At 38.3% G+C, this 55,666-nt stretch carries 64 protein-coding genes (2 of these 64 only partly in view); 25 read left to right on the plus strand and 39 right to left on the minus strand.

The features are described 5' to 3' along the window. The 3 genes from L1S31_RS06220 to L1S31_RS06230 form a co-directional block, all read right to left on the minus strand. Positions 1 to 503, minus strand: partial view of an NAD(P)-dependent alcohol dehydrogenase gene (locus L1S31_RS06220; protein ID WP_236463627.1) — the 5' end (the start) only. The gene continues 556 nt to the left of window position 1, outside the view; only the first 503 of its 1,059 coding nucleotides appear in the window; it begins with the start codon at positions 501 to 503; its stop codon lies beyond the left edge, outside the window. Positions 504 to 630: 127 nt separating this feature from the next. Beyond that, positions 631 to 1,254: a DUF3267 domain-containing protein gene (locus L1S31_RS06225; RefSeq protein ID WP_236463629.1), complete on the minus strand. Its 624-nt coding sequence runs from the start codon at positions 1,252 to 1,254 to the stop codon at positions 631 to 633. Positions 1,255 to 1,384: 130 nt separating this feature from the next. Continuing rightward, positions 1,385 to 2,782, minus strand: a complete 1,398-nt coding sequence (locus tag L1S31_RS06230) for a hypothetical protein (RefSeq protein WP_236463631.1) — start codon at positions 2,780 to 2,782, stop codon at positions 1,385 to 1,387. Positions 2,783 to 3,067: 285 nt separating this feature from the next. Here L1S31_RS06230 and L1S31_RS06235 point away from each other — a divergent pair, with 285 nt between their 5' ends. Next, positions 3,068 to 3,379: a hypothetical protein gene (locus L1S31_RS06235; protein WP_236463633.1), complete on the plus strand. Its 312-nt coding sequence runs from the start codon at positions 3,068 to 3,070 to the stop codon at positions 3,377 to 3,379. Between the two features lie 50 nt (positions 3,380 to 3,429). On the opposite strand, the gene L1S31_RS06240 is transcribed toward L1S31_RS06235, so the two are convergent. After that, positions 3,430 to 4,497 (minus strand): branched-chain amino acid aminotransferase, encoded by a 1,068-nt coding sequence (locus L1S31_RS06240; RefSeq protein WP_370637873.1) that lies wholly within the window; start codon positions 4,495 to 4,497, stop codon positions 3,430 to 3,432. Positions 4,498 to 4,768: 271 nt separating this feature from the next. Between L1S31_RS06240 and L1S31_RS06245 the strand changes: the two genes are divergently transcribed. From L1S31_RS06245 to L1S31_RS06270, 6 genes are all read left to right on the plus strand, one after another. Continuing rightward, the gene (locus L1S31_RS06245) at positions 4,769 to 5,257 is read left to right on the plus strand and encodes a DUF4920 domain-containing protein (protein ID WP_236463637.1); all 489 of its coding nucleotides are present in this window, start codon (positions 4,769 to 4,771) and stop codon (positions 5,255 to 5,257) included. A 12-nt stretch (positions 5,258 to 5,269) separates the two neighbouring features. Continuing rightward, positions 5,270 to 5,713, plus strand: coding sequence for a hypothetical protein (locus tag L1S31_RS06250; protein WP_236463639.1), 444 nt, complete (start codon positions 5,270 to 5,272; stop codon positions 5,711 to 5,713). A gap of 2 nt (positions 5,714 to 5,715) precedes the next feature. After that, on the plus strand, positions 5,716 to 6,378 hold the full coding sequence (gene mnmC2 / locus L1S31_RS06255) for a tRNA (5-methylaminomethyl-2-thiouridine)(34)-methyltransferase MnmC2 (protein ID WP_236463641.1): 663 nt from the start codon (positions 5,716 to 5,718) through the stop codon (positions 6,376 to 6,378). Between the two features lie 129 nt (positions 6,379 to 6,507). After that, positions 6,508 to 6,708: a hypothetical protein gene (locus L1S31_RS06260; RefSeq protein ID WP_236463643.1), complete on the plus strand. Its 201-nt coding sequence runs from the start codon at positions 6,508 to 6,510 to the stop codon at positions 6,706 to 6,708. A gap of 105 nt (positions 6,709 to 6,813) precedes the next feature. After that, entirely contained in the window at positions 6,814 to 7,029 is a 216-nt protein-coding gene (locus L1S31_RS06265) for a hypothetical protein (protein ID WP_236463645.1), read from the plus strand. A gap of 148 nt (positions 7,030 to 7,177) precedes the next feature. Next, the gene (locus L1S31_RS06270) at positions 7,178 to 7,372 is read left to right on the plus strand and encodes a hypothetical protein (protein ID WP_236463648.1); all 195 of its coding nucleotides are present in this window, start codon (positions 7,178 to 7,180) and stop codon (positions 7,370 to 7,372) included. Positions 7,373 to 7,406: 34 nt separating this feature from the next. Here L1S31_RS06270 and L1S31_RS06275 read toward each other — a convergent pair whose 3' ends face one another. Beyond that, entirely contained in the window at positions 7,407 to 8,351 is a 945-nt protein-coding gene (locus tag L1S31_RS06275) for a LysR substrate-binding domain-containing protein (RefSeq protein ID WP_236463651.1), read from the minus strand. 114 nt (positions 8,352 to 8,465) lie between these two features. Here L1S31_RS06275 and L1S31_RS06280 point away from each other — a divergent pair, with 114 nt between their 5' ends. From L1S31_RS06280 to can, 4 genes are all read left to right on the plus strand, one after another. Next, the gene (locus tag L1S31_RS06280; RefSeq protein WP_236463653.1) at positions 8,466 to 8,750 is read left to right on the plus strand and encodes a hypothetical protein; all 285 of its coding nucleotides are present in this window, start codon (positions 8,466 to 8,468) and stop codon (positions 8,748 to 8,750) included. A 65-nt stretch (positions 8,751 to 8,815) separates the two neighbouring features. After that, positions 8,816 to 10,429: a SulP family inorganic anion transporter gene (locus L1S31_RS06285; protein WP_236463655.1), complete on the plus strand. Its 1,614-nt coding sequence runs from the start codon at positions 8,816 to 8,818 to the stop codon at positions 10,427 to 10,429. Positions 10,430 to 10,435: 6 nt separating this feature from the next. Beyond that, positions 10,436 to 11,116: a carbonic anhydrase family protein gene (locus L1S31_RS06290; protein WP_236463657.1), complete on the plus strand. Its 681-nt coding sequence runs from the start codon at positions 10,436 to 10,438 to the stop codon at positions 11,114 to 11,116. Positions 11,117 to 11,203: 87 nt separating this feature from the next. After that, complete coding sequence (can, locus tag L1S31_RS06295; RefSeq protein ID WP_236463659.1) at positions 11,204 to 11,839, plus strand: carbonate dehydratase; 636 nt, start codon at positions 11,204 to 11,206, stop codon at positions 11,837 to 11,839. 36 nt (positions 11,840 to 11,875) lie between these two features. Here can and L1S31_RS06300 read toward each other — a convergent pair whose 3' ends face one another. The 11 genes from L1S31_RS06300 to L1S31_RS06350 all read right to left on the minus strand — a co-directional run bounded on the left by L1S31_RS06300 (position 11,876) and on the right by L1S31_RS06350 (position 20,803). After that, positions 11,876 to 13,078: an LETM1-related biofilm-associated protein gene (locus L1S31_RS06300; RefSeq protein ID WP_236463662.1), complete on the minus strand. Its 1,203-nt coding sequence runs from the start codon at positions 13,076 to 13,078 to the stop codon at positions 11,876 to 11,878. 56 nt (positions 13,079 to 13,134) lie between these two features. Continuing rightward, a complete protein-coding gene (locus L1S31_RS06305; RefSeq protein ID WP_236463663.1) occupies positions 13,135 to 13,710 on the minus strand; it encodes a YdeI/OmpD-associated family protein in 576 nt (191 codons plus the stop codon). Positions 13,711 to 13,716: 6 nt separating this feature from the next. Further along, positions 13,717 to 14,244: a superoxide dismutase family protein gene (locus L1S31_RS06310; protein ID WP_236463665.1), complete on the minus strand. Its 528-nt coding sequence runs from the start codon at positions 14,242 to 14,244 to the stop codon at positions 13,717 to 13,719. A 92-nt stretch (positions 14,245 to 14,336) separates the two neighbouring features. Continuing rightward, on the minus strand, positions 14,337 to 14,861 hold the full coding sequence (locus tag L1S31_RS06315; RefSeq protein ID WP_236463667.1) for a DUF8685 domain-containing protein: 525 nt from the start codon (positions 14,859 to 14,861) through the stop codon (positions 14,337 to 14,339). 97 nt (positions 14,862 to 14,958) lie between these two features. Further along, on the minus strand, positions 14,959 to 15,336 hold the full coding sequence (locus L1S31_RS06320) for a VOC family protein (protein ID WP_236463670.1): 378 nt from the start codon (positions 15,334 to 15,336) through the stop codon (positions 14,959 to 14,961). Between the two features lie 98 nt (positions 15,337 to 15,434). Then, a complete protein-coding gene (locus L1S31_RS06325; protein WP_236463672.1) occupies positions 15,435 to 16,007 on the minus strand; it encodes a DUF4199 domain-containing protein in 573 nt (190 codons plus the stop codon). A gap of 80 nt (positions 16,008 to 16,087) precedes the next feature. Further along, positions 16,088 to 16,570, minus strand: a complete 483-nt coding sequence (locus L1S31_RS06330; RefSeq protein WP_236463674.1) for a helix-turn-helix transcriptional regulator — start codon at positions 16,568 to 16,570, stop codon at positions 16,088 to 16,090. A gap of 216 nt (positions 16,571 to 16,786) precedes the next feature. Next, on the minus strand, positions 16,787 to 19,390 hold the full coding sequence (clpB, locus tag L1S31_RS06335) for an ATP-dependent chaperone ClpB (RefSeq protein WP_236463675.1): 2,604 nt from the start codon (positions 19,388 to 19,390) through the stop codon (positions 16,787 to 16,789). A gap of 208 nt (positions 19,391 to 19,598) precedes the next feature. Beyond that, complete coding sequence (locus L1S31_RS06340) at positions 19,599 to 19,961, minus strand: DoxX family protein (protein WP_236463677.1); 363 nt, start codon at positions 19,959 to 19,961, stop codon at positions 19,599 to 19,601. A 21-nt stretch (positions 19,962 to 19,982) separates the two neighbouring features. After that, entirely contained in the window at positions 19,983 to 20,486 is a 504-nt protein-coding gene (locus L1S31_RS06345) for an SRPBCC family protein (protein ID WP_236463680.1), read from the minus strand. Then, entirely contained in the window at positions 20,483 to 20,803 is a 321-nt protein-coding gene (locus L1S31_RS06350; RefSeq protein ID WP_236463682.1) for an ArsR/SmtB family transcription factor, read from the minus strand. The genes L1S31_RS06345 and L1S31_RS06350 overlap by 4 nt, the downstream gene beginning before the upstream one ends. A gap of 157 nt (positions 20,804 to 20,960) precedes the next feature. Here L1S31_RS06350 and L1S31_RS06355 point away from each other — a divergent pair, with 157 nt between their 5' ends. After that, complete coding sequence (locus L1S31_RS06355) at positions 20,961 to 22,211, plus strand: TPR end-of-group domain-containing protein (RefSeq protein WP_236463684.1); 1,251 nt, start codon at positions 20,961 to 20,963, stop codon at positions 22,209 to 22,211. Here the strand turns inward: L1S31_RS06355 and L1S31_RS06360 are convergent, their stop codons facing one another. From L1S31_RS06360 to L1S31_RS06380, 5 genes are read right to left on the minus strand one after another with little or no spacing between them, the layout of a single operon-like run. Then, on the minus strand, positions 22,212 to 22,673 hold the full coding sequence (locus L1S31_RS06360) for a hypothetical protein (protein WP_236463686.1): 462 nt from the start codon (positions 22,671 to 22,673) through the stop codon (positions 22,212 to 22,214). It lies immediately after the preceding gene. A 10-nt stretch (positions 22,674 to 22,683) separates the two neighbouring features. Continuing rightward, positions 22,684 to 23,139, minus strand: a complete 456-nt coding sequence (locus L1S31_RS06365) for an META domain-containing protein (protein ID WP_236463688.1) — start codon at positions 23,137 to 23,139, stop codon at positions 22,684 to 22,686. A gap of 11 nt (positions 23,140 to 23,150) precedes the next feature. Further along, positions 23,151 to 24,113 carry a YitT family protein gene (locus tag L1S31_RS06370; RefSeq protein ID WP_236463690.1) on the minus strand — a complete coding sequence of 321 codons (963 nt, stop codon included), beginning with the start codon at positions 24,111 to 24,113 and terminating at the stop codon, positions 23,151 to 23,153. A 3-nt stretch (positions 24,114 to 24,116) separates the two neighbouring features. Next, a complete protein-coding gene (locus tag L1S31_RS06375; protein WP_236463692.1) occupies positions 24,117 to 24,572 on the minus strand; it encodes a GNAT family N-acetyltransferase in 456 nt (151 codons plus the stop codon). Between the two features lie 3 nt (positions 24,573 to 24,575). Beyond that, positions 24,576 to 25,058 carry a hypothetical protein gene (locus tag L1S31_RS06380; RefSeq protein ID WP_236463694.1) on the minus strand — a complete coding sequence of 161 codons (483 nt, stop codon included), beginning with the start codon at positions 25,056 to 25,058 and terminating at the stop codon, positions 24,576 to 24,578. 165 nt (positions 25,059 to 25,223) lie between these two features. On the opposite strand from L1S31_RS06380, the gene yaaA reads away from it, so the two are divergent. Continuing rightward, entirely contained in the window at positions 25,224 to 25,982 is a 759-nt protein-coding gene (gene yaaA / locus L1S31_RS06385) for a peroxide stress protein YaaA (protein ID WP_236463696.1), read from the plus strand. A 134-nt stretch (positions 25,983 to 26,116) separates the two neighbouring features. Here yaaA and L1S31_RS06390 read toward each other — a convergent pair whose 3' ends face one another. The 8 genes from L1S31_RS06390 to L1S31_RS06425 form a co-directional block, all read right to left on the minus strand. Then, entirely contained in the window at positions 26,117 to 26,467 is a 351-nt protein-coding gene (locus tag L1S31_RS06390; RefSeq protein WP_236463698.1) for a hypothetical protein, read from the minus strand. A 101-nt stretch (positions 26,468 to 26,568) separates the two neighbouring features. Further along, the gene (locus L1S31_RS06395) at positions 26,569 to 28,158 is read right to left on the minus strand and encodes a DHA2 family efflux MFS transporter permease subunit (protein ID WP_236463700.1); all 1,590 of its coding nucleotides are present in this window, start codon (positions 28,156 to 28,158) and stop codon (positions 26,569 to 26,571) included. Positions 28,159 to 28,194: 36 nt separating this feature from the next. Further along, positions 28,195 to 29,274 (minus strand): HlyD family secretion protein, encoded by a 1,080-nt coding sequence (locus tag L1S31_RS06400; protein ID WP_236463702.1) that lies wholly within the window; start codon positions 29,272 to 29,274, stop codon positions 28,195 to 28,197. 13 nt (positions 29,275 to 29,287) lie between these two features. Then, positions 29,288 to 30,613 (minus strand): TolC family protein, encoded by a 1,326-nt coding sequence (locus L1S31_RS06405; RefSeq protein WP_236463704.1) that lies wholly within the window; start codon positions 30,611 to 30,613, stop codon positions 29,288 to 29,290. Continuing rightward, positions 30,603 to 31,226, minus strand: coding sequence for a TetR/AcrR family transcriptional regulator (locus L1S31_RS06410; protein ID WP_236463705.1), 624 nt, complete (start codon positions 31,224 to 31,226; stop codon positions 30,603 to 30,605). Before L1S31_RS06410 ends, L1S31_RS06405 begins: the two co-directional genes overlap by 11 nt. A gap of 181 nt (positions 31,227 to 31,407) precedes the next feature. Next, complete coding sequence (locus L1S31_RS06415; protein WP_236463708.1) at positions 31,408 to 31,977, minus strand: anthranilate synthase component II; 570 nt, start codon at positions 31,975 to 31,977, stop codon at positions 31,408 to 31,410. 102 nt (positions 31,978 to 32,079) lie between these two features. Beyond that, positions 32,080 to 32,646 (minus strand): YceI family protein, encoded by a 567-nt coding sequence (locus L1S31_RS06420; protein ID WP_236463709.1) that lies wholly within the window; start codon positions 32,644 to 32,646, stop codon positions 32,080 to 32,082. Positions 32,647 to 32,726: 80 nt separating this feature from the next. Continuing rightward, positions 32,727 to 33,182 carry a MarR family winged helix-turn-helix transcriptional regulator gene (locus L1S31_RS06425; protein ID WP_236463711.1) on the minus strand — a complete coding sequence of 152 codons (456 nt, stop codon included), beginning with the start codon at positions 33,180 to 33,182 and terminating at the stop codon, positions 32,727 to 32,729. A gap of 169 nt (positions 33,183 to 33,351) precedes the next feature. Between L1S31_RS06425 and L1S31_RS06430 the strand changes: the two genes are divergently transcribed. The 4 genes from L1S31_RS06430 to L1S31_RS06445 are packed head-to-tail and all read left to right on the plus strand — an operon-like array spanning position 33,352 to position 36,155. Further along, on the plus strand, positions 33,352 to 33,672 hold the full coding sequence (locus L1S31_RS06430) for a rhodanese-like domain-containing protein (RefSeq protein ID WP_236463713.1): 321 nt from the start codon (positions 33,352 to 33,354) through the stop codon (positions 33,670 to 33,672). A 10-nt stretch (positions 33,673 to 33,682) separates the two neighbouring features. After that, complete coding sequence (locus L1S31_RS06435) at positions 33,683 to 34,987, plus strand: NAD(P)/FAD-dependent oxidoreductase (protein ID WP_236463715.1); 1,305 nt, start codon at positions 33,683 to 33,685, stop codon at positions 34,985 to 34,987. 11 nt (positions 34,988 to 34,998) lie between these two features. After that, complete coding sequence (locus L1S31_RS06440; RefSeq protein WP_236463717.1) at positions 34,999 to 35,487, plus strand: phosphoribosylaminoimidazolesuccinocarboxamide synthase; 489 nt, start codon at positions 34,999 to 35,001, stop codon at positions 35,485 to 35,487. A gap of 8 nt (positions 35,488 to 35,495) precedes the next feature. Next, positions 35,496 to 36,155, plus strand: a complete 660-nt coding sequence (locus tag L1S31_RS06445; RefSeq protein ID WP_236463719.1) for a M15 family metallopeptidase — start codon at positions 35,496 to 35,498, stop codon at positions 36,153 to 36,155. Here L1S31_RS06445 and L1S31_RS06450 read toward each other — a convergent pair. Genes L1S31_RS06450 through tsaD form a run of 6 tightly spaced genes read right to left on the minus strand, consistent with a single transcriptional unit; the run spans position 36,148 to position 42,381 of the window. Next, positions 36,148 to 36,720 (minus strand): hypothetical protein, encoded by a 573-nt coding sequence (locus L1S31_RS06450; protein ID WP_236463721.1) that lies wholly within the window; start codon positions 36,718 to 36,720, stop codon positions 36,148 to 36,150. The two genes, L1S31_RS06445 and L1S31_RS06450, sit on opposite strands and share 8 nt — an antisense overlap. A 2-nt stretch (positions 36,721 to 36,722) precedes the next feature. Beyond that, positions 36,723 to 37,901: a THUMP-like domain-containing protein gene (locus L1S31_RS06455; protein ID WP_236463724.1), complete on the minus strand. Its 1,179-nt coding sequence runs from the start codon at positions 37,899 to 37,901 to the stop codon at positions 36,723 to 36,725. A 5-nt stretch (positions 37,902 to 37,906) separates the two neighbouring features. Further along, the gene (locus L1S31_RS06460) at positions 37,907 to 38,551 is read right to left on the minus strand and encodes a DUF4159 domain-containing protein (RefSeq protein WP_236463726.1); all 645 of its coding nucleotides are present in this window, start codon (positions 38,549 to 38,551) and stop codon (positions 37,907 to 37,909) included. A 10-nt stretch (positions 38,552 to 38,561) separates the two neighbouring features. Next, on the minus strand, positions 38,562 to 40,625 hold the full coding sequence (locus L1S31_RS06465; protein ID WP_236463728.1) for a T9SS type A sorting domain-containing protein: 2,064 nt from the start codon (positions 40,623 to 40,625) through the stop codon (positions 38,562 to 38,564). 25 nt (positions 40,626 to 40,650) lie between these two features. Further along, complete coding sequence (locus tag L1S31_RS06470; protein ID WP_236463730.1) at positions 40,651 to 41,355, minus strand: 16S rRNA (uracil(1498)-N(3))-methyltransferase; 705 nt, start codon at positions 41,353 to 41,355, stop codon at positions 40,651 to 40,653. 3 nt (positions 41,356 to 41,358) lie between these two features. After that, on the minus strand, positions 41,359 to 42,381 hold the full coding sequence (tsaD, locus tag L1S31_RS06475) for a tRNA (adenosine(37)-N6)-threonylcarbamoyltransferase complex transferase subunit TsaD (protein ID WP_236463732.1): 1,023 nt from the start codon (positions 42,379 to 42,381) through the stop codon (positions 41,359 to 41,361). A 206-nt stretch (positions 42,382 to 42,587) separates the two neighbouring features. Here tsaD and L1S31_RS06480 point away from each other — a divergent pair, with 206 nt between their 5' ends. The 4 genes from L1S31_RS06480 (at position 42,588) to L1S31_RS06495 (ending at position 50,151) form a co-directional block, all read left to right on the plus strand. Then, the gene (locus L1S31_RS06480) at positions 42,588 to 47,018 is read left to right on the plus strand and encodes a translocation/assembly module TamB domain-containing protein (RefSeq protein ID WP_236464434.1); all 4,431 of its coding nucleotides are present in this window, start codon (positions 42,588 to 42,590) and stop codon (positions 47,016 to 47,018) included. A 141-nt stretch (positions 47,019 to 47,159) separates the two neighbouring features. Continuing rightward, positions 47,160 to 48,146 (plus strand): 6-phosphofructokinase, encoded by a 987-nt coding sequence (gene pfkA, locus L1S31_RS06485; protein WP_236463734.1) that lies wholly within the window; start codon positions 47,160 to 47,162, stop codon positions 48,144 to 48,146. A 36-nt stretch (positions 48,147 to 48,182) separates the two neighbouring features. Then, positions 48,183 to 49,190, plus strand: coding sequence for a type I glyceraldehyde-3-phosphate dehydrogenase (gene gap, locus L1S31_RS06490; RefSeq protein WP_236463736.1), 1,008 nt, complete (start codon positions 48,183 to 48,185; stop codon positions 49,188 to 49,190). 109 nt (positions 49,191 to 49,299) lie between these two features. Beyond that, on the plus strand, positions 49,300 to 50,151 hold the full coding sequence (locus L1S31_RS06495; RefSeq protein WP_236463738.1) for a BadF/BadG/BcrA/BcrD ATPase family protein: 852 nt from the start codon (positions 49,300 to 49,302) through the stop codon (positions 50,149 to 50,151). Between the two features lie 50 nt (positions 50,152 to 50,201). Here the strand turns inward: L1S31_RS06495 and L1S31_RS06500 are convergent, their stop codons facing one another. Further along, on the minus strand, positions 50,202 to 51,608 hold the full coding sequence (locus L1S31_RS06500; protein WP_236463740.1) for a T9SS type A sorting domain-containing protein: 1,407 nt from the start codon (positions 51,606 to 51,608) through the stop codon (positions 50,202 to 50,204). Between the two features lie 130 nt (positions 51,609 to 51,738). Here L1S31_RS06500 and L1S31_RS06505 point away from each other — a divergent pair, with 130 nt between their 5' ends. The 4 genes from L1S31_RS06505 to L1S31_RS06520 all read left to right on the plus strand — a co-directional run bounded on the left by L1S31_RS06505 (position 51,739) and on the right by L1S31_RS06520 (position 53,641). Continuing rightward, entirely contained in the window at positions 51,739 to 52,113 is a 375-nt protein-coding gene (locus L1S31_RS06505) for a methylglyoxal synthase (protein WP_236463743.1), read from the plus strand. 9 nt (positions 52,114 to 52,122) lie between these two features. Beyond that, positions 52,123 to 52,608, plus strand: a complete 486-nt coding sequence (locus L1S31_RS06510; protein ID WP_236463745.1) for a hypothetical protein — start codon at positions 52,123 to 52,125, stop codon at positions 52,606 to 52,608. An 86-nt stretch (positions 52,609 to 52,694) separates the two neighbouring features. Further along, the gene (locus tag L1S31_RS06515; RefSeq protein WP_236463748.1) at positions 52,695 to 53,210 is read left to right on the plus strand and encodes a VOC family protein; all 516 of its coding nucleotides are present in this window, start codon (positions 52,695 to 52,697) and stop codon (positions 53,208 to 53,210) included. 11 nt (positions 53,211 to 53,221) lie between these two features. Continuing rightward, positions 53,222 to 53,641, plus strand: a complete 420-nt coding sequence (locus L1S31_RS06520) for a VOC family protein (RefSeq protein WP_236463751.1) — start codon at positions 53,222 to 53,224, stop codon at positions 53,639 to 53,641. Between the two features lie 71 nt (positions 53,642 to 53,712). On the opposite strand, the gene L1S31_RS06525 is transcribed toward L1S31_RS06520, so the two are convergent. From L1S31_RS06525 to L1S31_RS06535, 3 genes are all read right to left on the minus strand, one after another. Beyond that, entirely contained in the window at positions 53,713 to 54,402 is a 690-nt protein-coding gene (locus tag L1S31_RS06525; RefSeq protein ID WP_236463753.1) for a T9SS type A sorting domain-containing protein, read from the minus strand. A 133-nt stretch (positions 54,403 to 54,535) separates the two neighbouring features. Beyond that, complete coding sequence (locus tag L1S31_RS06530; RefSeq protein WP_236463755.1) at positions 54,536 to 55,420, minus strand: hypothetical protein; 885 nt, start codon at positions 55,418 to 55,420, stop codon at positions 54,536 to 54,538. 91 nt (positions 55,421 to 55,511) lie between these two features. After that, a protein-coding gene (locus tag L1S31_RS06535) for a hypothetical protein (RefSeq protein ID WP_236463757.1) crosses the window boundary here: on the minus strand, positions 55,512 to 55,666 show its final stretch. It continues 454 nt past the right edge of the window; the window shows 155 of its 609 coding nt (coding positions 455-609); its start codon lies off the right edge, out of view; its stop codon occupies positions 55,512 to 55,514.

Consider the following 55,666-nt stretch of genomic DNA (forward strand, 5'->3'; position numbering starts at 1 on the left):
GACCAGGTTGTGATACCGGCGCAAAGGAGCGGAGCTGTAGCGGCTAAATCGAGATTGGAAGGTACTTTAAGTACAAAGTGTTCTTCGACAACCACTTTTTCGGAATAGCCACCATAGGTCATTCCGCCTATGTATTTATCAGGGCTGTTGTAAGTTCCTACCCAGCCATTCAAACAGTATTGTTCCAAATCCTGTTCACAGCTTTTGCAGGTTCCGCATGAGCCTACGAGGCATCCAACGGCGGCAAAATCACCTACCTTCAATTTTGTAACTTCACTTCCCACGCGCGTCACTTTACCAACAATTTCGTGGCCGGGAACTGCAGGATAAGTAGTGAAACCCCAATCGTTGCGGGCAGTATGTAAATCGGAGTGGCAGACACCGCAATACAGTATGTCGATTTCGATGTCTTTTGGATTTACCTCGCGACGCTGTATGTTCATTTGGTTTAAATCGGCGTCTTTCGATTCGGTGCCGTATGCTTTAACTGTAGTTGTGCTCATGATGTTGTTTTTTTATAAAGGTAAGAAATATTTCTTTCCAACGTTCCAACGAAAGTTGCCGGTACTTCAACCAAAGCAACAGGACTTAAAAGCATGGATTACAAATTCGCGCTATCTTTTTATGGGATTATTTATCTTTAGCAAAAAAGTAAGACACTTTGTTTTCCTTATCATCATAAGTCACAACTTCTTTATCACGATGTATGTTGAAATAAGAGGCAAGTGCAAAATCGCCTGAACACAATGCGGAATGCACCATAATGGCACTAAGGATTGCAATTTTAATTTCGGGTAATGTGAAGAAAAATATTGCCATTAAAGTGGAAGTTATAAATGCAAAAGGGGCGAGGGCTACAATCTTCATCTCCCGTTCGTTGACAACAAACTTATCGGCTACAGCCAAAAAGACAAACTTCCTTAGATTAAAATCAAATGAGGTATTCTTTGCTCCGGTCAGTTTATAAACCAGCAAATGTATCGTTTCATGAATAGGAATAATTGCAATCACAGCTATAGCACCGATGAAACCATACAACAATTCCATTGGGATGTTGAGTGCCTTGGTATGATAATAATAGAAACAGCAGGTAAGCAACAGGCAGAATGCTGTTAAAATGCTTAAATAGTAAATAACCGAATAGAGAGTGGTTTTTTGGAAAGTGGTTTTTATAAACTGTACGAATAGGGTGTGCTCAAGTTTTTCAAGCAACACATAATTATTTTCTTCCAACTGCTCTGGAGCTAGTTTCATGTTTATTATTTTGACTATTGGTAGCTGGAATACCCAAAAAGTTACCGTTTAGAAGCTTCGGCATAAATTTGTGATGTAAAATAATATTTTCCCGTTTTCCCGTTTATTATGGTCATATTAAAGTCTTTATTTACATCCCTGTTGGCTTTTCTTTGCTGTCTATCAGTATTGTCCATGAAGAGTTTTCCTCATCCATTTTTTGCCTGATGCTATTGGCGATTAGCTGTAGTTCATCGCTTGAAGTTACTTTGTCAAGGTCATTTTTTGCGGTTTCAAAAAATAAGATCATGTTTTTAGATTCCTTCATCAACCTTTTCCATTCATTAAGGAATTTTATCGATTCGATAGCGATGTAACTTGGCGGAAGGATTAATGCGGCAAATAATAATATCTCATGTGGCATATGTATATCCTTAAGTCGTTCAAAATAATCCAATTCAATTGCCGCACTAAAGAATTCACACAAAACGGTTATGGCAAAAAGTACTTCTAATGCTGTTTGTATATTTTCTGCCCAATCGAGTGGTTTTTCAATTTTCTTCGCCCTGATTTGAGAATGGTAATGGATTTGATCATCGATTAACTCCTTTAGTTTCTTTTTGGAATATTTAAGGTCAAATTTTTTTAGCGTCTTTTTGCTTAAATCAATCTCTATTTGCTTTACTGCTTCTGAAATATATTCGACATCTGTCAATGGTGTTATCTGTATATTTAATTTGTCATAAGTTTCAAGTACTCTTAGGCGTTCGGTTTCCCTGCGTTTAATTATGGTAGTGTCCCGAATGCCCTTCTTTTTTTTGAATTTTTTTGCCACGATAACAAATACGGCAAAAATTAAAGCTGCTTCGAGCGTAACAAGCAAAAAGAATGTTTCATTAGTAATCTTTTCCTTAAATGGTACGATTATACTAACCGCCAATGCTGAAACCCATGAGAAGAGGACACACAAATACCAAAGTAAAAAAAAGGTTTTCTTTGCTTTCATTGCCTCTGTATCTGTTGTTTTTCGAAGCATTTGGATTTTGGACTTGTAGGCCTCAATCTTATAAAGCTTTATTCCTTTTTGTTCACAATACTCAACGATGTCGCCGGTTCCGCCTTTTCCTTCGGGTTTTTCATTGTCGTATACCGCTATCATTACGTCTACGCGATTACAAATATGAATGCCTGCGTTGTAATAGGCATCGTCCCTTTCTTCCTGGTTTTGTATGGGATTAGGGTTTATTACACTAATGGCATCATTATACTTTGAAGTCCAACTTTTTAAATTGTTAAGCCTTTGTGGAGTATCAAAATCATTCTCGTATTCCTTCTGATTAAAAGGGAGTATTATTTTTAGTGGAGCACTAAATGATTCTACTGAAACTTCAGCAAACAGGGTGTCAGCCCCATAGGCCAATGAGGTCCAGGATTCAAACTCTGTAGCATTATTATCGGCAAGGATTTTTTGGATCTTGGATTTTAAATCACTTTTAACCTTATTGTGGTCATACAAATTCCGATGACCTGTAATACCTATTTTTAACATGTCTCACCTTAAAATTATTTTAAACCATAGATAGTAAGCAAGAACAGGTAGGAAGTGGGAGAGTAAAAGGCTAATGTAATATTTTTTTTTAATAAATAAACAACTAAAATTCAGTTTATTAATATATTTTCTTACTATTTCCCAAATAACCATTCAAAAGCAATTTGTCATTTTGAGAATTTTTATAATCAGAATTGATTGTGGTAATTGTATAAAAATCACTTTCAACCTTATAATGAAATTGGTTGTAATTATCGTCAACTTTGAGATACTAAATTGCCAATTATGAAAAAGATATTCATGGCATTTGCCACTACGATGATGTTTGGTTATGCCTCGGCCCAAATGGAACCTAAAACTACTACAGTTAAGAAAGATGATACGACAGGAGTGCAGGTATTGCGCAGACCGCCGGATAAAACTGTTATTGCGAATAAAAGTATTCTTAAAAGGAATACGCTTGATGCTGGTATGGGAAAACCAGATCCAATCAAGAAGGATATCCACTCCAATGAACCTGTACCCAAACCTGCACCAACAACACAATCAAGGGTTGAAGCCGTTGTGGATACCATTACACCAAAACCTAAAAGATAAAAAAACTCCCGGTTTCCCGAGAGTTTAATTAGTTTAGGTTTTATTGGTTGTTAAATCTTCACAGTCCAGCCAAAGGTGTCTTCAGCCAGTTTGTATTGTATTTTCGTTAATTTGTCTTTTAATTGTAAAGCAACTGAGTTTTCCAGTTTTGGCAATTCATAATAATGTTCTTTGTACTGGAATCCAACAATTGGACTGACTACTGCTGCAGTTCCGGCACCGAAGATTTCCTTAAGGCTTCCGTCTTTGGCTCCTTGTACCAATTCTTCTACCAATACCGATCGTTCTTCAACCTTGATGCCTTCACGTTTTGCAAGGTCGATTAAACTTTTTCGTGTAACACCGTCAAGGATTCGTTCGCTTGTTGGTGCCGTACATATCGTATCATTAATGCGGAAGAATACATTCATCGTCCCGGCTTCTTCAAGTTTGGTATGTGTGGCGTCATCGGTCCAAATGATTTGCTGGAATCCTTTTTCCTGAGCTAATTTTTGCGGGTAAAACTGAGAAGAATAATTTCCGGCAGCTTTTGCAGCACCAATACCACCATTGGCAGCACGGCTATAATGCTCAGCAATGATTACCTTCACTTCGCCTGAATAGTACGAACGGGCAGGAGATAGGATAATCATGAAACGGTATTGTGTTGAGGGTTGTGCAATTACTCCCGAACCAATCGCAATCATAAATGGCCTGATGTACAAGGTATTTCCTAGCCCTTTTTTAACCCAGTCGCGTTCGATGTCAAGGATGATTTTCAATCCACCAATAAATATATCTTCTGTAATTTCAGGCATCGCCATACGCACCGCTGATTTGTTGAAACGGTCAAGATTTTGATCAGGCCTGAACAACCAGATTTCCTCATTCTCATCGCGATAGGCTTTCATCCCTTCAAAAATTGCCTGCCCGTAGTGGAAGACTTTTGCAGAAGGATCAATCATAAAAGGCTCGTAAGGCTTGATTGTTGGTTTTCCCCATTTTCCTTCCTTGAAATCACAAACCAGCATGTGGTCTGTAAATACATTTCCGAAGGCTATGTTTTCAAAATCGACTTCACTGATTTTAGAGGTTTTAGCTCTTACTATATCGATTTCGCTGGTAGTTTTTAACATAATGTGCGTATTAGATTTAGCTTAGAAAACAATTCAAATCCCTGACAGTTAATCTTTTACAATTTGTTTTCTTGAAATAATGGTTGTGTTGTTAGTATTTTGTAAAACTAATAAAAAAACAGTAGCATTTTGCAATGGCAAAATTTTTTTTGAATTGCTGGTTTTTAGCCTGTTTCACTGATTGATTCCGCAATAAAAAGTGAAATTAATTGTTAATTTATTCTTGGAGTTTTGCCAAACTGCTTATATTCGCAACTCAATAAAAACTATACTTATGAAGAAAATAAACCTAATCTTAGTAATGCTGTTATTGGTTGGAACATCAATGATGGCGCAAAAGAAAACAGCCTTTAATCCAAACGATTATGCTTCATTTGGAGAAAAATTCAAGGTAGAACGTGTTTATAACAAAGCAGAAATGCTTAAAAAATACAAAAAGCTTAAAAAAGGAGATACGCTGACGGTTCAGTTTGAATCTGATATCAAATCGGTTTGCAAGAAGAAAGGCTGCTGGATGAAAATGCAGTTGGCTGGTGATGATGATTCCTTTGTAAGATTTAAGGATTATGGTTTCTTCGTTCCGTTGAACGCAGACAACAGCAAAGCCATTGTGAAAGGAAAGGCATTTGTTGATATTGTTTCTGTTGAGGAATTGAAGCATTATGCAAAAGATGGTGGTAAATCGGCTGCAGAAATCGCTAAGATCACCAAGCCTGAAACTACTTATGCATTTACTGCAGATGGAGTTTACATCCTGAAATAATTTCCCTTACGGATGAAAAAAATACTCATACCTGTCTTAGTTTTTGGTTTGTTCTCCGCTTGTCAAAAGAAAGAGGAGCAAAAAGCAGAGCCTGAAAAATGCCCGCCTAAAAAGAAACTGGAAATGTATCAGATGTCGGAAATGGCGGCTTTGATGGAGCAGATGTATGTTGATAATCTTCGTTTGAAGGAACGCATCCAAAAAGGAGAGGATGTTGGAGTATTTCCGGAACATTTCCTGAAAATAAATACGGCCAAATTTACTGATGAAACTGATAACGATTTGTTTTTTAAGGTAAAGGCTAAAGAATATATAGCTGCGCAGCAATTGATTTATAGTGATACGAAGAATGCAAAACAGCATTTTAATGAGGGCGTTGACGCCTGTTTGGCATGCCATATGGAAAAATGCGGCGGGCCAATTCCGAGAATCAAGAAATTGTTTATCAAAGATTAATCTTGAAACGCGAGATTATACAAACCAATGATGGTTCTACAACCATTCATTTGCCGGAGTGGAATGAAAGCTATCATTCAAAACACGGCGCAATCCAGGAAGCTTATCACGTATTCATAAAGAATGGGCTGTCTCTTTTTGAGAGTATGCCCATTTCTATTTTGGAGATAGGTTTCGGTACTGGGCTGAATTCTTTTATCACTTTCGTGGAATCTAAAAAGAACAGTCAAAAAATTGACTACGTTGGAGTGGAAGCTTATCCTGTTGCGCTGGAAGAAGCCCTACAGATGAATTATGCCATTTCGATTGAGGAGAGCGAAAAGGACATGTTCAAAAAAATGCACGAAGTAGGCTGGGAAGAAAAGCATCAGCTTTCGGAAAACTTTTCGCTTACCAAACGCCAACAGTTCTTTCAGGATATCAATGATGAAAATGCTTTTGATTTGATTTATTTTGATGCCTTTGGTTTTAGGGTACAACCCGAACTTTGGAGCGAGGAAATATTTGAAGCGATGTTTAAAGCATTAAAAACCAATGGGATATTGGTTACGTATGCCTGTCGTACCTCGATTAAAAATGCGATGTTATCGGCAGGATTTTCTGTAAAAAAACTGCCTGGTGCTCCGGGCAAAAGAGAGATGTTGCGCGCCAGTAAAGAAGTTTGAAAAAATTAACTTTTCTCCAAGTTATATTTAACGTTCAAATTCATCATCGGAAAAGAAATATTTATAAATTTGGTTAACCAAAAAAAACAAAACGTTCTTATTATTCGTTAACCAACTTAATTTGATTCTATGTCTAAATCGATGTTAGACTACACCAAGTCTGTATTGAAGCGAGTTAGTTTTGATGTCACTCTTTTTAGCAAGGAACTTGAAAAAGCATGCAAAGTTTTATTGCCCTTTGAAATTGAAGAGTTGATTTCCTGGCTTTCAAAATTTATTAAGGAAAAACCAGAATTGCAACCATGTATGTTGCTCATTAATAATAGATAAAACTAAAAGGAACTTAAACGGTTCCTTTTTTTATTTTATGGAATTAGGGTAAACTATATGTTTAATTGTTTCGTAGATATAAATATAACTCAAAAGATTTATGTCATGGGACAGATGTTGTACGATTACACTAAATCCTCCATTAAAGGAGTATGTAGCAGCAAAGAACTTTTTGTAAAAGAAATAATCAAGGCAGCCAAAATTTTGTCAGTCCATGAAAAGGATAAATTAACCAATTGGCTTTTTTTCTACACAGCCGACAAGCCAGAAATGCAAAAATGGCTCCACGAAGTCATTGATAAAAAGATTTTAGTAAGTTAAAACCTTAAAAAAATCATAAAATATGCATTTCAACGATAAAAATGGTGCTTTAACGATAAATTTTAGGCAAAATGTTAGGTAGTAATTATTTTTTAACATAATTTTACTAAACGTTCTTACAATAAGATAACCCCAAATCTTAATTACCATGCCTAGAATGATTTATGATTACACAAAGTCTGTTCTCGAAAGAGTAAGCTTCGATCCGGTTCTTTTTGCTAAAGAGCTTAAAAAGGCAATTAGAAACCTATTGCCATACGAATTGGATCAATTAAAAAAATGGCTGCAGTTTTTTACGACCGAGCATCCAGAATTAAAACAATGTTTATCTGTAGTTAGTTAGCAGAAAGGAAATAAGGAGTTTTGTGCAAGGCTCCTTATTTTTTTTGCTGTAACGGACTTATGATTTGTACATTCTGGAATACGATTGCGCCTTTAACCACTCCTGCAATCGTACTGCGCAATGCATCAATGATGTGTATCTTCAATTCGTTTTTAGGAAAAATCAAACTTACTTCGCGTGCAGGTTTTGGCTCCTTGAAGTGACGCAGTTTTGCCTGGTCTTTTTCCTTTAAATCCAAAGTATGTAAATAGGGAAGTAGTGTAGTCCCTAAACCTTCATCGGCTAATTTTATCAAGGTCTCAAAGCTTCCACTCTCAATCTGGAAATGGCTTTTCTCATTAGCTGCAGCATTTTTGCACAGATTCAAAATTCCGTCCCTAAAGCAATGTCCATCCTGAAGCAATAGGATTTCATCAATATTCAAATCATCAACTTCAATTTCATTTTTCTGAAAATTGCTATGGCCTTCAGGAATATAAGCTACAAACGGTTCGAAATATAAAACGATTTCTTTTATCTTTTCTTCCTCTAATGGCGTTGCAGCAATTGCTGCGTCAAGATGTCCATTGTTCAGTCGGGTAATGATTTCATCGGTATTCAGCTCTTCTATAATCAGCTTTACTTTTGGATATTTTTTAATAAAATTATTCAGGAACATTGGCAAAAGTGTTGGCATAATAGTCGGGATGATTCCCAAACGGAATTCACCACCAATAAACCCTTTCTGTTGATCAACAATATCCTGTATCCTGTCAGCTTCGTTGACAATGTTTTTAGATTGATTGACAATTTGCTGACCAATTTCTGTAAGCTGGATTGGTTTTTTGGTACGGTCAAAAATCTGTATGCCCAATTCCTCTTCAATTTTCTGGATTTGCATACTCAAAGTAGGCTGGGTTACGAAACATTTTTCGGCAGCAAGCGTAAAGTTCTTATGTTCAGCAACTGCTAGAACGTATTTTAGTTGTGTGATTGTCATGGAATAGTAAATTTTTATACAAATATAAAACCTATAAATTTAATTTATAGTTAATGAGTGTTAAAAATATTATAATCCTTTTTTTAAGCTGTATTGAATGGCTACTTTTGCGATATGAAATCCTTTGCAAGATTATTATTGTTAGTTTTTGTTGTTTTCCTTTCAACGCCAACAGTGGTTACGTTGATTAAGAAAAGCACCGATACTTCCTTATTTTATAGTTTTGCCGAAGAGGAAATCCACAAGGAACTAAAAGAGGTTAAAGCCGAATTGAAACAACAATTCGATTATCCTTTTTTGGATCTAAAAATTAAAAATACCGCAATCATTTCTGAGAATTTATCGCGTCATGATAACGTTTCTTCGGAAATCTTTTCACCTCCACCCGAACTAATTTAATACATCGCAGTTTTTCAATACCTACAATAATGTGGGTGTTAATCTTATGTATTAAATTTTTCAAAATGACAAAAAAAATAAATCTTTTTGGAAACCTTAAGTCTGACTTTGCTTCAGGTTTAGTGGTTTTCCTGGTGGCACTTCCATTATGTTTAGGGATTGCTTTGGCTTCCGGTGCGCCATTATTTGCCGGAATTATTTCGGGAGTTGTAGGTGGACTAATTGTAGGGTATCTGAGTACTTCACACCTGAGTGTTTCCGGACCTGCTGCCGGTTTGACGGCCATTGTCCTCACCGCAATTACCGATTTAGGAAGTTTTAATGCTTTTCTGCTCGCTGGTTTAATTGCAGGTAGCATTCAATTGATATTGGGCTTCATAAAAGCAGGAAGCATTTCCAATTATTTCCCGACCAATGTCATCGAAGGGATGCTGGCCGGAATAGGTGTCATTATTTTCCTGAAACAAATTCCGCATGCTTTTGGTTACGATCCCGATCATGAGGGAGATTTAGGATTCTTTCAACCTGATGGGAAAAACACTTTCTCTGAGATTTTCCATATGGTCAATCATATTCAGCCTGGCTCCATAATCATTTGCCTTATTTCGCTTGCGATTTTGATTGCGTGGACTAAAGTAAAATTCCTAAAAGAGCTGAAATTGGTACCTGCAGCTTTGGTTGCTGTTGTGGTTGGAATACTTTTAAACGAATTATTCATTCAGTCCGGAAGCATTTTAGCTATAGGAAGCGGGCATTTGGTAGCACTTCCGGTTCCAAAAACCTTAGCCGAATTTACAAATATCTTTATGGCTCCCGATTTTACGGCGATTACCAATTCTAAAGTCTGGATTGTTGGAGCAACCATTGCCATTGTTGCTTCCATTGAAACGCTTTTATGCATTGAAGCTGCCGACAGGATGGATGTTCAAAAAAGATACACCGATACCAATGTCGAATTAAAGGCACAGGGAATCGGAAATATTGTAAGCTCGCTTCTTGGCGGTCTGCCAATGACATCGGTTGTCGTAAGGACTTCGGCGAACAATAATGCAGGAGCAAAATCAAAGATGTCAGCCATCATTCATGGAGCATTGCTATTGATCAGCGTTTTGTCAATCCCAATGATTTTGAACAAAATTCCATTGGCAACTTTGGCTGCAATCCTATTATTGGTTGGTTATAAATTGGCCAATCCAAAAACATTGAAGCATTTCTGGGAAAAAGGAAAATATCAGTTTGTCCCTTTCATAGCAACATTAGTTGGAGTAGTTTTTACTGATTTATTGAAAGGTGTTGCATTGGGAATTATCATCAGTATTATCTTTGTACTCAAAGGAAATTTAAAACGTGCCTATAATTTCAGGAAAGAGGAATACGCCGATGGTGATGTAATCCATATCGATTTGGCGCAGGAGGTTTCATTTCTGAATAAGGCTGCCATAAAATCGACATTGAATAACATCCCGGAAAATTCCAAGGTAATCATCAATGCAGCAGATACCGTTTATATTGCCCATGATATCCTGGACTTGATACGCGAATTCAAGACAACACGTTCTGTAGATGAAAATATCAAAGTCAAACTCAAAGGATTTAAAAAAGCATATCGATTAGAAAACAGCGATGGATTCAAGAATACCGTTACTGTAGAACATAAAGAACATTTAGAATTAAAATAAAACAACATGAAAACACTAAATAAAGAATTACAGGCTTCCATCACACCAAGAAAAGCCTTAGAAATATTAAAAACAGGCAACACCCGTTTCGTAAGCAATCTTCAGGCGCATCGTGATTTGCTTGAGCAGGTTAATGATACCCGTGACGGACAATGGCCATTTGCAACCATTTTGAGCTGCATCGACAGCCGTACTTCTGCTGAGCTTATTTTTGACCAGGGATTGGGTGATATTTTCTCGGTGCGTATTGCCGGGAATATTGTCAACACCGATATTTTAGGAAGTATGGAATTTGCCTGTAAAGTGGCTGGCTCTAAATTGATTGTGGTTTTGGGACACACCAAATGTGGAGCGGTAAAAGGCGCCTGCGACCACGTAGAAATGGGTAACCTTACTGAGTTATTGTCTAAAATCCAACCTGCGGTTTATGCCGAAAAGAAAACACAGGAAAACCGTACGGCTTCCAACCCAACATTTGTTGAGAATGTATCTGAAATCAATGTGAAGCGCAATGTTGGCAGCATCATTGAACGCAGCTATATTTTAGAGCAGATGATTGAAAAAGGTGAGATCGGGATTGTTGGCGGAATGCACAATATCGAAACAGGAGAAGTAACCTTTTATCAGGATACAATCTACATCAACGATGAGCAAAGCCCTGATTTCTCGTTGGCAAAATTAAGATAGTAGTTAAGTTGAATTCAAGTTTTGAAAACCATCATCCGCTTTCGGCTGGTGGTTTTTTTATTACTATATTTGATTCAAACTTACATTATGGAAGATTTTTATAAAAAAATATTGGACAACAATAAGGAATGGGTTGAAAAGACATTGGAAAAAGACCCTAACTATTTCAAGGATTTAGCCAAAGGCCAAAAACCGCCTTTATTATGGATTGGATGTTCAGACAGCCGTGTTCCTGCAAACGAAATTATTGGAGCCAAGCCGGGAGAAGTTTTTGTACACCGAAACATCGCCAACATGGTCGTGCATTCCGATATGAATATGCTGAGCGTCCTGGATTATTCCGTAAATGTTTTGAAAGTAAAACACGTCATTGTCTGTGGACATTATGGCTGCGGTGGAGTGAAAGCCGCAATGGGCAATGATTCTATCGGAATTATTGACAACTGGATTCGCCACATCAAAGATGTTTACCGTTTTCATGAAAGTTATCTGGATGCTATTGTTGATGAAGAAGCGCGATTCAATGCTTTTGTCGAAGTCAATGTAAAGGAACAGGTTTTAGATTTGGCCAAAACTTCGATCGTTCAGGCTGCGTGGAGAAGTGGACAGGATTTAACGGTACACGGCTGGGTTTACGGATTGAATTCGGGTTATGTAACCGATTTGAATGTGAACCTAAGTTCCAACAAGGATTTGGATGAAGTATACCAATTGAAATTCTAAAAACAAAAAATCGCTTTCGGGCGATTTTTTTATTTTTTAGCTGTCTCTTTCTTCGTTTTCGTTGAATGCTGAAGGCAATAACTGTGGAATGAACCGTATCAATATTGGCAGCAATAATGCTCCGCCAGGTAAAAGGAAAATCGTTAACGACGGAACGGTTTTACAAATGTCGAGCAGTTGGGTTTTAACCTTTTTCTTTTCCTCCTTGTCCAATTCCTTATGGGTTGCTTTGGTCAAAAGATGCATCAGTTCCTTGCTTTGGGAAATTTCCTTTATCAGACGTTTTTTATTTCGGTTGACCAAAACCTGGACGCTTTCTGTGGTGTGGTCGTAAAAGTTCTTTACCGGATTGGAATTATTGAAATACGGAATTTCGTTTTTATATTTTACAATGAAGTTATTGATGAAATGAATGCTGTCAATAGTGAAACTTTCAGGAATTTCTAATTTGTCGCCCAGTCGAAACAGGAAATAACGCTCTTCATTTTCAACCTTTTCATCGCTCCACAAACTGATTCCGGCCAAATCAATCAGGTAGAATTTTTCCAAATCATTGCTCAGGTAACTCAAATCCAAATCATCAATGGTTTTGATACCCTTATTGGAAAACTTATTATAACGAACAGACGATTCAAAAAGTTTCTGAAGCAATTCGTCATGGACTGAAATTCCGGTTTTTGATTTCAACGAAAGCGAAACAATGCTGATGACAATGTCTTCAATGCGGTTGAAATATTTTTCAGGGAGTGAACCCTTTTCAAGGTATTTTTTAAACGCCAGTACATCTACAAAAAGCAAAGCATTTGTAATCACGTGTGAGAAACTTTTGCTAAACAAATCTTCATTTGTCTGTACTCTGTCGTGTATGATTTTCTCGAGCTTACTTGATTCCGATGTACTCGAAAGCATTTTCTGCAACGGATTAAAACCTTTTGGCGACAGCAGATTGTAAAAGGCAACAGCTTCGGTAATGAAGTGCTCGGGATTGGTATCCTGTTTGGTCAGGCAATACATTTGATACAACGTATTGAGCATTCCAATTTTTGAAATCTCCTCAGGAAAACGGTCTTTTATCGGGATTGGCTTTGACGTATCAAAACTTACAATGTGCCCAAAAATAAAACCTGTCGTTCTGGTCCTTGAATAGAATTCTGCTTCAGAAGCCATTAAAGGCATTCCCGAAGGTTTTTGCTCTATAAAGAATTTTTCAATCCAGCCAGGTATTGATGGGTTAAACATTTGGGTTGCATTTAGATTGCAAAACTAAATCTTTTTTACGAGCGACAAAATCAAATTTAGAAAGTATCACGTGATTTGATGTTTTGTTCACAAAGCTTTATGATTTCTGTAATACGCGATTTTCGGGTTTCTTCGCGTTTGGCCTGGTTGAGCCAGTATAAATAACTTTTTCGATACGATGGGCTAAAGGCGTTGTAGTTGTCAAGGGCTTTTTTGTTTTTGGAAAATGCAGCCTGAAGATCTTTAGGCATTTCCAGGTTTTCAACAGCGTCCAAACTTTCCCAGGAACCATTTTTCTTGGCAATTTCAATTTTCTTCAAACCACTTTCGTGCATCAGGTTGTCGGCGATGAGTTTTTCGATATAGGTTTTATTGAGTTTACTCCAAACGCTTTTGTCCTTGCGTGGTGTAAACATTTGGCGCCGACGCTCGTCATCGAGTCGTTTTACCGTTGAATCAATCCAGCCATAGCAGATCGCAACCTGCACGGCATCTTCCCAACGCATGCTTTCCTTTCCGCTTCCAACTCTGTAAAATATTAAATGGGCAACCGTAGACGAATGATGGTTTTCATGCAGCCATTCACGCCATTCCTGTGCATTTTTGAAGTATAAAAGGTCTTTTTCTTCCAAGTGAAATTATTGTATAATTGCTGAACATGCAACTCTTGCACCTGCATTTCCTGAGGGTTGTGTTACGTAATCGTCTGGTTTTTCATGGACAATAAGCCCTTTGCCTAAAATGTCTTTAGTGTTGTCACCACAACCAATACACCATTCGGCTGTTTTGAAAATTATCGTGGCATTCCCATCGGTATCTGCTGTGAAGTTTCCAATATCGCCTTTGTGGTATTCGGCATCGCCCCATTTTCCGTGTTTTTTGAATGTTGGGTTCCAATGGCCTCCTGCTGAAGCGGCATCTGCAGACGAACAATCGGCTTTTTCATGAATATGGATTGCGTGTACACCAGGCGTTAATCCCGTTAGTTTGCATTCCAGGCTGACTTCACCATTCTTTTGAAGGAAAACGGCTGTGCCTTCCACTTTGCTTCCGCTTTTGGGTTCGAGATGAATGCCGACTTTTTTATCGTAATCGTTTGTTCCGGAGCTTTTGCAGCTGAATATGAATAAACCAAGGGCAATAATTCCCAGAAATATTTTCTTCATGACGTTTAGATTTTATTCGCATAAAATTAATCAATAACTATTGTTACGCCTTACAATATTTTGTTAAAAGATTAATGGATTAGGAATGAAAACTATTTAGTTTTTTCGCCTACAAAATAATCGCTTTGCAATTTGAAAAGCACATTGAAAGTAGTCAAACTTCCATAAATTCGGGTAATGTATTGCTGCAATTCTACCTTTTCGATTTCCTCAAGGTTGCTGGCATTGATTTTTTGTTCCATTACACGCAAACGGTCACGGAGCATTACAATCTTATGGAAGAACACGTCGATAGGCACATCTTTGTGGGCCAAACCTGCCTGGCCAGGTTCGAGTTTCATGTTGCCGCCTTTCCATTTGTCGCCAATCGCAACAGGCTCGCCAAGGCCATTCCATTTTTTCAATATGGATAAGAGGCTTTGCTCCACATCATAAAAACTAATCGTATCGACTTCGTTTTCTGCAGCTTCAATTACTTCAAATTCACTGTTGATGGCTATCGTTTCCAATCCGCCGTCAATAAAGGTTACCCAATATTCCTTGGACGATACATTTGTCACTACACCTTTGCCGTATTCGGCGTGGTTTATTCTGGAGCCTATTCCTAGTAGTTTCATATTTTCATGTTTAGACGACTAAAATAGGTATTTGGGTCGAAAAAACAAAAAAGCCGAATGTTATCATTCGGCTTTGCTTTATTTCAACAGAATCTGCCTATTCTGTAGCTTCCCAAAGTTCTATTTTGTTTCCTTCAGGATCGAGAATGTGGACAAATTTCCCGTAATCGTAAGTTGCAATCTCGTCAACAATGGTTACGTTTTCCTTCTTTAATTCTTCTACAAGAGCTACTAAATTTTCGACCCTGTAGTTTATCATAAAGTCTTTTGTAGAAGGCTCAAAATATTTAGTGCTTTCCGGAAAAGGGTTCCATTGGGTAAGCCCTTTTTTGGTAGAGTCATCTTTGTCAAGCCATTCAAAGCTTGTTCCGTAAGGAGTCGTATCAAATCCTAAATGTGTTTTGTACCATTCGTTAACTGCTTTTGGGTCTTTGCATTTGAAGAAAACGCCTCCAATTCCTGTTACTTTTTTCATTGTATTTTTATTAGAAATTATTGTTTTAGTTGTAAAGCCTAATAGAAACGAGGCAGCTATCAGCGTTATTGTTAAAGTCGTTCGTTTCATGGTTTTTCTTAATTAGCTTGTTTCTTTTTTAATATGGTCGCACTGATAAACGGAACCAACAACCCAATTGGAAGCAATACTTCAACGTAAGTGAAGACAATTACCCAAAAAGGGTTTTTATACATGTCCTTCATCATCATCATTTCGTCGGTTTTGGCTTTAATTTCATTTGGAGTCATTCCGGAAGTGCTCATTTTTTTAATGGAAGCTGCAGTATATTTTTCCATGAAATCAGGATATAGGCAATAGTATTCGATAAGCCATACGCCAACATATATCGTAGACGCAATCAAAGAAATCAACGCGCCAATCTTTAAGGCTTTGCCAAAGGTAATGACGCCATTGTTTTGTTTGTCACGATAATTTTTAACGCCAATGAATACAAAGGAAAAGGCTACCAGCATTCCGGTGTAACCCAGGATCATGCTGCCTTCCCAATCAGGATTTTGGTTCATTGAATAGACACCATAAGCCATAAATGCGGTTACTATTGCACCCGCTATTAAACCATAAGTTAAGATAATTTTATTACTCGCGCTTGAGTTATTGTTTTTTTGGTACTCGTGAATCTTCGATTTCATAATTTTTGTTTTAGATTATGTGGCAAAGGTTGATAATGTAGTCTGAAAACCGCTCATCCTTTTGGGTGATTTTAAATAAATCATCCTAAAGTAGGAGCGAGGAGCCCCAATTTTTTGGCGGTTTCAATGGCCTGTGTCCTGCGTTTTACTTCGAGTTTTTCAAATAATTTTGCGCTGTGGGTTTTGACGGTGTTCAATGAAACAAATAATCTTTCGGCGATTTCATTATTGCTCAAACCTTCTGCCATAAGGCTCAATACTTCGAGTTCGCGTTTGCTTATTTTGCGTAATTCGAGTTCGGTTTCGTTTAATATAAAAGGTTCGTTGATGTTAATCCGTACTTCCTTTTCTACAATGATGGTTTTTTCTTTTGGATTCGTTATTTTATTCGCAAGCCAGATTCCAAACAGCAAAAAGAAGACTGCGATTATTGTAACGTAGATTTCAAACTGATGTTCGAGTATTAAAAAGCGGAATTCCAGCCAACGCAACAGCAGCATCAATACCGCCATCATTGCGGCATAACCCAGGAGTTCCTTATGTCGTTTTAGCTTTTCAATCATTTACCAAAAATAGAAAATTAGCCAATAGGAAACAGCCAATAAACGCGAGAAAATAGCGAAACGTGATTTGTAGCCCCGATGGGAGCGATACCGAAGTAAAGCGGACAGCGGGAATGTGCGTCGTAAATAATCATAAGCTGTGCTACTGATAAAAAACAAAACCCTAATAATGTTTCCACTATCAGGGTTTTGCCAACCTAAATTATCCTATTTTAATTATGAAACGAGTTCGCTTTGATTCCTGAAAACTAACTGCCCGTCAAAACTATCCAGTAAAATAATACTGTCCGTTGCGATTTTACCAGCAAGGATTTCTTTGGAAAGCTGATTGAGTACTTCCCTTTGGATAATCCTTTTTACAGGACGTGCGCCAAATTGCGGGTCGTAACCTTTCATTGCGAGATATTCAATAGCTTCGGGAGTAGCGTCTAGAGTAATGTTTTGTTTTGCCAGCATTTTGATGACACTTTTGAGTTGTAAGCCTACAATTTGACTGATGTCGGAATTGCTCAATGGCGTGAACATTACAATTTCGTCGATACGATTGATGAATTCCGGACGGACTGTTTGTTTCAATAATCCCAAAACTTCAGTTTTTGCGGCTTCCATTGCGGTTTCGATATCGCCTTTTAAATTTTCAAATTTCTCCTGTATTATCGAGCTTCCCATATTGGAAGTCATGATGATAATCGTATTCTTGAAATCGGCTAAACGGCCTTTGTTATCTGTTAATCTTCCTTCATCCAAAACCTGCAGCAAAATGTTAAAAGTATCAGGATGCGCTTTTTCAATTTCGTCCAACAAGATTACCGAATACGGTTTTCTGCGAACGGCTTCGGTCAACTGACCACCTTCGTCATAACCGACATATCCCGGAGGCGCACCAACTAAACGGCTTACGCTGTGGCGTTCCTGGTATTCGCTCATGTCGATACGCGTAATCGCGTTTTCATCATCGAATAAATATTCCGCTAAGGCTTTTGCCAATTCGGTTTTACCAACACCGGTTGTTCCCAGGAACAGGAAAGTACCAATTGGTTTTTTCATATCCTGCAAACCGGCACGGCTTCTACGCACAGCGTCGCTAATAGCTTCGATGGCTTCATGTTGGCCAACTACACGATGATGCAGTTCCTCTTCGAGTTTGAGCAGTTTTTCACGTTCTCCCTGAAGCATTTTCATTACCGGAACTCCGGTCCATTTGGCCACGACTTCCGCAATGTCTTCACGGGTAACTTCTTCTTTTATTAAGGATGTTCCGGCTTGGAATTCCTGTAATTCGGCTTGGAATTTATCCAAACGTTCCTGTGCTTCCTTTATTTTTCCGTAACGGATTTCGGCAACCTTTCCGTAATCACCATCACGTTCAGCACGCTCGGCTTCGTATTTGAAATCTTCGATTTCCTGTTTTACCAATTGGATGTTATCAACCACATCTTTCTCTGATTTCCATTTGGTAAAGATTTCGTTGCGCTCTTCTTTGAGGTTGGCCAAATCCATCGAAAGAATTTTCATTTTGCTTTCGTCATTCTCGCGTTTGATGGCTTCAATCTCGATTTCCAGCTGCATTATTTTTCTATCCAACACGTCCAGTTCTTCGGGTTTGGAATTGATTTCCATTCGGAGTTTCGAAGCCGCCTCGTCAATCAAATCAATTGCCTTGTCAGGAAGGAAACGGTTGGTGATGTAGCGTTGCGATAATTCGACTGCTGCCATAATTGCTTCGTCCTTAATCTGAACCTTGTGATGCGTTTCATATTTTTCCTTGATACCGCGAAGGATTGAAATCGCACTTTCGGTATCAGGTTCCTCAATAATGATTTTTTGGAAACGACGCTCGAGTGCTTTGTCTTTCTCAAAGTATTTTTGATATTCATCCAATGTCGTTGCACCGATTGCACGCAGTTCGCCACGAGCCAATGCAGGCTTTAAAATGTTGGCTGCATCCATGGCACCTTCGCCACCTCCGGCACCAACAAGCGTATGGATTTCGTCAATGAAAAGCACGATATCACCTTCAGAAGAAGTTACTTCCTTGACAACAGCTTTCAATCTTTCTTCGAATTCCCCTTTGTATTTGGCTCCGGCTATAAGCGAACCCATATCCAAAGAATAAATTACCTTGTCCTTGAGGTTTTCGGGAACGTCACCGTCTACGATTCTATGTGCCAAACCTTCGGCGATGGCTGTTTTACCAACTCCTGGTTCTCCAATAAGCATTGGGTTGTTTTTGGTTCTTCGGGTTAAAATCTGAAGCACACGGCGTATTTCCTCATCACGGCCTATAACAGGGTCTAATTTTCCCTGCTTTGCCAATTCGTTCAGGTTTTTGGCGTATTTGCTCAGTGAATTATAAGTTTCTTCAGCAGAAGCAGAAGTTACTCTTTCGCCTTTGCGGATTTCGTCAATGGCGGCTTGCAAACCTTTTTCGGTTACACCCTGATCTTTCAGGATTTGGGCTACTTTGCTTTTTGATTTAAATATCGCCAAAATCAAATGTTCGATGGAAACATATTCATCATTCATTTTTTTGGCAATGGCAGCTGCATCGTTCAGCATCGCATTGGCATCACGTGAAAATAGGATATCAGTGCCCGAAACTTTTGGAAAGTTTTGAATGGTGCTGTCCAATATCTTTTTAAATAAATCGACATTCACATTGAGTTTTTTCAGGATGAATGGCGTAACGTTTTCGTCAACTTCGAGTATGCCTTTGAAAATGTGTTCGTTTTCTATCTGCTGTTGACCAAAACCTTGTGCAAGCTGCTGTGCCTGTTGCAGAGCTTCCTGCGATTTAATGGTTAATTGATTTATATTCATAATTTTTATCCTTGTAATTAGTGTGTTATTTTTTCAACCACAAATAACAATTTATATTCCAATGGAGAATTACAGACAAAATGTCTTTTTTTATATGATTTTCAGGATGTAAATAAGTCAAAATGTCTTAAAACAAGACAGTTAACCATAAAAAAAAGCAGCCGTAGCTGCTTTCTAATTATAACTAAAATAATTGTAACGGAATGTTTTACGGATTTAGCTTGTGGTACGAATTGTACGAAGCGGCCAGAACTGCCAGGAAAATAAACGGCATGAACCCTTCAAATCCAATTCCGTCAACTGCAAAATGACTGATGCTTGCAAAGATAAAATCGAATGCAAATCCGGCGTAAGCCCATTCCTTAAGGCGTTTTGGTGCTGCAGGAATAATTAAGGTCAGTGCTCCTAATATCTTAAAAACTACGAGCGCATTCCCGAAATATTCAGGATATCCCAGATGTTTGATTCCCTCTTTAGCCATTTCGGTTTGTGAGGTTAGTGCCGGCATAACGCCTTCCATCAGGAAAATGATGATTGTTGTGATCCAAAAAATGATTTTGTGTTTCTTCATAAATATTGAATTTAGATTTAGTTATTTTTTCAAAGATGCAAAATATTCGTCCAATCCTTGAGCTGCCAATGTTAATCCTTCCTTGAAGCCCATTGCGATTGTAGCTTCCAGATCTTTCAATTCAGGGTAGGTGATGTGGAATGTCACAACGGTGTGGTCTTCAACGCCTTTGAAATCGGTATCCCATTTTGATTGTGGCATTTCCTTATTGATTTTGCCTTCAGAATCTGTAAAACCATCTGTTGCCGTAAAGCTTTTTTGGTCTTCAATTTTAAGATAGTCTGCAACCGACCAGTGCTCCTCGCCATTTGGTCCTACCATAGCATAAAGCCATCGGCCGCCTTCCCTAAAATCCATAGATTTTGTTCGTGCTTTCCATGGTTTTGGTGCCCACCATTGATCTAATATTTCACTGTCGGTGTAGGCTCTCCAAACTAATGGAAGTTCTGCGTCAAATGCTTTTTTTACTGTAATTGTGTTGTTTTGTTTGTTTACGGAAAAGTCCATAGTTAAATCGATGCTCATGATTTCTTGTTTTTAAATGTTGATAATATATTGTCTAATTGATTGTATTTATCTTCCCATATCTTCCGGAACTGCTCCAGCCATTGATCTATTGCTTTCATTTTTTCGACTTCAAGTTTATAATAAATTTCACGTCCTATCTGTTCCTGTTTGACCACTTCACATTCCACCAAAATTTTAATATGTTTTGAAACAGCCTGCCTGCTGGTGTGAAAATGTTCAGCCAAGGCGTTTGGCGTCATTGCCTGTAGTGCTATCAAAGTAATTATGGCTCTTCTTGTTGGGTCTGAAATAGCCTGGAATATATCTCTTCTCATCTTTTTTATTTTTTAAATGCGAAACTAATCGGTTGCAAATATATACGCAACTTTTTGGTTGCGCAAATTTTTTAACACTTTTTTTTAATTTTTATGGAATAGGTGTAATAAATTTAGCCAAAATGCGTCATACCGAAAACCATTTTAAATCAATTTTATGAAACAACGGCTGGTTATTTTGGTAATTCTGATGGTCAATGTTTTTGGGTTTGCCCAATCACAGCGCGAACTTTATAATGCGAGCATCAAGGCATATGAAAGCAAGGACTATAAAAGCTTTTTAAAGCTTACAACGACTCTAGACAGCCTTCGTCCTTTTCATCCAACGTATACCTACAATCTGGCTTCTGCCAATGCCTTAAACAATAATCCCGAGGAGGCATTTACCGCTTTGAAAAAATTGGTTTTAATGAACAATACTGCCGATTTCGAAAATGATGATGATTTCAAATCCATCAAGCAGGATCAGACCTTCAGAAACCTGTTGGAGTTAAAGAAAACTCAGGGCAAAATAATTGAAAGCTCAAAACCTGTAATCACTTTAAGTGAAAAGGAACTGCATCCGGAAGGCTTAACGTATTTGCCTAAATCCAAAATATGGTTAGCATCAAGTATCCGAAAAAGAAAGATCATCTCATTTGATATCAAAACCGGGCAATGCACCGACTGGCTTAATGATAAAATGCTTTCGGTGCTGGCCTTAAAAGCAGATGCCAAAGAAGAATTCCTTTGGGTAGCCACTGCAGCTTTTCCTGAAATGGAAGGTTTTGACAAAGCTTTAGATGGAAAGGCTGAAATCCTTAAGGTCGACATCAAGACCAAAAAAATAGTAAAGCGCTTTAGTGTAGAAGGCAATCATGTTTTTGGTGATTTGATTATAGCAAGAAGCGGAATCGTATATATTTCGGATAGTGGGAAACCAATGGTTTATAAAATCCAGAATGACGCTATTTCAGAATTTGTTTCATTTGAAAATGAAGGCTATAATCTGCAGGGATTGGCTTTCAATGAAATGCAAAGCAAATTGTTTGTGGCCGATTATTTAAAGGGAATAACGGTTGTTGATATGATTACTAAAGCCAAAACTGTATTGGCTTTTCCTGATGATACTACAACCAAAGGCATTGACGGATTGGTATTTTATAAAAACAGCCTGATAACTGTCCAAAATGGAGTAAAACCGATAAGGCTGCTGCAATTCAAATTGGATGAACAACAACATGAAATTATCAGTTTCAAAATATTGGACAATAACCGACCGGAGTTTAACGAACCAGCCTTGGCAACAATGGCAGGAGAGAAGCTATACTTTTTTGCCAATTCACCATGGAGTGCCTATGATCAAAATGGCGTTTTAAATTCGGAGAAAGTAAGCAATCCTATATTGTTCAGTTGCAAACTGGACTGATTATTCAGTACAATCAACTTTACTTAACGGCATATTCGAAGTGAATTTTATTTGGGACACATCCCTAAAATGAGTTCCGTCCATAGTCATTTCACCATAACCTTCAATCAGCTTATCACCTTCCAATTTAAAGGCAACCTGACGCGTACTTTCAACACCTTCTGATTGAAAATGGTAATCAGCAATTAAAATATTGTTCTCCAGTTTACCGGTAAAAGTCCCGCCATTTTTATCTTTTTCAGCCAAGGCATAATTCAAGGTGCCATTAGCTTCAGTGCCTTCGGTTTGAAGTTCCAATTCAATTTTACTGCCATTGGCATCATACGCGTAACATTCTGTTTTACTCACAGCTGGAGCTGTTTCTTCAACAACAGGCTCAGTTGGGGTTGGAGCCGGAGTTTCCTTTTTGCAACCAATTGAAAGGAAAGCAAAAATAATCGGAAGTAAGATCTGTTTTTTCATAGTTTTATTTTTAGTGTTGTGTTTTTGCAATTTTTTTAAAGCGCAGCATCGGAATATCGTCGGTTAATAACAAAAGCTTTCCATAGCTGTCAATAGCATATTTGTTGACTTTGCCCAGCATATTCATAAAGGCCTTTTCACCATCACCTTCACACCATCTCATAGTTGTAATGGCGTCGCCAAAATGAATGGTATTTCCTTTTAGGGTAAACGCTCCACTATAAACATTGCAGCTGTTGTTGCCTCCAAATTTATTTTCGGCTTCTGTAAAAGTAATGTAGGGTTTTGTTTCAGGATATAGACCTTCAAAGGCAATACGTGGTCCCGAAATGTACTCCAATTCCCAGGTAGTATCATAAAATGGAATACTGCCATTGGAAGTTTTTACATCAGTGGTTTTCTGACTGCTGCATCCGGCAAAGAATGCGGGAACCACTATCATCAATAAAAAAATCTTCCGGTTCATGATTTCCAAATTTAATGTTTTAAGGGTCTTTTCTTAATCATTCCCCCTTTGGTATCCTTAACACTATTCATTACTACAAAAGCGGTGGGTTCAATCTTTTGGATTTCAGTATTGAGTTTATTGAGTTCCAATCGGGTGATGACGGTGTAAATAATGTCAAACTCCTTGGTTTCCCCTCGTTTTCCATAACCTTTTTTTCCGCTGTAAACCGTAACGCCACGTCCCATCTTATCAATAATCATCTGCCTCATTTTTTCGCTACGCGATGAAACGATAGTAACGCCAATATATTCATCAATACCTTCTACAATAAAATCTAAAGTCCTGGAGGCAGCCAAATAAGTAATCATCGAATAAAGTGCCACTTCAATTCCGAGGAAATATGCTGCCGCAGAAAAAATCATCACGTTGATGATGATGATGATGTCACCAATCGTAGTTCCTAATTTCCGGCTGAGGTAAATCGCCAAAACTTCGGTGCCGTCAATTACTGCGCCACCACGAACGGAAAGCCCAATTCCGGCTCCAAGGAAAAATCCCCCAAAAACCGCAACCAGTAAATTATCCCTTGTAACATCAGGGAAAGTAATTGTTGCCAGGCAGATTGAAAGCCCGGTAATGGCTAAAGCGGTTTTGATGGCAAATGCCTGTCCCATTATCCGGTAACCCAAAATGACAAAAGGGATGTTGACCCCAATAATCAAAATGTATAATGGAATATCTGTTAATGCAGAAACCAATAACGAAATCCCAGTGGCACCACCATCAATAAAGTGATTGGTCAGCAGGAATCCTTTGAATCCGAATGTGGCTGATAAAATCCCGATTCCGATTAAGAAGAAATCCTTGACATGCCTTTTTAATAGTATGATAAACTCCCGATATCCTTTTGCTAAAGCATAACTGGAATAAGCCTTGCCACTTTCATCGTGCAATGTTGTCCTTATGATTATTTGTTTCCAAAGTGAATTCATGGCTTATAATTTGATTTTGGTTGCTTTTATGTTTTCCCAATCCTGATTTGTCATTTCAAACTTAATTTCCCTGCCATGCATTCCGGTTGGATTCCAACCCGATTTCCTGTAGAAATTTTCGGCTCGGGTATTGGGTGCGGTTCCAAGCCATACATGATTTTTTCCGGTTGAAAAATACCAATCGAGCATCATGTCGTGCAGCTTCCTGCCAATACGTTTACCTTCAAAATCAGGATGGAGGAAGAGTGCCCAGATATTCTCGTCAACCAAATCGGCAATGGCAAAACCTACTATGGTGTTTTCGACTTCGCAAACCCAGCCTTTGCCACGTACTGTTATAAATGTAACACAATCTTCATCGGTAACCAAATCTGGATTCGATAAGGTGTTTTCGGTAACGGAATTTCGAACTACTTGAATTTGTTTGATATCAGCTATCGTCGCTTCTCTAAAAATCATGGATTACATTGGTTTTGCGGTTACTTCCTTGGTGGCAATGGCAGACACTTTGTTTTCGGTGTTTACAGTAACCTTTAATTCCCGTTTGTACATTTTCTTTTCGTAATCAATGCTGTAGCGGAAAATCAAATCCTTGGTTTTTTTATCGCGGGTAATGTCAATCAGGTTAATGCCCAGGAACCTTCCGTTACGCTGATTTATTTTTTTACAAATGGTAGAAATTTTCTCTTTAGTAGCATTCTGCCTTACCTTGTCGGTAACTTCACTGGAGCTAAAAGCCCTGAACCTTGAAGTGTTGCAGGATTCCAATAAACGTTTACCAATGTCATAAGCCCGGTCTTTTTTGATTTCCTCAACTTCTTCAGGCTTAACCAGATTGCTCGGTTTTTCTGTGGGTTTGACGGTTACAGGTTTAGTGGTGTTGTTTTTTTTACTCTTACAGGAAAAGACCAGCGCAAGGCATAAAAGGAATAGTATTTTTCGCATTGTTGTGTGTTTTTAGTACTTGCAATTTACGGCTTTTAACATTTTTATGCTAAAAGATTAACATTTTTAAAAGTATTTTTTATCGGTTTGGAAATCAAAACTATTCCTTTTTGCGTATGTATTTTTAGTGTCGAATTTGTATTTTTGAACCTCAATTCAGCTATTATGAAAATCGTTATATCGCCAGCCAAATCATTAAATTTTGAAAAAGAAATCCCTACAACTGTTTTTACTGAGCCCCAGTTTTTAAAACAGGCAACAACCATTCAGAGAACCTTAAAAAAGAAAAAGCCCAAAGCATTAATGCAGTTAATGGACATCTCGGATAAGCTTGCCGAATTGAACTGGCAGCGCAATCAGGACTGGCATGCGCCATTTACAAAAGACAATGCACGGCAGGCTGTGTATACTTTTGATGGCGATGTGTACCTGGGTTTGAACATTGCGACTCTGCCCAACGATAAATTAGAGGTTTTACAGGACAAACTCCGCATTCTTTCCGGATTGTACGGTTTGTTGAAACCGTTGGATTTAATGCAGGCTTATCGTTTGGAAATGGGAACTTCATTGCCAATAGGGAAAAACAAAAACCTGTATGAGTTTTGGAAAAAAACCATCACCAAGGAATTGAACAGCGAATTGAAAAAAGGTGAATTGTTCATCAACCTGGCGAGCAATGAGTATTTCCATGCTGTGGATGCAAAGGCTTTAAAGGTTCCTGTGATTACACCAGAGTTTAAGGATTACAAAGACGGAAAGCTGAAGATGATCAGTTTTTTTGCCAAAAAGGCGAGAGGCATGATGGTGCGTTACATCATTGACACCAATGCCGAAACCATTGATGATTTAAAAGGATTCAATTATGAAGGTTATGCTTTTGATGCGAATCTGAGTAAAGGAAATACGTTAGTTTTTACAAGATAGGTTTTGATTTATTCATGCTCGAAATCCGTTCGGTAAAAAATAGCTTTATAGTGGCACAATCCCGAACATGACCCGAACAAAACCCGGTTGGAACCACCAATAAAAAAAGCTCCCGACCGGGAGCTTTTTGTTTGTTATCTTGTATAAAAATATTCTTCGTATTCCATTCGGGTTTCACTGGTAAGTTTTCGTTGGTCTCGTGCCAATTCCCTCATAGCTTCAACGCCTTTTTTGGCACATCGCTTTACTTTGCTCAGCCTTGATGAAAAATCAATTAGTTTGTTTGCATCTTCCGGGCTTAGTTTTGTTTTCAGTTCATCTACAAACGAAGAGAACTCATTCACCACTTCCTGATTTTCATCATAATCAGTTTTCAAATCATCCAGCAAATCTTCAATTTCTTTTGTGATTTCCTTACAATGGTCTTCACTTTTTCGGTGAAGGTCTTCGATGATTTTCTTTTGATTCTTCCCAAAAAGTCCCATGATTCTTTGATTTAAGGTTAATGTATCGTTAGCCTGAAATCAAATTTAATAAAATGTTTCTTAAAAATCCGCAAATTGTTAATAACTTGTAAATTAGTTAATTAATGCATTGCTTCGCTGACATCGACCTTATTTTTGCCTTTTTTTACCAAAAGGATAAAAGGTATGCAGAACAGGAAAAGCAATCCCAGATAAAGGAAAATATCCATGTATGACAGGACCGTGCTTTGTTTGGTTATGCCATAATCCAAAACCTTATACGCTTTCTGTAGGGCAAGATCAGGGCTGAAGCCTTTTGCCATAAATCCTCTTTGCAATGCATGTAACCTGTCCTGGACATTTACCTTGGTCATGTCCAGATTTGCAATCAGATTCATACGATGTTCCTGTCCGAAACGGGCAATATAGGTTGTGATGATTGCAATTCCGAAAGAACCACCAAGCTGACGCATCATTCCGGTAAAGGCTGCGCCTTCACCAATGCTTTTTCCTTTGAGTGCCGAAAGCGAAAGTGTTGTTATCGGAACAAATAATAATCCCAATCCGATACCACGAACGATAAGCGGCCAGAACATATGCTCTGTTCCCGTATCAGGAGTCATTACATTATGCATCCAAAAGGTGAATATAAAGAACGATAGGAATCCAAGTGCCACCAAATAAGTTTGCGGCACTCCATTTTGTATCATTTTACCAATGATAGGCATGAATATCGCAACCGTAATCGAACTCGGAACCAAAAGCAGACCGGCATCAGTTGCAGTCCATCCCAAAATAGACTGGGTATAAATCGGAACAATGAATGTCGTTCCATACAACCCAAATCCCATAATAAAGCTCATAACTACACCAACCTTTAGATTACTATCTTTGAGCACGCTGAGGTTCACGATTGGATGCTTATAGGTAAGCTCGCGCCAAATGAAAAAGAACAAACCAAAGAAACTGACTATGGCTAATGTTGTGATGGTATTGTCATTGAACCAATCGTCCTGTTGCCCATGTTCAAGGATGTATTGCAGCGAACCAATAAAAGCCGCCAATAATCCAATACCAAGCCAGTCAACCTGATTGGCTTTTAATTTTTCTCCGTATTTCGGACTTCTTACAAACGATAAGGTCAATAAGGTTGCTGCAACCCCAATTGGGATGTTGATGTAGAAAATATAAGGCCACGAGAAGTTGTCTACAAGATAACCTCCCAATGGCGGACCTAATGTTGGTCCCACAATAACTCCCATTCCGTAAATAGCCTGTGCCATTCCACGTTTTTCAATTGGATAACTTTCGGTGATGATGGTTTGGGCTGTTACCAATAAGGCTCCACCGCCAAGACCCTGTATGAATCGGAATGCTACCAATTCCCAGATGTTATCGGCATTTCCGCACATGAATGATGCTACGGTAAAAATGATGATGGAAGCGGCAAAGTAATTCCTTCGGCCAAACTGTTGTGACAGCCAGCTCGTCATCGGAATCACAATTACATTCGCAATGGCATAAGCTGTGATTACCCAAGCCACATCGGTTAAGGTTGCACCAAGGCTTCCGCGCATGTTGTTCAATGCGACGTTTACAATTGTTGTATCAACAATTTCGAGCAAGGCACAAAGAACCGCGGTAATGGTGATGATGACCCTTCGAAAGCCATATTCCACTAAATCTTCCTGAACTACTGCTGCTTTAGCCATGTTTGTTATTTTAAATTATAAATTTTGAATTTTAAATTATTTCAATATAACATCAACATCGGCGTTCATTCCTGAACGTAGCAATTGCAATTTATCTTTTGGATTATTTTCGGTAAAGTTGATTCTAACTGGAAGCCTTTGTACTGTTTTTACAAAGTTTCCGCTGGCATTGTCCGGAGGCAAAAGGGAGAATTTAGAACCGGTAGCAGGTGAGAAGGAAGTAATCTGGCCCTCAAACTCCGTTCCAGGGAAAGCATCGATTTTCAGTTTTACCTTTTGTCCTTCGCGCATTTTGTTCAATTGGGTTTCCTTGAAATTGGCAATCACCCAGGTTTCCTGATTATTGATAATATAAAACAACGATTGTCCCGGTTGTACCAATTGTCCCGGTTGAATGTCAACGGTAGAAACCTGCCCATCGATAGAAGCAGTGACTACAGTATACCCTAAGTTTAGATTTGCGGCATCCAATGCAGCCTGTGCTTTCTTTACATTGGCTGCAGCCACACTAACCTGTTTGCTGCTCACATTGGTTCTTGCAGAAGCTACCGTTTTCTGGAAAGAAGAAGCTTTCTGCTGATCCTGTAATATCTTTAACTGGCTTTGGGCTTCCTGCATTGCTGCTTCGGCCTGTTCGTATTGTTGTTTGGTAATCGAATGATTTTTGTAAAGATTGCTATAACGTTCGAAATCGGCAGAGGCTCTTCTTAATCGGATTCTTGCAGTTTCGATGCTTCCTGTAGCTGATTGTACATTGGCCTCCGAAACAGACACATTTGCCTGGGAAGTTCCAATGTCAGCCTTAGCAACCTCTACGTTGTTTTCGGCTGCAGCCAAATTAGCTTTAGCTTCTTCAACCCTTACGACATAATCGCTGTTATCAATAACGAAAAGCGTATCGCCTTTTTTTACTATATCGTTATCCTTTACAAAAACTTTGGTAATGTAACCAGAAACCCTTGGAATGATTGGATTCATTTTTTTGGCTACCTGAGCGTCATCAGTCGTTTCGTGGGAAAGGGAATGGTAGAATTTGTAACCACCATACGTTAGGCCAATAGCCAGCAATACGATGAATATCAAACGGAATTTTGTATTTGTTTTTTTAGTTTCCATGCTGTTGAATATTTTATTTTTGAGTGATGTTTAATGATGAGGTTAATGTTCCTGTGGCAAACTGTAATTCGTAATATTTCTGTGCTACGTCGGCCTTTGACAATGCCTGATTGATTTTGGCCTGCAATTGCTGGTAATCCGCTTCAAGCAAATCATTGGTATCCGAAAGGCTGTTGTCGTATTTATCCTTTACAATCCTGTAATTTTCATTGGACTGTTCGACTGCTTTTTCATAAACCAGGCTTTGTTTCTGTGACAGCGCATAATTTTGCTGTGCCTGGAAAACTTCTTCACGGATTTCGTCATTCAGTTGCGAAACCGCAATTTCAGTTTCCTTAACGCGGCTTTTAGCCAGTTTTACGTTTTTGCTGTTTTTGAAGATATTGGATAAGTCATAGGAAACGCCAACTCCGACATTCATTGCGTTTGTGACAGTCAGTACATTATTCAAATCGAAAGCGATGTAACCACCAGTCAATGAAAGCGATGGATAATAATTGGCTTTTGCAATTTTGATGGCGCTTTCGGCAGCCTGTTTTTTAAGTTCCAATGATTTTAAATCGTTTCTTTCACCTTGACTGTTGTTTCCAATATTGCCTGCCATGTCTCTTTTTACCGCTTCAATATCAATGTCAACCTCAGTGTTCTCAGGTAATTTTAAAAGCGTTACCAATCTGTAATTGGCAATGGCTGTATTTTTCTTTGCATTGTCCAATGACAATTGTACGTTGGATTGCTGCAACTGTGCTTTAAGCAAATCATTTCTTGCAATCAGACCGTTTTGTTCCATCGCGGTGAAATCTTTTACACGCTGGTCTGCCGATTTCAGATTGTCTTCAAATAAATCAACGGTTTGCTGTGCTTTGTAAAGATTGGCAAACATTTCAACCACTTCCAAACCAATTTGCTCTTTGGAATGCTTCTCGTTAAATGTTTCTGCCTTATAGATACTTTCGGACTCCTTTATGGCATTCGTTAGCTTAAAACCGTTAAAAAGCGGCATAGATGCATTTACCTGCCCTAACATCAATTGGTCAACCTTCAAAGGTTTGGCAGGTTCACTTGATGGATCATTGTTGGATTGCAGATTGGAATCAACATGTGCGCTTGACAATCTCAAATATTGCCCCGATGCTTTTACGCTTGGGTAGCGATTGTTTTTAGTGACGTCCAATTCCAGCTTGGAAGTTTCAACTTTGGCTTTGGCCAGAGAAGCGGCGTCACTGTTGTTAACAGCCATTTCTACAGCTTCCTTCAAAGTCATCAACTTTTTTTGCTGTGCCTGAATTTGGGTAAATCCCAAAAAGAATAAGGCGATAAGGAGCATTTTAATTTTCATAGACTAGGAGTGCTTTTATTGTTTTTTGAATGTGTTGTGTAAGCGTAGTAAGGATGTAGTTGTTGTATTCCTCTTCCGTTTTCAAATCAAAGATTTTCATATACAACGGCTTGTTCATGTGGAATTGAAAATATGTTCCCATGATGATAGGAGGAAGTAGGGCCACATTAATGTCTTTTTGGAATTCGCCAGAATCCTGTCCTTCCTTGATGATGTTTTTAAAGGTTTCCAGGTTGCTCTGCTTCATTTCAGTGAAACTCTCAAAATTCAATTCTCTTTTCTTTGTAGAAAACTCAAAATGGATAATCTGATAGATGCAACGGTTTTTGTTGATGCGGGTGATATAGAGTTCCACCATTTTATCAATTTTAGCAAAAGGAGGGATGTTTTCGTGATATAAACTCTCGAGCTGCAGGCGCATATCGGAAATCCTATTAAGCACTAAAGCTTCGAGCATTTTTTCCTTAGAACCAAAATAGTAGGATATCATCGCAATGTTGACATTTGCTTTTTTGGCAATGTCCCTAACCGAAGTCCCATCAAAACCATCTTCTGCAAACAGCTGTTCGGCTACCTGTAGAATCTCTAATTGTTTTTCATTAAATTCAGTCATGATTTTTATACTTTAGAAATCGGGTACAAAATTAAACAACTGTTTAAATTAAACGTTTGTTTAATTTATTTTTAACATAAAATTAACAAAATCTGATTGATAGATAAATTCTATGATAAATAATTATAAAATTAATTATCAAGTGTTTATAAATGTTTATGTGAAGTGTATTTTAGATAAATCAATTTTCAATCCAATTCTTGAGAATTGTTTTTCCGTAGGGTGTTAATATGCTTTCCGGATGAAATTGTATCCCTTTTACATCAAAATTTTGATGCCTGATGGACATGATATAATCGTTTTCGTTCACCGAAGTGACTATCAAATCATTTGAGAGTGATTTCCCTTCAATAATCCAGGAATGATACAGTCCTACTTCGAATTCTGAAGGGATATTATCAAATAACGAATCAGGATTGTTGGTCAATTTTACTTTAGATGAAATTCCGTGAAGTGGTGATTTTAAGTTTGTTAAATTAGAACTAAAAACTTCAGCAATCGCCTGATGCCCTAAACAAATGCCTAAAATACTTTTAGTTGGTGCATATATAGCAATTACTTTTTTAAGTAATCCGGCTTCATCAGGAATTCCCGGTCCGGGAGAGAGAAGGATTTTATCAAAATCTTGCAAGTCCTCAATGTCAAATTCGTCATTTCTATACACGGTAACTTTGGCATTCAAGGCTTCGAGATAGTGCACCAAATTGAATGTAAAGCTGTCGTAGTTGTCAATGACTACTATTTTTTTCATTGGGATTTTATTTGTGTTAAGCAAAGATGAGTTAATTTTTTGACACAAAAAAACCCCGGAAATAAGTCCGAGGTTTGTTTTGCATAGCAATAATTCCCTTGATTAGAATACCAGGTTGATATTCAATTCGAAATCATCATAGATTGTTTTGTCTCCCAGGTTTTCAAAAAAGCTTTTTGAGCTGTATTTGATACCGTATTTTGTTCTGTCAACAGTCAATTTTGTTGAAGCAGTATCGCCTTTAACAGCCAAATCAAAAGTTATTGGATTTGTAATTCCTTTGATGGTTAAATCTCCGGTTACAGTATAAACGCCATTTCCTTTAGCAGCAATTTTTTTGAATACCAATGTTGAGGTTGGATTTTTCTCTGTTCCAAAGAAATCCTCTGATTTCAAGTGTCCGTCTAGTTTTGTTTTCCAGTCTCCAGATAAATCGGTTGAAGTTAATGAAGTCATATCAACAGTAAAATTACCGCCAGCAACTTTCCCTGCTTTGAAAATTAGGTTTCCTTCTTTAAAATCAACAGTTCCACTATGCTCTCCTGTTACTTTTTTTCCAACCCAGTTAATGGTACTTTTTTTAGCGTCGATTTTCTTTGTTTGTGCTGTAGCCACAGTTGTTCCGAAAGCTACTAATAATGCGATTGCGATTGTTTTTAAATTTTTCATTGTTTTTAATTATTTAGTTATGATTATAAAATTATTAATTATTCTTTTTTTGATTCCTCAGTTTAACATTCCCTAAATACTTATACGCTTCGGTATTTCTCAAGTAATGTGTTTAATTGTTCCAATTCTTCCGATGTCAGGTTGTTGGCAAAAAGCTTTTCGTGCTCTACTACAATAGGATCCAATTCGGTTAAAATGTCTAATCCCTTTTGCGTGATTAGAACTTCAATTTTCCTCCGGTTTTCCGGACAAACTTCTCTTGTTACATAATCCTTAAGCAATAATTTATCAATCAACCGGGTAGTATTACTGCTTTTGGCCAGCATACGTTCCTGTATGATGCACATATTTGCAGCCACACCTTTTTGTCCACGCAAAATCCTTAGTACATTATACTGCTCTCTTGAAAGATCATAAGGCTTTAAGATCTCATGAAATTTATCCCCAATCACATTCTGAGTGTAGGTAAAGTTCAGGATGACTCTTTTAGCGATATCCATCGGAATAGTTGATTTTATCACTTCTTCGATTTTCATAATTACAAGTACAATATTTGTAGGTACAAATGTAGTAGTATGATTTTATTTGTATATACAAATGTCTGTTATTTTTTTGTTAAAATTTAAAATGTGCAGAAGTTTAGCTTGCTGTTAACGACTTTTCAATTTGCAATGATTTATCTTTGTTAGACAAAAAATATCAAATATGGATTTATCACAAAGCGAATGGAAATCAAAATTAGACAGCGATCCTAATGCTGTTATCTTAGATGTCAGAACAGAAGAAGAGTGGAATGAAGGGATAATTCCCAACGCCATTTTAAATGACATATACAAAGGCCAGGGTTTCCTTTATAGATTGGATGAATTAGACAAAGCCAAAAATTATTATGTGTATTGCAAAGCCGGAGGAAGAAGTGCACAGGCTTGTGCAATCATGAATCAGATGGGTTTTGAAAATACCTATAATTTAGAAGGTGGTTTTTCAAATTGGAAAGGCGATGTTGCTTTTCGCGAAGAAAATTAAATAATTCGCTATGAATATTCCAGCTTCAAAAAATCCCAGAGTAGTTATCATTGGCGGAGGTTTCGCTGGAATTCAATTGGCCAAAAAACTCAAAAACCAAAAATTCCAGGTTGTTTTGCTCGACAAACACAATTACCACACTTTCCAGCCTCTGTTATACCAAGTGGCAACCGGAGGTTTGGAAGCGGGTTCCATTGCGTATCCAATACGGAAGGTAATCCAGGAATATAAGGATTTCTATTTCCGGCTGACGTCTGTAAAGGAAATCGATGCGGTGAACCGAAAGATCATCTCAGAAATTGGCGATTTGCATTATGATTATCTGGTAATTGCTACAGGTTCCAAAACCAATTATTTTGGCAACAAGGAAATCGAGCGCAATTCGATGTCAATGAAGACCATTCCACAGTCATTAAATATCCGAAGCCTTATTCTGGAGAATTTTGAACAGGCAGTCTTAGTTAAGGATGAAGCGGAAAGAAATGCATTGATGAATTTTGTGCTGGTTGGTGCCGGTCCAACAGGAGTGGAGCTCGCTGGTGCTTTGGCAGAAATGAAGAAAGCCATACTCCAAAAGGATTACCCCGATTTGAATATTGAAAAAATGCAAATCAACTTGGTTCAGGGCGATGACCGGGTTTTGAATGCGATGACCGTTAAATCTTCAGCTGCAGCTGAAAAATTTTTAGTCAAACTTGGCGTTAGGATTTGGAAGAACGTTCGTGTGACCAATTATGACGGAAGGACAATTACTACCGACAGCGATTTGACCTTTGAATCGGCAACCGTGATTTGGACAGCCGGAGTTCAGGGTGCCAAAGTTCCCGGGTTGAATGCAGATGCCTTAATTGAAAGGATTGAACGCATTCGCGTGAACCAATACAATCAGGTGAAAGGTTATGAAAACATTTTTGCCATTGGTGACATCGCATCCATGGAAACCCAAAAATATCCGCAAGGTCATCCAATGATGGCGCAGCCTGCGATTCAGCAGGGAAATCTCTTGGGTGAAAACCTGATAAGGCTGTCCCAGAAAAAAGCAATGAAACCTTTTGAATACAATGACAAAGGCTCTATGGCAACCATTGGACGCAACAAAGCTGTTGTCGATCTGCCTCATTATCATTTTAGTGGCGTTTTTGCCTGGTTTGTCTGGATGTTTATTCATCTTATTTCGTTGATTGGCTTCAAGAATAAGGCTGTGGTGTTCCTCAATTGGGTTTACAATTATATCGCCTTTGACCGTGAAGGAAGATTAATCATCAGGCCATATAAAAAGAAAAGTTTCGTTACATTTACCAGTGATGAGATTTAGTATAAAACTTTATGGATAGCGAAAAAGTATTTAAAACCAAAACGGGTTTTTGTCATATCAGTCAGGACAAGATTATTTTGTCTAGAGATGGTTTTGCCGGAAATGTTTCAGATGTTGTCGTTGGCAACAAAATTTCTAGAATCTTAACGATTTATGGGATTATTTCAGTGTTTTTGATTTATACTGCCTATGAAGACTATAATAGAGGCAATAATTTTTCAGCAATATTTTATTTTTTATTAGCGTTATTATTAATTTTTGGTATATGGAAAAGTATAAACAATTCAGCAGCTCCAATTATAGAAAGAGCTAATATCAAAAAAGTTGAGTTCAAAAAGGGTATTGTAGGTTTAACCCGTTCAAGATTTGAAATCTTATTTGAAGATAATAATGGGAAAACAAAAAAGAGATTAATACTTCTCCCAGGTTCTTTAAATAATGGTGAAGAAGAAACTAAAAAAGCATTATCAATAATGAAAGCCGAAGGCTTAATTAAATAATGAAATTAATGAAACGAATAGTTAGCTTCTTTATAATTTTTCTGCTGATGTCCTGTAAATCAACGCAGCTCAATTCCAATAAATCGGAGGTTTTATTGGATATTTCCAAAGAAAAAGACAGCAATGCCTTTGTCAACCTCAAAAACTACAGCAATGATTTTGTTTTTGATATGAAATATGCCACTTCGGATAATTTCCTCAAGGAAAAAGTATATCCCTGCGCTGAGTGTTTTCTCAGGGCCAAAACGGTAAAAGCGCTATTGGAAGCCAATAAATCGTTTTTGGAAAAAGGATATCGAATCAAACTTTACGATTGTTACCGTCCAAAGGCAATCCAAAAGCAGATGTGGAAAATTGTCCCCGATGCCAATTATGTCGCGAATCCTAAAAAAGGTTCCATTCACAATCGCGGTGGCGCTGTAGATATTTCCCTTGTGGACTCCAATGGAAAAGAACTGGATATGGGAACCAAATTTGATTTCTTTGGCGAACAGGCTGGACATAATTACCTAAACTTCTCAGAGGAAATCCTGAATAACAGAAAACTTTTAAAGGAAATCATGCTGCAGCACAATTTTAAATCTTTCGATTCAGAATGGTGGCATTACAACTTAAACGGAAGCAATAAAGACGAAATTTCCAACCAAAAATGGCAATGCCCTAATTAGTTTCGATACACTTTAGATAATCGATAAAGTAGGTTCCCGGATCGTACATTTTTTTATCCAACAGTGACACAAACCCGCTTCTAAAAGGATAATCGACTGTTTCACCCGCATATTGTACTCTTATGAAAGTCACCGGAGATGCTTTGAGTTCCTCATAATTTTCCTTGGCAAATAAAAAGGTGCTGGTAAGGATTCGGTTATTCCCATTTTTATCATCCCTTATCAATGTTCCGCACGAATCAGGCCCTGTGTGGATAAGCGTCACGATTTTACCATTTTGAAGCTGGATGTAAATCCTAGAGCTGGCATCAAAACAGCTGGCTTTAAGAAACTCACTGCTTCGTTTGAATACCTGCGCCTCAATTCCCAAAACACCATTGGTATTAATCAATGAAAAAAAGATGTTTGTCGAATTTCCGGCAAAGTTTCTTTCAAAAATCATATATTGTTTGGTCGATTTATAAGTTCCGATGGTGTCTTTGATGTCGGTGTCAATTTCACAAGGCTTTTGTGCATAAATGCTCAAATTTGCCAATAGGAACAATGCGAATGCAATCTTCTTCATATTTATTTTAATTTGGTGCAAAGTAAAACTATTTTATTATTATTTGTATCGGTTGTAAAAAAACAATAGCAATTTCCTCCATCGCTTATTTTCCATTTTTTGCGAATATTTTCTACCGTTTCAGGGAAATTACGGGTTGTTATGTTTGCTTTTTTATTTTCAAGAAAGGCCTTCATGTTTGCTTTGTTGTATTCCAAACACTGTTCAATCTCAAAAACCCTCCCTGGAAAAGCAATCCGTTTTTCCGATGTATACAAATGCGAATGTTGGTGCAGTTTTGTTACTTCAAATTGGTTGGTGATTTCATCAAAACCTCCCGATTTCATTATAGCTGCGTTGGGTTCGAATAAGTATTTTTTGGGCAAGCTGTAACTTGGAATGGACAGATTTCCATATTCAAATGAAAACTCCTCTGTTGAATCTTTGGCTAAATTACAACTTGCAATTTGAATCTTTCCCGAATAATCCTTTTCCAAAATCCACAGCAATTCCTTGACTTCATTTTCCAATGCAATGCTATGCACCGACTTTACATTTTTCAATTCTGATAATCCGGCGGCAATGTCAAGTATTGGAGCGGTTTTTATCATAATGTTTGATGAAAAACCGAAATAAAAATCGAGCAAATCAGGAACATTGGGCAGGCAGTCCTTAAGCATGAATACTTTCCCTTTTGCATCATTCCTTCGCGAAGGGTCAATGTAAATCCAGTCAGATTTTTGATTTAAATCTTTTAGGATTTCGGTACTGTCACCTGAAATGCATTGAATATTCCGGATTTTAAATTGTTCAATGTTGTGGGAAACAATAGCCGATAATTCGGCATTGATTTCACAATGAATTACGTGATTTATTTTTTTGGCGAAATAATAATCATCCACTCCAAATCCACCAGTCAGGTCAATAAGATTATTTCCCGAAATCAATCCCGATTTGTATTCGCCAGTTTTTTCAGAAGAAGTCTGTTCGACGGAAATCTTACCTGGATAAATAATATTTGGAGTCTCAAACCAAGTTGGGAGTTTGGTTTTGGCCTTTTGCCGCGCAGCTATTTGATTGAGGATAATAGTCCAGTCTGCGTTCGGAAATTTATTTTTCTGCAGTGCCAGCTTAGTAAGGTCGGCATTTGCATTCGAAATTATAAATTCCTGGATTTCGGCAGACAATAACCACTTATCCATGACATTTAATTATTGAAAATATAGTTTAGGATATTGGCACCCATTTTTAATGCTTTCTCACGAACGTCCTTTGGGTCATTATGAACTTCGGGATCTTCCCAGCCATCACCCAAATCACATTCATAAGTGTAAAGCAAAACCAAACGGCCTTCAACGAAAATACCAAAAGCCTGCGGTCTTTTCCCATCATGTTCGTGAATTTTGGGTAGGCCACTGGCAAAAACATTTGGTTTTTGAAATATTGGATGGTTAGCCGGAACTTCAACCAAATCGTTATTAGGGAAAATCTTTTTGATTTCCCTACGAATGTATTGGTCCATTCCGTAATTGTCATCAGCATGCAAAAAACCACCTGATAGTAAATAATTTCTCAAATTGATAACTTCGGCATCGCTAAAAACTACATTCCCGTGTCCCGTCATGTGCACAAAAGGGTAGGCAAAAATGTCGGGACTTCCAGGCTCAACCGTTGCCGGTTTCGGTTTTATGTAGGTATTAATGGTTTGATTTGCATACTTTATCAAATTGGGTAGTGAAGTAGGATTGGCGTACCAATCTCCGCCGCCACTATACTTCAGCAAGGCAATTTCCTGTGAAAAGCCAACGGTCGTTACGAATAATAATAAGCAGATGCAAAATCTTTTAATCATTTATATGCTGTTAATTTTTGACAATTTTATAGGTCTTGGTTTTGCCGTCAAGGCTTAACTGGAATAAGTAAATTCCGGATGTAAAATTAGACAGGTCAATTGTGTTATTTCCGCTTCCGATGACTCTGCTTTCAATTTTTTGTGATAAAATATTAAAAATGTCCAGTTTTACGTCTGCCACATTTGAAGTCAGTGTCAAAACATCCGAAGTTGGATTAGGATAAATGCTAAACGCATTGCTGTCAAATTCATTATTGTTTAGATTTAACTGCACCAAAATTGCAAGCCTTGAAGACTGAACAGAGCGGCTTTCGCAACTGTTTACCGTTTGGGTGGCATAATATGTCACATTATTTTGTGCTACGGTACTGCCTGGCAATAAGTTTCCACCTTGAGGCGCATCATACCATTGTATATTTTGCCCTGTAACTATTAAACTTGATAAGGGTTGGCCAGCGTTGAGCGTTTGTGGGCTAATGCCTGTTGGAGCATCTACTGAAGCCAATATATTCAATTGGAAAGATTTGATATAGCGACAGTCATATTCATTTCTTACAATTCCTGCATAAATTGTTTGATTCTGCGTGAATGAGAAAAGCGAAGGATTTGTTATCTCGTTTGCATAATTCTCGGCATCAGCCAGCGATGTAAAATAGGCAATGTCGTAATCGAACGGATCAGCACCGCCTAATATTATTGGATTGTTTGTTGTTAAATCAGCGGTATATATTCCACTCGTATCATAACAAACGGATAAATCTGCCGGTTCTTGAGTCTGGTCATTGACAACTAATACCTCGCTATAGCTTGTCACAGCATAAGGAACGCCACTTACAATATAATTTGCTTCAGTAGTATAGGTGGTTGTCTGGACAGGGCATACGGTTGCACTCAAACCGGTTGCAATTTCATTTCCATCCTGTAACCATCTAACGAAAATAGGTACATTTGGTCCGCTTGGTGTAAAACGCCATGCTTCATTGCTTGCTGTCCAGGCGTCATTCGTATTTCTTCCCGGTGGTGTGTAGCCCAAAGTTCCTGTAGAGTTCATGATTCCAATAACACCTTCACCAGCTTCCCATCCTGTACATCTTGTCCTGTTTTGCACATACACTTCAATGATGTTGGATAATTCATATAAAACAATTTGATAGGTTTGTAAACCAACAGTCTGGTTACATTGAAATTGTCCTGCATGGTAAAAATTAACCACAAGTTTTCTACATGGATAAGTGCCTAATACCTTATAATTGATTGAAACGTCTGCTGGGGATTGCCCACCATCAGTCCTAAAATCGATATCCTGAAAAACACCAAAAATGGAATTAGGATTTGCTAATGTTGGATTTGGAATGTTCATACTATTTAAATTCCAATCACAAAAACCAGGATATTCGTGCGCGTTAAAAGAGATAAGCCCATTTGACCCAACCTGGCAGCTTGTAAAATTCTGATTAAAGAAACTGAAATTGAAAGGTAATGCAATGGGTGGTGACCAAACGTCATCACTTGTTGCATTGACCTGGGTATAACTTGGATCGGTAAATGCCGCTTGTGGGCAATACGGAATTGAGCTAACGGTGTAAGTAGTGGTTGAAGGAACCGGAGTTGGTGTTGCAGTCAATGTGTGGCATTCACCCGGATTACAACTCATTAAAGGATTTCCACTACCGCTCATACTGTTGGTAAACACTGTAGTACAGCCATTTGGAACCACTGTTATGGTAACCGTTACTCCGGTAATGATTGTAAAATTCCCGGTTAAAAACTCAGTAACCCTTTCCAGCGTATAAACTGTGGTCTGGGATAATTGTGGAGTGGTGAAAACTGCCGTTCCACTTGGACCAATATTGATGCCGAAAGCCGAAGGTCCTCCGGGAGCCGGATGGCTTGTTCTGATTAAGGCGATGCAATTTGGAGTTCCGGTTATGGTAATCGTTGCAACATTTCCAGGACAGATAGTTGCATCCTGTGCCATTGTCGCAGTCGGTGGATCTAAAATGGTTTCAGGTTTGGCATAAATAGTTGTCCCGATTAAAAATAAAAGGCAGGTAAAAAGTAATTGTTTTTTCATATTCTCGAATATTTGATTCCTGATTTCATTCGTTTGCAAATACCACACTATGGCAGGCTACAATTGCCGCAGTCTCTGTTCTTAAGCGTGTGGTTCCCAAAGATACAGGAATAAAGTTATTGGCAATGGCCAGTTCTATTTCTTTAACAGAAAAATCACCTTCAGGACCAATTAGAATAGTAACATCCTGATTGGTTTTTAGTTCTGTTTTCAATGACTTTTTGGAAGTCTCCTCGCAATGCGCAATAAAAAGCTGTCCTGTTTTTGAGGTTTTGATAAAGTCTTTATAGGCTATTGGTTCGTTTAATTTTGGCAGGTAATAATGCAAGGATTGTTTCATCGCACTCTCCAGAATTTTTTGGAAGCGATCGGTTTTGATGATCTTTCTTTCGGAATGCTCACAAATTATTGGGGTGATTTCCTGAATGCCAATTTCGGTTGCTTTTTCCAAAAACCATTCGTAACGTTCGTTCATTTTGGTTGGGGCTACAGCCAAATGCAGATGGAATTTTGGCGCTTCCTCTTTTTCAAAAGATACAATCCTCACTGTACATTTGTTATCGGAAGCTATTGTGATTTCTGTTGCAAATAAAAAACCTAAACCATTTGTAACGTGTAATGTATCACCTTCTTTTTTGCGTAACACTTTAATGATGTGCTTACTTTCGTCTTTGTCAAAAACAAAGGAAGTGAGGGTTTCATTTATCGTTGGATTGTAGAATAACTGCATGGCTTAAAATTCGATTCGTGCTTTGGAAACCACATGGGTATCCGAGAATTTATCATGTAGGTATTTTTGATAACCCACAATTCCAATCATGGCAGCATTATCCGTAGTGTATTCAAATTTTGGCACGAATGTTTTCCATCCATATTTGCCTTCGGCATCTTTCAACGTCTGCCTGATTCCGGAATTTGCCGAAACGCCACCACCAATAGCAATCTGGTTGATTCCGGTTTCGGCAACAGCCAGCTTGAGTTTGTCCATCAAAATTTCAATTATGGTATGCTGCACCGAAGCACAAATGTCAGCTTTATTCTCCTCGATGAAATTTGGATTTTCAGCAACATTCTTCTGAACGAAATAAAGGATTTGGGTTTTCAAGCCTGAAAAACTGAAATCCAATCCGTCAACCTTAGGTTTGGTAAACGGGTATTTTTTTGGGTTTCCTTCTTGGGCAAACTGATCAATCAAAGGTCCGCCAGGATACGGGAAGCCTAATATTTTTGCGGTTTTGTCAAAAGCTTCTCCCACAGCATCATCAGTAGTTTCACCAATGATTTCCATATTGAAAAAGTCATTTACCTTCACAATTTGGGTATGTCCTCCTGAAATGGTCAATGCCAAAAACGGAAATTGCGGCTTGTCGTAACCTTCCTCATCAATAAAATGGGCCAAAATATGGGCATGCATATGGTTGACGGCAATCAGTGGAATGCCTAAAGCCAATGCTAATGATTTGGCAAAGGAAGAACCCACCAAAAGTGAACCCATCAATCCTGGACCTTGAGTAAAGGCAATGGCTGACAGCTGATTTTTAGTAACGTTGGCCTTCTTCAAAGCAACGTCAATTACAGGTACAATATTCTGTTGGTGTGCCCTTGAGGCAAGCTCTGGGACAACACCGCCATATTCTTCGTGAATGCTTTGCCTGGCGACTACATTCGAAAGCACGACATCGTTTCTCAAAACCGCTGCTGCAGTATCATCACACGAACTTTCAATAGCCAGTATAAAAACTTCTCCGGTATGCATAAATGCGCAATTTTTGATTTATATTTGACAATCGATCTGAGAAATCAAAAGTAAAGATTTTTACAAAGGTAATTTTCTTTCCCAAGTCAAAAGAATAATTGGAAAAAATTAAAACAAATAACGGTTTTAAAAAATTTCGAAAAATATTTTTCCGCACTATCATTGCGCTGGTTTTACTATTGTTATTACTCAGCATCGCACTTTCAATGCCCTTTGTGCAAACCAAAATCGCACATTATGCTACAGACAAACTCAACAAGGAATACGGAACGAATATCAACATTGAAGAAGTAGCGATTACTTTTTTTGGCGGTGTCAAGCTCAAAAAAGTCCTGGTTTTAGACCATCACAAAGATACCCTGATTTATTCCGACCGTATCAAAACCAGTGTTTTGGACTTCAAGCAGTTGGTTGACGGAAGGTTGTTGTTTGGCGATATACGCCTTGACAACTTCTATCTTCAGATAAAAACTTATAAAAAAGAAAAGGATACCAACCTGGATAAATTCATTGCAGCCTTCGATGACGGCAAGAAGAGCAGTGGCAAATTCCTGATGAAGACCGACAACATTTACCTGTCGAAAAGCAGGTTTGTAATGCTCGATGAAAACAGACCAAACCCAAAGGATGTTGATTTTACCAAACTCAACGCACATGTTAAGGATTTCAGGATTATTGGACCCGATGTTACGACCAATATCAGTTCGATGGCTTTCCACGATCATCGCGGTGTCAATGTTGAAAATTTAAAGGCCACATTTACCTACACCAAAAAGAGCATCGTGTTGAACGATTTGGAAGTAACTACCAAAGAATCATTTTTGAAAGGCCTTGTGGTGTTGAATTACAACAAGGACAATCATGATTTTGCCGATTTTAACAACAAGGTAAAATTTGATGTAAAGATTGACAGCGCGACTTTGGCAACCAATGACATCCGTTATTTTTACAAGGAATTGGATAAAAACCAGAAGTTTTACCTGAAATCAAAAATCACCGGAACGCTGAATGATTTTTATGCAACAAACCTGCTTTTAAGGGATTATAAATTCTCGACCATCAAAGGTGATGTCAATTTCAAAAACCTTTTCCCAAGAAGCCCGGGTAAATTTTACATGAAGGGGAATTTCAAAAGGATTTCTTCCAACTATGAAGATTTGAAGAAGCTTCTGCCTAACATTTTGGGTAAAAAACTTCCAACATCCTTACAGAAACTGGGTCAGATTAATTTTGCCGGAGATGTTGAAGTCACTCAGGAATACATCAATTCCGATTTTGTCATGAACACAGCCTTGGGTATCATTGAATCGGATTTGCACATGTCTGATTTGGGTAATATTGACAACGCAAAATATTACGGAAACATCATTCTCGATGGCTTTGATGTTGGTGCCATGATCAACGACAAGGACATCGGAAAAGTAAGCATGAACCTTGATGTTGACGGAAAAGGTTTCAATCAGAAATACATCAATACTTCGTTTGCCGGCGATGTCTTCCAACTGAATTACAATGGCTATAATTATTCCAAAATCATAGTTGATGGAAGTTTCAAACAGCCTATATTTAAAGGAAAGTTCTATATCAATGACCCCAATCTGTTTATGGATTTCAATGGAATCCTCGACTTGTCCAAAAAGGAAAACATCTATGATTTCCATTCCAAAATTGATTATGCCAACCTGCAGAAGCTGAATTTTATCAAGGACTCTGTTTCTGTTTTCAAGGGTGATATTGTGGTAAAGGCTACAGGGAATTCATTGGACAACCTAAAAGGGAATCTGGTGCTTTCCAATGCCTCGTACCAAAACAAAAAGGACGTCTATTTTGTGGATTACCTGAGTGCCAATTCGAGTTTTGATTCGAATGGTGAGAGAGCCATAACCATCAGTTCTCCGGATGCCATTGAAGGTTCTGTAATTGGAAAATATAAGTTCAATCAACTGCAGAAAATGGTGGAGAATTCGCTTGGAAGTTTTTATTCGAATTACAAGCCCAATAAGGTTTTGCCCAACCAATACCTCAAGTTTGATTTTGATGTTAACAGTAAGCTCATCGAAATCTTTAATCCCGATATTTCACTTGCAAAGAATACCAAGTTGAAGGGAAATATCAGTTCCGACAGCAAGAATTTCAAGCTCGATTTTAGTTCGCCAAAAGTTGTGGCTTACGACAATACTTTTGACAATATTTTGGTTCAGGTTGACAATAGGAATCCATTGTACAATGCCTATGTCCAGTTGGATTCCATTAAAACAAAGCATTACAAAATCAGGGATTTCAGCATGATTAATACATTCTCGAATGACACGCTGCAATTCAGGACCGAGTTCAAGGGAGGAAACCAAGGCAACGACTTTTACAACCTGAATTTTTACCACACGATTAATAACGACAATAAGAATGTGGTGGGCTTTAATAAATCGGAGCTGCAGTTCAAGGATTACCTGTGGTTTTTGAATGAAAAGGAAAATCCGGAAAACAATAAAATAGTCTTTGATAAAAAGCTGAAAAATTTCTCTTTCAATGATTTGATCATTTCCCACGGAGACGAAACCATAAACCTTGTCGGAATGTGGAATGGCAAGCTGAGTAAGGACTTGCAGCTGACATTTGACAACGTCAACCTGAATAAGGTCACGCCCAATGTCGATAAATTTAAATTCGATGGGAACCTAAACGGGAAAATAAATTTCAAGCAGAACAATACGATATTCCAGCCGACATCAACACTGCGAATTGACAGCCTCAAGGTCAATGACATAGCGCTCGGAAAAATGAACCTGAACATTCAGGGAGATGAAACACTTCGGAAATTCCATCTGAATTCCAATCTGGAAAATGATAATGTAGAGGCATTTACAGCAGAAGGTGATATTCAAGTGGTAGACAATCAAACCTTGTTGGATGTTGATTTGAATTTTGACCGATTCAATCTTGGCGTGTTAGGAAAAATAGGAGGAGACGTAATCACCAATATCCGCGGATTTGCCTCCGGAACGGCACGAATTGACGGTAACATCAATGATTTGGATTATAACGGAAGGCTTTTCGTCAACGATGCAGGCCTAACCATTCCGTATCTGAATACAGATTATGCCTTTGAAAATAATTCGATAGTCGATGTCACAGAGAGTAAATTCATCGTCAGGGAAACCGATATCATCGATACCAAATTTAAAACCAAAGGAAGCCTGAGCGGATTTATCAAACACAAGCAATTTGGCGACTGGCAATTGGATTTGGCTATAAATTCCAACAGGTTATTGGCATTAAATACGGTAGACCAGGAAGATGCAGCTTATTACGGAACCGCATTTATGGACGGTTCGGCAACGATAAAAGGACCAACAAGCAATCTGATGATAAAGGTTGATGCCCAATCCGCCAAAGGAACTGACATCAAAATTCCGATTAATGACGCTGAAGCCGTTTCGGACAACAAATACATTCACTTCTTAACACGTGAGGAAAAGAAAACCAAACAAAAAAACAAGGATGGTAAAGTTGTACAGAACAAAAACTACAACGGGCTTGAACTGGACTTTAATTTTAATATTACAGAAGTCGCTACGATTGAAGTAATCCTGAACAGGGAAAGTGGCCACGGAATGCGTGGAAAAGGAAACGGGACGCTTTTATTCCGAATCAACACTCTAGGAAAATTTGAAATGTTTGGTGATTTCTCTGTGGTTTCGGGTTCCTATACCTTTAAATATGGTGGATTGATCGGAAAGGATTTCAAGGTTAAAAAAGGAGGTTCCATTACTTGGTCCGGTGATCCTTTGGCAGCAACCCTTAATCTCGAAGCGGTTTATAAAACTACAGCAAATCCGGCAGTGCTGATTGACAATCCGTCTTTTAATAAAAAAGTGGATGTGGAAGTGGTTATTGGAGTAAGAGGTAGTTTGATGAATCCAGATCCCGATTTCAATATTAATTTCCCAACTATTGGCAGTACGTTAAAATCGGAACTTCAGTATAAACTTGATGATAAGGATGCAAGGCAGACACAGGCATTATACCTGCTTTCTACGGGTAGTTTCTTAAGTCCCGAAGGTGTCAGCCAAAGCCAGTTGTCTAATAATCTGTTTGAAAAAGCCGGTGATTTATTCAAGGATATTTTCTCGGGTAATGATGATAAGATTTCGATTGCGCCTGAATATGTTGTTGCCGACAGGACTCCAGGCCAGCAGACTGATGGCCGTTTTGGGGTTACGGTTTCATCCAAAATCAATGACAGGATTACCGTCAACGGGAAAGTGGGTGTGCCTGTTGGCGGAATTACAGAGACCGCAATTGTGGGTGACCTTGAGGTACAATATCGTGTAAACAAGGATGGAACCTTAAATCTTAGGGTATTCAATAAGGAAAATGACATTACTTATATTGGCCAGGGAATTGGTTATACGCAGGGAGTGGGGATGTCCTATGAAGTCGACTTTGATACCTTCAGGGAATTGGTAAACAAAATTTTCAAAAGAATCCAACTTGAAAAAATAGACGAAAACAAAGTCAATATTGAAGTCAACGATTCCTTGCTTCCTGATGGCATGGAGTTTAAAAAACCTGAGGACAAGAAAAAGAAAAAGGACGATCCGGAGCCAAATAAAGATGCAATCCCCACCGATGATTAGCCGAAAGCCCCGCTTTAAAAACTAATAACACAAAAACTTATCAACGAAAACGATTGAATTTCGCCAGTTTTATTAATATAACAATAAATTGGGTGAAACAATGGCTCTTGTTTGCTAATTTTACATTTTAATATCGAAAAAATGTCAAAAAATATAAAAAAAATAGGCGTTTTAACATCCGGAGGAGACTCACCGGGAATGAACGCCGCCATCCGTTCGGTAGTTAGGACTTGTGCCTATCACAACATTGAATGTATTGGCATTTACAGAGGTTACCAAGGCATGATTGAAGGCGACTTCAAGGAAATGGGACCTCGTAGCGTTAACAACATCGTTAACAAAGGCGGAACCATCTTAAAATCAGCACGCTCCAAAGAATTCATGACTCCGGAAGGAAGACAGAGAGCACATCAGAATTTGGTGAATGCCAATATTGATGCCTTAGTGGTTATTGGGGGTGATGGTACTTTTACAGGTGCCGAGATTTTCAATAACGAATTTGGTTATCCTGTAATGGGAATTCCGGGTACTATTGACAATGATATTTTCGGAACCAGCCACACTTTAGGTTTTGATACTGCTTTGAATACCGTAGTAGACTGCATCGATAAAATTAGGGATACAGCCAGTTCGCATAACAGGCTATTCCTGGTCGAAGTAATGGGAAGGGATGCAGGACATATTGCGCTTAATGCGGGAATTGGTGCTGGTGCTGAGGAAATCCTTATCCCGGAACAGGATTTAGGTTTGGAAAGATTATTGGATTCGTTAAAAAGGAGTAAGGCCTCAGGGAAATCATCAAGCATAGTCGTAATCGCCGAAGGTGATAAAATCGGAAAGAATGTATTCGAACTTAAGGATTACATCGAGGAAAACATGCCTGAATATGACATCAGGGTTTCTGTTTTAGGGCACATGCAGCGTGGTGGTTCACCATCGTGTTATGACAGGGTTCTGGCTTCGAGGCTTGGTGTAAAAGCAGTAGAATCACTATTGGAAGGAAAATCAAATTATATGGTAGGAATCCTAAACGATAAGGTTGCCTTAACGCCATTGGAAAACGCCATCAAAGGTCATTCAGAAATTGACAGGGAATTGTTGAGGGTTTCTGATATCATGACCACATAAAAATTACATCAAAATATTAATATAGAAAAAGAAAAAATGTCAAAAGTAAAATTAGGAATAAACGGTTTTGGAAGGATTGGAAGGATTGTCTTCAGGGAAACCATGAACAGGGATAATGTAGAAGTAGTTGCCATCAACGACTTATTGGATGTTGAGCATTTGGCTTACTTATTAAAATATGATTCAGTACACGGCCGTTTTAATGGAAAAGTTGAAGTTAAGGAAGGAAAACTATATGTAAACGACAGGTTTATCCGCGTTACCGCAGAAAAAGACCCAAAGCTTATCAAATGGGATGATAAGGATGTTGATGTAGATGTCGTTGCCGAATGTACCGGTATTTTTACCACTTTGGAAACCGCGCAATACCATATTGATGGTGGTGCCAAAAAAGTAGTAATCTCAGCTCCATCTGCCGATGCTCCAATGTTTGTAATGGGAGTAAACCACGATAAGGCAACCGCTGCCGATACGATTGTTTCCAATGCATCCTGTACGACAAATTGCCTGGCGCCATTGGCAAAGGTAATCAACGATAACTTCGGAATCGTAGAAGGTTTGATGACGACAGTGCACGCTACAACTGCAACGCAATTAACTGCTGATGGTCCTTCAAGAAAAGACTGGAGAGGCGGACGTGCAGCGAGTGTAAACATTATTCCATCATCTACAGGTGCTGCAAAAGCGGTTGGAAAAGTGATTCCGGCTTTGAACGGAAAATTGACAGGAATGTCGTTCCGTGTACCAACAGTAGACGTTTCGGTAGTAGATTTAACCGTTAAGGTTGCCAAAGAAACTTCGTATGAGGAAATCATGGCGGTGTTGAAAAAAGCTTCTGAAACCGATTATAAAGGAATTATCGGATTTACCGAAGATGAAGTGGTTTCACAGGATTTCGTTTCCGATTCAAGGACTTCAATCATTGACGCTAAAGCCGGAATTGGCTTAAACTCAACGTTTTTCAAACTGGTTTCGTGGTATGATAACGAATACGGTTATTCAAGCAAATTAATTGATTTATCGGTACACGTAGCCGGACTATAATAATTAAATAAATCCCGTTATCTTTGCGACGACGGGATTTTTATTAAACCCGAGGCGTAGCCGAATTGTATGGAGCGCAGCGGAGTAAATTCAAAATTTATAATATTCTATGAAATTATTAGTTGATAGTGGATCTACCAAAGCCGATTGGATTGCCATTGATGATAACGGAAAAGTACTTTTCACTACTCAAACGCTGGGTTTAAATCCCGAAGTCCTCGATAAGGCTGAAATCATTAACCGCCTTGAGGACAAATTCGATATTTCGCATAACAAAGACAAGGCAACCCATCTTTATTTTTATGGTGCCGGTTGCGGGACAGACCGAATGAAAAACTTTTTGGCGAAAGTATTCCAGGAATATTTTGTACACGCCATTGTTTCGGTTCACGAAGATACGTATGCAGCCGTTTATGCAACAACACCTAAGAACGAGGAAGCCATAGTATGCATCCTTGGAACAGGTTCCAACTGCAGTTATTTTGACGGTAATGTTCTACACCAAAAGGTGCAGTCGCTGGGTTACATTGCCATGGATGACTGTTCGGGAAACCGTTTTGGGCGTCATTTAATCAGAGGTTATTATTTTGGCACTATGCCATCGGATTTGGCTAAGGAATTTGAAGAGGAATACAACGTCGATCCCGACTACATCAAGCATAATCTTTACAAAGAACCCAATCCGAATGCTTACCTGGCAACCTTTGCCAAATTTTTGATTAAGCATAAGGACACGCAATTCTGTAAAAAATACATTTATGCCGAAATGGAGGATTTTGTGGAAAACTACATCATGCAGTTTGAAAACCACAAAGAAATCCCGGTGCATTTTGTAGGTTCGATTGCCTTTTACCTGGTTGATGAGTTAACAGAAGTGCTCAACAGATACGATATAAAAATTGGCAACGTGCTCCGAAGGCCAATTGATGGCTTGATTGCCTACCACGTTTTAAACAAATAAAAAAAAGCCTGCTAAGTTGCAGGCTTTTTCTTTTATATAAATTGAGAATTTTAATTTTTAATTACCTTAATGGTTTCCGATTTATTGTCACCAGATACTTTTAATAAGTAGGTTCCGTTTTCTAAATTGGAAATGTTTAACTGATGCTCCGTTCCGCTCATTTTTTCTGAAAGAATCAGCCTTCCCTGAACATCATACAATTCAAGTTCTTCTGCCTGTAAATTTTTGGTTGCTATATTCAATGTTGTAGTTGCAGGATTTGGATATACTTTTACCGATGCTGAAATCGGTTCGGCTTCGTCAACTCCCAAGGTTGCCAGGAAGGCACAGTCGATGTAAGTTGGAGAAGGTTTATTGGTTGTCGAATGGTCACCTAACGAACCCGAACCATCAAATCCCCATGCCCAAAGCATATTATCCGTTTTAAGGGCGAACGAGTTATGAGAACCTGTACCTACAAGATTCCAGTCGGTACCGGTCCCAACCTGGTAAGGCGACAATACGAAATTCGTTACGGTGGTATCTATGGTCCCGTTTCCAATTTGCCCTGAATTGTTTATTCCCCAACTCCAAAGCGTTCCATCGGTTTTGACTGCTAAATTATGGCCCAAACCAACAGCAATTTTACGCCAATTCGTATCAGTACCGATTTGTGTAAAAAGAACCGCATCATTACCGGTTATAGGAAGTCCTAATCCTAATTGGCCCCACATATTTGAACCGCAGGCCCACATGGTTCCGTTGCTTTTTATTGCAATTGAATGTGCATTTCCTGCAGCAATTTCTACCCAGTTAGTATCAGTTCCAACCTGTGTCGGAACCAGGACATCATCGGTACCTCCGTCACCTAGGCCGCCACCTAAATTGTTACCCCAAACCCATAAGGTTCCGTCTGTTTTAATACCCAGCGTATGATAGTATCCTGAATACACTTTTGCCCAGTTGTTGGCAGTGCCTAATTGTACCGGAGAAGTTTTGGTAATTAAGGTACCATCACCTAAATTCCCATTGTCATTATAACCCCATGCCCAAAGTGTTCCATCGGTTTTGATACCTGTAGAATGCCATCGTCCTGTGGTTATTTGAGCCCAGTTGCTGTCCGTTCCAATCTGTGTAGGAACAAAATTGTCAGCTGTTGGAGCACCGGTCAATTGGCTTTCTGCATTTCGACCCCAACCCCAAAGCGTTCCGTCTGTCCTTATCGCCAGCACGTGGTAATCACCAACAGTAAATTTTGACCAGGTTGACGTTCCAATCTGCATGCTGTACTGCCTGCCGGTATTGGTACCGTCACCCAACTGATGATAGGCATTGGAACCCCAGGCCCATAAAGTATTGTCTTCTTTTAACGCAATGGTAAAAGCCCTTCCGGCTCTGATTTCCTTAAAACAGGCCTGAGCATTGCTCATTGCTGAAGTAAAGAGGGTAAATAATAGGAATACGTAAAGTTTTTTCATGTTTTTAGGTTTTAGAGTAGTAAATATAAATTTTTTTTCGAAATGACAGATTTTTTTTCCAAAAACTGAGTGTTATCAGTTTATTAAAAAAAGAGGAGGTTTTCTTTTTATCTTTGTGAAAACATTACTTATGGAAATAGCCATAATTGCTCACGACGGCAAAAAAGCCGACATGGTTCAGTTCATCAATAAAAACAAGCAACTTTTAGCCAAAGAACACATCAAACTCATTGCTACCGGAACCACAGGAAGCAAAGTTGAAGCTGTTGGAATAAAAGTAAAGAAAATGCTTTCCGGCCCAAAAGGAGGAGATGCACAGATTGCAGCACGTGTTGCAGAAGGCAAAACCAAAATGGTATTGTTTTTCAAAGACCCCAATTCAAGCCATGCCCACGAACCGGATATCAATATGCTAATCCGGATTTGTGACGTGCACAATGTTCCCCTGGCGACTAATGAGGCTACAGCACAGTTGCTATTGTTAGGTTTGGATGATTTGAAATAACAGGAAGCCATGACAAAATACAGTATCATCATAATAGTTTTTATTTTTTGCTCTTGCAAACAGCGCGAAGAAAAGAACGCCATTCCGGTAAACATGACCGATACCATAGTCACCGACAAGGAAAAAACTGCAGCAGAGCAACTGAATGAGCAAATTGGCGATACCATTGAAATGATAAATACAGATTCCGCTGGGAATTATAGTGCCATTGGTACCATAGATTCCATCCATTCGAGGATTTATGTAAAATTCACCAATAAGGAAGCTGCCAATCTTAAGGCAACTATTACCACAATGGAAGGAGATGGCAATATCAGGTTCAACCAAATCCTATTCCCGGATCAAACTTCTGACGGACCATTTGGCAAGGAAATGGAGCACGAACTCAAAACTACAGGAATACATACGCTCATCATTGGCCATTCGCTTATGGCAGAAGGAAGGTATGAAGGGAAGTTTAAGGTTGATGTAAAACTTACTTCCAGTCCAAACTAAAATTATATAAAAACCACAATTTATTATATAACAAATTGTGGTTGTGGAGTGTTTAAATTTGAAATCTAACATAACACTTTCACATCATGTCTATAATCAAGAGCTACCATCAAAAGTTAACTCCGTGTCTCTGGTTTGATAACAATGCCTGGGATGCCGTAACTTTTTATACCACGGTTTTCAATAATGTTGAAAAAGGCAAAATTACCTATTATGGCGAAGGGATGCCGTTGCCAAAAGGGACTGTGCTGACGATTGAGTTTTTAATTGAAGGACAGGAATTCCTCGCACTCAACGGAGGCCCAAATTTCAAATTTACCGAAGCCGTTTCGTTTATGATTAATTGCGAAACCCAGGATCAGATTGATTATTATTGGGAAAAACTGACTGCAGATGGAGGAGAGGAAGGGCAGTGTGGCTGGCTGAAAGACAAATTTGGTTTATCGTGGCAGGTATACCCAACAATCATGGCGGAAATGGTGGCTGATTCCGATTCGAAAAAAGTAAGCCGCGTAATGCAGCGCATGATGACCATGAAAAAATTAGATATAAAGGCATTGGAAGAAGCGTACAGCGGAACTCCTGATGTAATAAAAACTTAAAAGACAACGTTATGGAAAATAGGAATCCCGTAGTGCATTTTGAAATGCCTGCTGAAGACAGGAACCGAATGGCTGTTTTCTATTCCAAGGCTTTTGGATGGAAAACACAAATGCTGGGTGAGGATATGGGCAACTATGTTGTGGTGACCACTACCGACACCGATGATGACGGCATGATTAAAAATCCGGGTGCCATTAATGGAGGGTTTTATCCCAAAAATGACGAAGTACCCGATCAATATCCTTCACTGGTGATAGGTGTCGAAGATATCCGCGAAGCGATGGACAACATTATTGAAGCTGGCGGAAAGCTATTGGGCGAACCCATGGAAATCCCGGGCCATGGACTATACGTTTCCTTTTACGATACCGAAGGCAATAAGGTCAGTATCATCCAACCCACAACAAAGATGCAGGCTGGCGGCAAATAACCCCGAGTTGTCATTCCCGCGAAGGCGGGACACGAGCAAAGCGACTGGCGAAGAAAATCCGCGCAACGCAATCACTCTTTTATAATTTTTTTATTTATAGTTCCAAGTTCTGTGTTAATTTTCAACAGGTATATCCCGCAAGATAAATCAGCAATATTGATGGCTTCAAAATCATCATTAATGGTCTTCACAATTTGTCCGTATGAATTAACTACATCAATTTTTAAGATTGCTTGATTTGAACGTAAAAAAATTATCGAGTTACCCGGATTTGGATATACCGTCATCTTTTCCAGATCAAATTCGGTTGTTTCAAGAGGAAAGTTCTGAAATATTGCCTGTCCCATTGGAACGGTTATTACCAAACGCAATCCTGAAGATAATGGAATAATATTATACAGTAAAGCGTATCGCATGCCATCAAAATACGAAGCCTCAAATGCGTTATGGATTTCGGGGCCGCAAACTGATGTAGTTGGAGTAAAGACGGTAGTTTGCAATTGGGTAGGAAGTACACTTATAAATTCACCGGTAAAAGTATTACAGGCACCTGTGCCTGTGAAGTGAAGCGTGCCAGGTGTATTATAAATAATAAGGGTAGGGGTAATAGGTGGATTAATTGTCCAAACACCGTATGCCGGACTTATATCGCTGTTACTGGTATACGTTAAATACCAGGTTTGAAATAACCTCGGATCCGGGTCTTGTGAAAAACAGCTTACACTGCAAATCAAGCAGGCTAATAGTAATAAATACTTCATCTTCGAACAAATTAAGGATAAATGTAATAAGAAATTTTGATGTTCAGCGTATTTTCCAAGACCCGAGCGAAGCGAACGGGGCGATGGCAAAGACAAACGAGCTATGTTGCGAAACCACTGTTAGCAGTAGTAATTAGTCTGAAAGCCCGCTTGAATTTGAATTTCCAATCGTTATTGCATGTTTTTCGAATTTTGAACTTGGTGAAATCATAAGAATTAATATTCTTAAATTATAGATTGACAATGTATCTAACTTTGATTTGATTTCTCCAATTTTCATCAAATCAACATGCTTTATTTTGCAGCCTTCTTCTTCGTATACTACCGAATCAATTTCGTCGGGTTTGCTTTTATTGAAAATGGATAAACTAGAGTCCTCAGGTAAATCTATGAATTGTAAATTTTCAATGCCGTTTATCTCTTTTGTAAACCATTTTTGAGTATTCTCATCAATCAAAAATCGATTAAGTTTATCCTTTGCCATTATTCTAGCACAGTTGATTATAGCGGGTCCATAGTGGTTATTCTCAAAAGAATATATATCATCATGAGTTAACGAATATCTTAATGTGATTTCGTCAATCATTATGAATTCATTTAAAGTGTCGTCATGCATACTATTATATCTAGATACATTTGATTGAAAGTAAATTAAAAATATTATTGCTTGAAATGGATTATCAAAGATTTGAAAACCACCATCACCAGTATCAATAAAATAATCTGTAAAACTATTTTTAGTAAAACCTTTAAAAATTGTAGGTTCAAGTTTTAAACAATGCTCAATGCTGCTGTCATAGAGTCTTTTGAATAAACTAGGTATAAACATTTGAGGTAATCGGGAATATTGACTATATCTATAAATGTCTATTCCGAGAACAGATTTGCATTCATTGTACTTAAAAAGCTTATTCTGTATGATTTCGAGATTTTTTTGTTTGATTTTTTCATCTACGTTTTTCAACGGATTAGTTTTCAAAAGGTCAGTAATATCTTTTTGAGTTAATTTTAGTGCCATAGTTGTGTAATTTTTAATGCTAACGTTCTGCGGCTTTCCTTCGTAGTCCTTAGGAACTATTATCTTAACAGATGTTAGCGTTAGTTTAATTTTATTCCAATAGTCGTTGCATTATCATCGATATAATAATAAAGTCCAATAAAAATTGCACTAAGTAAATACTCCATAACCACCAAGCATTGTCATAAATTACATGAACATTACAAAGTGATAAAATCTGCGCTATGATTGGTAAGGTTATAAGTA

Origin of the sequence: Flavobacterium wongokense (genome assembly GCF_021608265.1) — a bacterium.
In the GTDB taxonomy this organism is placed as follows: domain Bacteria; phylum Bacteroidota; class Bacteroidia; order Flavobacteriales; family Flavobacteriaceae; genus Flavobacterium; species Flavobacterium wongokense.

Excerpts from the sequence above, each read along its gene's own strand:
- L1S31_RS06325 (WP_236463672.1), bottom strand. The coding sequence starts at position 16,007 with ATGAAATCGAAGATTCACGAGTACCAAAAAAACAATAACTCAAGCGCG.
- pfkA (WP_236463734.1), top strand. The coding sequence starts at position 47,160 with ATGTCAAAAAATATAAAAAAAATAGGCGTTTTAACATCCGGAGGAGAC.
- L1S31_RS06330 (WP_236463674.1), bottom strand. The coding sequence starts at position 16,570 with ATGATTGAAAAGCTAAAACGACATAAGGAACTCCTGGGTTATGCCGCA.
- L1S31_RS06235 (WP_236463633.1), top strand. The coding sequence starts at position 3,068 with ATGAAAAAGATATTCATGGCATTTGCCACTACGATGATGTTTGGTTAT.
- L1S31_RS06300 (WP_236463662.1), bottom strand. The coding sequence starts at position 13,078 with ATGTTTAACCCATCAATACCTGGCTGGATTGAAAAATTCTTTATAGAG.
- L1S31_RS06355 (WP_236463684.1), top strand. The coding sequence starts at position 20,961 with ATGAAACAACGGCTGGTTATTTTGGTAATTCTGATGGTCAATGTTTTT.
- L1S31_RS06280 (WP_236463653.1), top strand. The coding sequence starts at position 8,466 with ATGAAATCCTTTGCAAGATTATTATTGTTAGTTTTTGTTGTTTTCCTT.
- can (WP_236463659.1), top strand. The coding sequence starts at position 11,204 with ATGGAAGATTTTTATAAAAAAATATTGGACAACAATAAGGAATGGGTT.
- L1S31_RS06455 (WP_236463724.1), bottom strand. The coding sequence starts at position 37,901 with ATGGATAAGTGGTTATTGTCTGCCGAAATCCAGGAATTTATAATTTCG.
- L1S31_RS06500 (WP_236463740.1), bottom strand. The coding sequence starts at position 51,608 with ATGAAAAAACTTTACGTATTCCTATTATTTACCCTCTTTACTTCAGCA.
- yaaA (WP_236463696.1), top strand. The coding sequence starts at position 25,224 with ATGAAAATCGTTATATCGCCAGCCAAATCATTAAATTTTGAAAAAGAA.
- L1S31_RS06250 (WP_236463639.1), top strand. The coding sequence starts at position 5,270 with ATGAAAAAAATACTCATACCTGTCTTAGTTTTTGGTTTGTTCTCCGCT.
- L1S31_RS06460 (WP_236463726.1), bottom strand. The coding sequence starts at position 38,551 with ATGATTAAAAGATTTTGCATCTGCTTATTATTATTCGTAACGACCGTT.
- L1S31_RS06320 (WP_236463670.1), bottom strand. The coding sequence starts at position 15,336 with ATGAAAAAAGTAACAGGAATTGGAGGCGTTTTCTTCAAATGCAAAGAC.
- L1S31_RS06530 (WP_236463755.1), bottom strand. The coding sequence starts at position 55,420 with ATGGCACTAAAATTAACTCAAAAAGATATTACTGACCTTTTGAAAACT.
- L1S31_RS06400 (WP_236463702.1), bottom strand. The coding sequence starts at position 29,274 with ATGGAAACTAAAAAAACAAATACAAAATTCCGTTTGATATTCATCGTA.
- L1S31_RS06375 (WP_236463692.1), bottom strand. The coding sequence starts at position 24,572 with ATGATTTTTAGAGAAGCGACGATAGCTGATATCAAACAAATTCAAGTA.
- L1S31_RS06265 (WP_236463645.1), top strand. The coding sequence starts at position 6,814 with ATGGGACAGATGTTGTACGATTACACTAAATCCTCCATTAAAGGAGTA.
- L1S31_RS06270 (WP_236463648.1), top strand. The coding sequence starts at position 7,178 with ATGCCTAGAATGATTTATGATTACACAAAGTCTGTTCTCGAAAGAGTA.
- L1S31_RS06515 (WP_236463748.1), top strand. The coding sequence starts at position 52,695 with ATGTCTATAATCAAGAGCTACCATCAAAAGTTAACTCCGTGTCTCTGG.
- clpB (WP_236463675.1), bottom strand. The coding sequence starts at position 19,390 with ATGAATATAAATCAATTAACCATTAAATCGCAGGAAGCTCTGCAACAG.
- tsaD (WP_236463732.1), bottom strand. The coding sequence starts at position 42,381 with ATGCATACCGGAGAAGTTTTTATACTGGCTATTGAAAGTTCGTGTGAT.
- gap (WP_236463736.1), top strand. The coding sequence starts at position 48,183 with ATGTCAAAAGTAAAATTAGGAATAAACGGTTTTGGAAGGATTGGAAGG.
- L1S31_RS06470 (WP_236463730.1), bottom strand. The coding sequence starts at position 41,355 with ATGCAGTTATTCTACAATCCAACGATAAATGAAACCCTCACTTCCTTT.
- L1S31_RS06480 (WP_236464434.1), top strand. The coding sequence starts at position 42,588 with ATGCCCTTTGTGCAAACCAAAATCGCACATTATGCTACAGACAAACTC.
- L1S31_RS06350 (WP_236463682.1), bottom strand. The coding sequence starts at position 20,803 with ATGAGAAGAGATATATTCCAGGCTATTTCAGACCCAACAAGAAGAGCC.
- L1S31_RS06525 (WP_236463753.1), bottom strand. The coding sequence starts at position 54,402 with ATGAAGTATTTATTACTATTAGCCTGCTTGATTTGCAGTGTAAGCTGT.
- L1S31_RS06390 (WP_236463698.1), bottom strand. The coding sequence starts at position 26,467 with ATGGGACTTTTTGGGAAGAATCAAAAGAAAATCATCGAAGACCTTCAC.
- L1S31_RS06290 (WP_236463657.1), top strand. The coding sequence starts at position 10,436 with ATGAAAACACTAAATAAAGAATTACAGGCTTCCATCACACCAAGAAAA.
- L1S31_RS06285 (WP_236463655.1), top strand. The coding sequence starts at position 8,816 with ATGACAAAAAAAATAAATCTTTTTGGAAACCTTAAGTCTGACTTTGCT.
- L1S31_RS06450 (WP_236463721.1), bottom strand. The coding sequence starts at position 36,720 with ATGAAGAAGATTGCATTCGCATTGTTCCTATTGGCAAATTTGAGCATT.
- L1S31_RS06345 (WP_236463680.1), bottom strand. The coding sequence starts at position 20,486 with ATGAGCATCGATTTAACTATGGACTTTTCCGTAAACAAACAAAACAAC.
- L1S31_RS06315 (WP_236463667.1), bottom strand. The coding sequence starts at position 14,861 with ATGAAACTACTAGGAATAGGCTCCAGAATAAACCACGCCGAATACGGC.
- L1S31_RS06370 (WP_236463690.1), bottom strand. The coding sequence starts at position 24,113 with ATGAATTCACTTTGGAAACAAATAATCATAAGGACAACATTGCACGAT.
- L1S31_RS06445 (WP_236463719.1), top strand. The coding sequence starts at position 35,496 with ATGAAACGAATAGTTAGCTTCTTTATAATTTTTCTGCTGATGTCCTGT.
- L1S31_RS06360 (WP_236463686.1), bottom strand. The coding sequence starts at position 22,673 with ATGAAAAAACAGATCTTACTTCCGATTATTTTTGCTTTCCTTTCAATT.
- L1S31_RS06425 (WP_236463711.1), bottom strand. The coding sequence starts at position 33,182 with ATGAAAATCGAAGAAGTGATAAAATCAACTATTCCGATGGATATCGCT.
- L1S31_RS06430 (WP_236463713.1), top strand. The coding sequence starts at position 33,352 with ATGGATTTATCACAAAGCGAATGGAAATCAAAATTAGACAGCGATCCT.
- L1S31_RS06415 (WP_236463708.1), bottom strand. The coding sequence starts at position 31,977 with ATGAAAAAAATAGTAGTCATTGACAACTACGACAGCTTTACATTCAAT.
- L1S31_RS06465 (WP_236463728.1), bottom strand. The coding sequence starts at position 40,625 with ATGAAAAAACAATTACTTTTTACCTGCCTTTTATTTTTAATCGGGACA.
- L1S31_RS06495 (WP_236463738.1), top strand. The coding sequence starts at position 49,300 with ATGAAATTATTAGTTGATAGTGGATCTACCAAAGCCGATTGGATTGCC.
- L1S31_RS06440 (WP_236463717.1), top strand. The coding sequence starts at position 34,999 with ATGGATAGCGAAAAAGTATTTAAAACCAAAACGGGTTTTTGTCATATC.
- L1S31_RS06510 (WP_236463745.1), top strand. The coding sequence starts at position 52,123 with ATGACAAAATACAGTATCATCATAATAGTTTTTATTTTTTGCTCTTGC.
- L1S31_RS06405 (WP_236463704.1), bottom strand. The coding sequence starts at position 30,613 with ATGAAAATTAAAATGCTCCTTATCGCCTTATTCTTTTTGGGATTTACC.
- L1S31_RS06380 (WP_236463694.1), bottom strand. The coding sequence starts at position 25,058 with ATGCGAAAAATACTATTCCTTTTATGCCTTGCGCTGGTCTTTTCCTGT.
- L1S31_RS06505 (WP_236463743.1), top strand. The coding sequence starts at position 51,739 with ATGGAAATAGCCATAATTGCTCACGACGGCAAAAAAGCCGACATGGTT.
- L1S31_RS06410 (WP_236463705.1), bottom strand. The coding sequence starts at position 31,226 with ATGACTGAATTTAATGAAAAACAATTAGAGATTCTACAGGTAGCCGAA.
- L1S31_RS06395 (WP_236463700.1), bottom strand. The coding sequence starts at position 28,158 with ATGGCTAAAGCAGCAGTAGTTCAGGAAGATTTAGTGGAATATGGCTTT.
- L1S31_RS06275 (WP_236463651.1), bottom strand. The coding sequence starts at position 8,351 with ATGACAATCACACAACTAAAATACGTTCTAGCAGTTGCTGAACATAAG.
- L1S31_RS06245 (WP_236463637.1), top strand. The coding sequence starts at position 4,769 with ATGAAGAAAATAAACCTAATCTTAGTAATGCTGTTATTGGTTGGAACA.
- L1S31_RS06225 (WP_236463629.1), bottom strand. The coding sequence starts at position 1,254 with ATGAAACTAGCTCCAGAGCAGTTGGAAGAAAATAATTATGTGTTGCTT.
- L1S31_RS06435 (WP_236463715.1), top strand. The coding sequence starts at position 33,683 with ATGAATATTCCAGCTTCAAAAAATCCCAGAGTAGTTATCATTGGCGGA.
- L1S31_RS06310 (WP_236463665.1), bottom strand. The coding sequence starts at position 14,244 with ATGAAGAAAATATTTCTGGGAATTATTGCCCTTGGTTTATTCATATTC.
- L1S31_RS06420 (WP_236463709.1), bottom strand. The coding sequence starts at position 32,646 with ATGAAAAATTTAAAAACAATCGCAATCGCATTATTAGTAGCTTTCGGA.
- L1S31_RS06365 (WP_236463688.1), bottom strand. The coding sequence starts at position 23,139 with ATGAACCGGAAGATTTTTTTATTGATGATAGTGGTTCCCGCATTCTTT.
- L1S31_RS06260 (WP_236463643.1), top strand. The coding sequence starts at position 6,508 with ATGTCTAAATCGATGTTAGACTACACCAAGTCTGTATTGAAGCGAGTT.
- L1S31_RS06520 (WP_236463751.1), top strand. The coding sequence starts at position 53,222 with ATGGAAAATAGGAATCCCGTAGTGCATTTTGAAATGCCTGCTGAAGAC.
- L1S31_RS06230 (WP_236463631.1), bottom strand. The coding sequence starts at position 2,782 with ATGTTAAAAATAGGTATTACAGGTCATCGGAATTTGTATGACCACAAT.
- L1S31_RS06340 (WP_236463677.1), bottom strand. The coding sequence starts at position 19,961 with ATGAAGAAACACAAAATCATTTTTTGGATCACAACAATCATCATTTTC.